This window comes from Desulfurella sp., from assembly GCF_049977265.1.
Classification (GTDB): Bacteria; Campylobacterota_A; Desulfurellia; order Desulfurellales; family Desulfurellaceae; genus Desulfurella.
This window is the reverse complement of the sequence record NZ_JBMFGQ010000008.1, coordinates 1-44,383: the sequence shown is the minus strand read 5'-3', so window position 1 is coordinate 44,383 and position 44,383 is coordinate 1. Positions and strand designations below refer to the sequence as shown.

Genomic DNA, 44,383 nt, shown 5'->3' with positions numbered 1-44,383 from the left:
GAGGCGTAAGGCTGTAAGCATACTTTATGGGTACAGACCCAAGGAAACCAATTAAAGCAAACAAAACTAACAAACGCTTCATACTAAAACCTCCAATTGTAATTTGTTACATATATTATACAATCTTGTTATTTTAATGCAATGATTTTTCTAATTAAATCGACTTTATAGTTTTAATTAAATTATAAGAATTGCTTATACAATCATTGAACCCAACACCATAAAAAGCATTGCCAAGAAAATATAAACCAGCATTTCTGGATTCAAACTCTTGTATTTGCTTTATGATTTCTTTGTGATTTAATAAGTATTGAGGTATTGCAGATGTGTATTTTATTATTTTGTAATATTCAAAAGGAGCGAAAATTTTTGCACTGCGTTGCAGTTCGGCTAAGGCAATTTGTAAAATCTCAAAATTACTTTTTTGTACAACAGAAGGCCTCAGCGCACCGCCTAAAAACATTCTTACTAAAAACTTATCTTCTGAGCTTCTGTTTTCAAAAATGCTTGAATCAAAGAGTACACCAATGGTTTTGTTAATCTTGTTTAAATCAAATAAATATCCATAAGAATCAACTACTTTGTTTGCAAATTTTTTACTAAAAGCTAAAGCAACAAGTACAATTGGCGAATAAGGGATGTTTACAAGAGATTTTGATAGCTTATTATCAAGATTTTGTATAATTTTTGCTACCTCAAATGATGGTGCAGTAAATACGACAATATCTGCTTCAAACCTGTCAATATTTGTATACACGACATACTTTGAGGCTTTTTCTATAGAAACAACATTTTGTTTATTTAAAACATTAACAGATTTAGCTATATGATCAGTAAAAGATTGCATACCTTCTTTAAAAGAATAAAGCTCTTTTGCAAATTGACCACTTGCTGAAGAGGTATTTGCTTTTTTTTGCTTCATCAAACTTACCAAACCTTTGATAAGTGAGCCGTATTTCAATTCAATTTCTTTTATACGCTTAAAATTCGAAGTTATGCTCATACTATAAGGGTCTGCTGCGTATATCCCAAGAGACATTGGACCAATCAATTTATCTAAAAATTCTTTGCCAAGGCGCCTTGTTACAAATTCTGCCACAGTTTCATCTTCTGGGTTTGGCTTTACAAATGGTTCTTTAAGCAAAGCAAGTTTTGATTTTGTGCTTAAAAAGTTATCTATCAATAATTTTTGTTGTTTTGTTGGTATTTCGTATAGCCTGCCATCATATATAAATTTTTTGTTTGATGATTGTTTGGCTTTTATGAGATTTTTTAAAAAGCCTGTTTGTTCAATAAATTTAATTGTAGTTTCATTGTATAAAAAGCCGTTTGGACCTGCTTCTATTAAAAGACCATTTTCTTGAATTGTCTGAATTTTACCGCCGTTTTGTGTTTCTTTTTCAAGGACGGTTACGTCAAAACCCTCTTTTTTAAGTAAATAAGCGCACGAAAGCCCAGAAATGCCAGCACCAATTACAATTGCTTTCATATATACCTCGATACTATACTTGATAAAACTTCTATAAAGTCGTCATCGTCATTAAAAGATTTAAACCTGAATAAATTAATATTCATTTTTTTTGCAAATTGAGCATACGTATAATCTATCTCATAAATTGTTTCCGTGTTGTCTGTAACAAAACTTACTGGTACAATAAGAACAGTTTTGTTTTTAAGGTTTTTAAGTGTGTCAGTCGTTGTAGGCTCAAGCCATTTAATGGGTCCTAGCTTTGATTGAAAAGATACATAATATTCTTTGAAATTGAGGTTTTTTGCCAAAAGATTACAAAAGATGTATGTGTCTTTTTCGTAAGAGTCTTTTTTAGCAAGTTTTAAAGGTAAACTGTGGTTAGAAAAAATTACCGCATCAGGTTGGATTTCATTTAATGTATCTTTAAGCTTTTGGATATAGAAATCTGTAAATTGAGCAAAACTACACAAAGGAGGAAGGATTTTTTTTGGTTTGATTTCAAATAGAATGCCGTAGAGCGTTTTCGAATAGATTGTATAGAGTGGAAGTAAAATTGTGCTTTTATCTTTGCAGTATGGTGTTGAGTAAGAAAAACAATAGTTTACTTTTACATTTAGGATTTTTTGAAGTTTATTTGCCTGGGATTTTGTTATCTCAAAAAGAGGCGAGGGTGCAAATTTTAATATTTTGCAACTAGAAAACGCTCTATTTAACATAAAAATTGCAAACATTTTTCGTATTGAAGTGTTTTGAATATTTGATATGTACGGATCATTAAACATGTTGTAAAGAAAACTAAAACATTCAGTTTTTTTTGAAATATAGCCTAAATTAGCAATTGTTATACTCATGTATGGTATCCACCAAAAATTTTAAGTTATCTTGTGGTGTTTGGGGAAGTACTCCGTGGCCTAAATTAAAAATATACAGTTTGTCTTTCATGTTATTGAGCAAGTCTATGGTATGTTTTTTTATTGTATTTTTATCTGTAAGCAATATTGTATTATCAAGGTTCCCCTGAAGGCACTTGTCTGTTTTTTGTGAAATTTGGTTAATGTCTACTTTCCAGTCAAAACTGTATGCATTTGCAGGCAACTCCAAAATATAATCAACCAAGTGATTTGCAGAATGAGCAAAGTATATAGAAGGTTTTTGAAGCGTTTTTAGTATTTTTAAATTATACTCAAAGACATATTCTTTATAAATTTTTGGTGCCAAAATACCCGCCCAACTATCAAATAACTGAAAGCAATCACAACCGCTTTGAAGCTGAGCTTTTAAATAATCAATTGTGAGGTTTGTTAGAGTTTCCATGATACTTTTAAATTTTTCTGTTTCTTGATATGCAAAAGCTTTAGGCGAATAAAATTTTGCATCGTTAAAAAGATAGCAATATAATGTAAAAGGAGCGGCCGCAAAACCTATTAGTGGTTTTTTTGTTAACGTTTTTATTAGTTTTATGCCTTCAAATACAAAGTTTAATTTATTTGACAAGCCTTTATAGGATAATTTATTTATATCAATATCAACAACAGGCGATGTACCTTCATGATAAAAAATTTTAGCATTCAAAGCCAAAAGTGGAATCAGGATATCAGAAAACAATATTGCAGCATCAACATTTAGTGTCTCAACAGGAAGCAGTGTGGTTTTTGCTATAAGCTCAGGTGTTGTACACATTTGTAAAAAAGAGTAATACCTTCTTAAATCTCGATATTCTTTTAGCGCTCTACCTGCTTGTCTCATTAGCCAAACAGGTGTGTATTGACCTTTTATGCCATTTAATCTATCTAAAAAAACCATGTTTTATGCCTTTGCTTCGTGCCAGTTTTTGCCAATACCTATATTTACTTTTAGTGGCACTTCAAATTTAACAGCTTTTTCCATAGATTCTTTTACGATTTGTTTTACTCTTTCAATTTGACTATCTTTGCATTCAATTATTAGCTCATCGTGAATTTGTAAAACAATCTTAGCGTCTAAATTTTCAAGCGCTTTATCTAATTTAACCATGGCAATTTTTATAATATCAGCGGCTGTGCCTTGAATTTTTGCATTTACTGCAGCCCGTTTTTCAAATTCAGCTAATTTTTTGTTTGGGCTATTTATATTTTTAAAATAGCGTCTCCTGTTAAAATATGTTTGAGTATAACCAATATCTTGCGCCTCTTTTAACGTCTCTTCTAGAAACTCTTTTGCTTTTGAGAATCTTTCAAAATAGCGCTGGATATACTCACTTGCTTTTTGGGGTGATATTGAAAGGGTTTTAGCTAAACTTTGAGCGCCCATTCCGTAGATAATACCAAAGTTTATGGTTTTTGCAACCCTTCTTGTGTGTGAATCTATCATTTCTGGCAAAATATTGAATATTTCAGCTGCAGTTTGAGTATGAACATCTAGATCTTCTTTAAATATACTCATAAGAATTTTATCTTTTGATAATTCAGCTAAGACTCTAAGCTCAATTTGTGAGTAATCTGCACATATCAAATTATGTGCATCTTTTGCAATTATTGTTTCTCTGATGTTAAAGAATGGATTATCAATGGGTAAATTTTGCATATTTGGGTTTGAAGAAGAAAGTCGGCCCGTCAAAGTTAAAGTCTGATTAAATGAAGTATGTATGCGATTATTTTTATCTGCATTATTTATTAATGGTTCTATATAAGTAGATAGAAGTTTTGTTAGTATTCTATAGTCAATAATGAGTTTTGCAACAGGATGGTTTAAGCGTTCTAATGTGTCAGAGTCTGTTGAGAAGCCAGTTTTAGTTTTTTTTGTTGGCTTTAGAGACAATTTTTCATAAAGTGCCACTTGTAAATCCTTTGGTGAATTTATATTGCATGGACCTATAAGATTTTCTATTTCAGTGCGTTTTTCTTGTATTAAATCATGTATTTGTACTTTATAGTGCTTTAATTTTTCAATACTTATGCCTATGCCTTCTTTTTCCATTTTCTTTAAAATTTTTGAAAGTGGCAATTCTACTTCAAACAGCAAAAATTCTAAATTGAGTTTTTTTATTAGATCTAAAAAAATAGGTTTAATAAAAGAAATTTTCTCATTTTCTTCTAGATCGACAACTTTACTATATAAATTTTTATCAATAAACAAAGCACATTTTTCGATATTTCCAGCACTTTCTGGTTGTATTAAATATGCGGCAAGCTTAATAAGAGCACTATCTTGTGTTTCAATATTTGATTTTGAATTTTCGAACAAAAGAGTTTGTTTATCGCTTTTTGAGTTATTTTGTTTTAATTCCAATTTCCCCATTAGACTTTTAAAGTTGTATTTTTCAAATAGTTTTTTGAGTTTTTCAATATTTGAATCGTTTTTTTTGATTGATTCAATCGAAAAATCAAGATTTATATTTTTGTCCAATGTTGTCAAAGACTTGTATAATCTCAACTTCTTTTCATCTAAATTATTTTTAATTTTTTGTGGTAATTTGTTTTTGTTTTGTATAATATTTTCAATATTGTTATATTCTTTTAATAATTTAATTGCAGTTTTTTGACCTATGGCAGGCATACCTGGTATACCATCCGAAGCGTCTCCAGCCAAAGCCAAAAAGTCACTTATCTGATCTGGTGCAATCTCAAATTTCTCTATTGTTTTCTGGTGATTGTAAGTTTCATTTTTTAATGGATCATAAAGAGTTACATTATTATTTATTAGTTGGAACAAGTCTTTGTCTTGTGTTACAATTACAATTTGGTAGTCTTTTTTAAATTTTTCAGTCAATGTAGCAATTATATCATCGGCTTCATAACCTGCGACTTGTAAGTGCTTTACACCGAATGCACTGATTATTTCTTTTGTAGGTTCAATTTGTAAGACTAAATCATCTGGCATTGGCGGACGTTGTTTTTTGTAATCGTCAAAAAGTTCTTTTCTAAATGTTTTTTCTTTTGAATCAAAGCAAATTAAAATATATATAGTTTCTTTGAGCGATAAAAGTAATCTTGAAAATCCAAATATTACACTTGTAGGAAAACCGTTATTTGACAAATTTTTTATCGCATAAAAGAATCTGTATAAAAATGAACTACCATCTACTAAGAATATCTTATCTTTCATAAATATTTGACAAATAAAACAAATTCTAACATAATAAAATCTAATGGGCGATTAGCTCAGTGGAAGAGCGCTTGCTTCACACGCAAGAGGTCACAGGTTCGATACCTGTATCGCCCACCATTCTTTTAATTTTTCTTCAAAGCAATCCTCAAAAATAACTCGTCAAGTTGTTTCTGATCTACTTCGTTTGGTGCTATTGTTAGAGGACAAACACCTTTTTGTGTTTTAGGAAAAGCAATAACTTCTCTGATAGATTCTTCTTTTAAGATTAACGTTACGAGCCTATCAAACCCAATAGCAAGTCCGCCGTGTGGTGGTGCTCCATATTTTAGCGCATCAATTAAAAAGCCAAATTTAAGTTTCGCTAAATCTGGTGGTATGTTTAGTACTTTAAACATCTTTTCTTGGAGATCACTTCTGTGAATCCTTATGCTTCCTCCGCCAATTTCTGTCCCATTTAATGTAATATCATAAGCTCTTGCTTTAACGCGTTCTGGGTGTTCTTCTAAAAATTCTATATCTTCAATTTTAGGTGAAGTAAAAGGGTGATGCATGGCATCCCATCTTTTTTCTTCTTCGTTGTATTCAAACAATGGAAAATCAACAACCCATGTGAAATTGAACTCATCTTTGTCTGCTAAGTTAAGCCTTTTTGCAAGCTCAACCCTTAAAGCGCCAAGTGCGCTATAGACAATTTCTTTTTTATCAGCAACAAAAAATAAAATATCTCCAGGTTTTGCTTCTAATCTTTTTATTATCTCATCCATGTGTTCTTTTTTGAAAAATTTTACAATAGGTGATTGAAGTTCATTTTCTCTTATTTTTATCCATGCAAGGCCTTTTGCTTTAAACACGCTTGCAAGCTTTGTCAATTCATCAATTTCTTTTCTTGAAAACCACTCGCAACCTTTGGCATTAATAGCACATACTATGCCTTTTTGGGCAGCTGCGCTAAATACTTGAAAATCACAAACGCGTGCAATATCTGTAATGTCTTTAAGCTCAAGAGAATACCTTAAGTCTGGTTTATCAGAACCGTAGCGACTCATAGCTTCATCGTATGAGATACGCTTAAATGGTATTTTAAGCTCAAGGCCTAAAGTTTCTTTAAATATTGAATAAATAATTCCTTCAGTTATTTGCATAACATCTTCTTCATCAACAAAACTCATCTCAAGATCAATTTGTGTAAACTCAGGCTGTCTGTCTGCTCTTAGGTCTTCGTCTCTGAAGCATTTTGTAATCTGGTAATATCTATCAAAACCTGAAACCATAAGCAGCTGTTTAAAAAGTTGTGGAGATTGTGGAAGTGCATAAAATTTACCAGGATCCAGTCTACTTGGGACAAGAAAATCTCTTGCGCCTTCAGGAGTGCTTTTTGTTAGCATAGGTGTTTCTATATCAATAAAACCTTGAGAGTCCAAATACTTTCTAGCAGCAAATGCCGCTTTATACCGTGTAATTAGATTGTTCTGCATCGTAGGTTTTCTTAAGTCAAGATAACGGTATTTAAGACGTGTTTCCTCGCTTGTGTTTACATACTCTTCGACGGGTAGGGGCGGCACTTCACTTATTGACAAAATGTTTAAATTTTTAGCTAAGACTTCTACCTTGCCTGTTTTAAGGTTTTGATTTTGTGTACCTTCTGGCCTAAGTCTTACTATGCCATTTATTTTGATACAATACTGACTTCTTAATGCATGCGCTTTTTCGTGTAATTCTATATTTTCTTTAGGATCAAAAACAATTTGTACTATACCTTCTCTATCTTTCAAGTCGATAAAAACTACACCGCCGTGGTCACGCCAATTTTGAACCCACCCGTAGAGATTAATTTCTTTGCTTAATAATTTTTCATCTACATTCCCACAATAAACAGTTCTATTAAGTGACATAAAAAACTCCTTTTAAAATATTTTCTAGTTGTTCTACTCCAATTGTTTGCTGATTTGAACTTTTCATATTTCTTACTATACATGTGTTGCTTTTTTGCTCGTTTTCTCCTATGATTATTGAAACACTGGTATTTAACTTATCAGCTTTTTTTAACATACTTTTTAAACTTTTACTGCTATACTCACAATATACACTGTATGGGAAGTTTTTTAAAATTTGCAGTATCTGTAATGCGTAAAATGTTACGCTCAAATTTGCAATGTATATATCAATATTATTTTGGACTTTTGTATCCATCATGTCTATAAGGCGTTCCTCCCCAAGTGCAAATCCAACACCACAAATATTACCGCCTCCTAAGTCAGATATTAAATTATCATATCTACCGCCTGCAGAAAGGGTAATTGTGTTTGTAAATTCGAATACAAAACTCGTATAATAGTCAAGACCTCTAACAAGCATATCATTTTCTATGTATTCTATATTTAAAGCTTTTAGATATTCTTTTGTACTATTGTAGTGTTCTTGACAATTTTTGCATACATAATCTTTCAATTTAGGTGCCCCTTTGACTACAATTTTACACTTTTCATTTTTGCAATCAAGAATTCTTAATGGGTTTTTATATAACCTTTTTTGACAATCAGTACACAGAGAATCTTTATAATTTTCAAAATAATCAATTAAAACTTTGGTATAGGCTGGTCTACAGACAGGGCATCCTATATTGTTTATCTCTAAGTTTGCTTTGATGTTTAACCTTTCAAACAATAATTTATTAATAAAAATAATTTCTGCGTCTATGGCGGGATTTTTTATACCAAAACATTCTGCACCGATTTGATGAAATTGTCTAAAGCGCCCTTTTTGGGGTCTTTCATAGCGAAACATTGGTCCTATATAATAAAGTTTATTAAAAACAGATGTTTCAAGTTTATTTTCAATAAAGGCCCTTGCAATGCCCGCCGTACCTTCTGGTCTAAGTGTAACTGATTCACCCGATTTATCTAAAAATGTATACATTTCTTTTTCAACAATGTCTGTAGCATCACCAACACCTCTTTCGAAAGTTAAAGTTTTTTCTAATATTGGCGTTCTAATTTCTTTGTATCCAAAAGATTTAAATATACTTTTGGCAGTTTCTTCTAGCAATTGCCATTTTTCTATATTTTCAGGCAGTATATCCCTAAATCCTTTCAAGTGTTTACCTCCTTGCTTTTATTGCAAAAACAATTATTGCAATTGGAAACAATATTAAGTTTGGAAGCCAGATAGCATAATATATGTTATTGCTTGAATATAAGCTTTTGCCAAAAGTTTCAAGAACATAAAAAACTACAAAAGAGAACATGCTAAAAATTATACCAAAAGTTTTGCCAGACCTATAAAAACTAAGAGCAGAAACAAAACCAATCAGAGATAAAATAAAAACGCTAGTTGAGAGTACAAACATTTGATGTAGCTCAAATAATGCATCTGTGCTTTGTGGATGAGTTTTAATATAATATATGAGTTTATTGATTGGCATAAAGCCAGGATTATTGGCAAAGTTATAAGTAAGGTCAGAAAATTTTATAACCACTGTATAAATTTTAAAATAAGCATTATTTATACTATTTTTGTTTTTATAAAATATATTTCCATCAAAGCACTTTAGTGCAAATCCATCTTGCGTATCTATAAACTCAACTCTTCTTGCTTTAATAATTTTGTTTTCTATATCTACAAGTACATCGTAAGCTTTATTATGGTTGCTTGAGAGTGTATTTGCGTATATTGTAAAGTTCTTTGTTTTGAAAAAAGTATTTTCTGTTAAACCTGCCTGTACATTATTTTTTGCTAATCTGTAGAGTTTGTTTCTATAAGAAGCATTTGCTATAGGCGATAAGTAGCCTACAATAAAAAACAAAATCAAAAAAACTATTAATGTAAAAAAAAGAGCGCTTTTATAAATTCTAAACGTGGAAAGCCCCATAGTTTTTGCGATATCAATTTCTAAGTTTTTAGACATCTGCGTATACGTAAGGTTAATTGAAAGCATTAAACTCATAGGTATTGTAAAAATTGCCAAAAATAATGCCATGTAAGCAAGAATAGTAAGCATATCAAATAAGCTTGTGCCTGCAGAAAAAAGCACATCTGAAAACTTAACCATATCACCTATTAACATTACAACTGTTATAATTATTAGACTAACGAAAAAAACTTTTGTAAGATTAATAAGTATATATTTATCGAAAAGCTTTAGACCAAACAGCTAAAAGCCCTCCCTGGTAGTGTTTTAAGTTTAAATTTTCTAATCGTCAGATTTTTTTTATCGATTTTTGAAAAATACTCATTCATTGTTAAAAAAACTGTATGTTCTTTGATGATGTTTAATAGTTTAATAAAAGTATCCATAAAAGGGCCGCCTTCAATTTCAGCGTGAATGGGCAACACGCCCATACTTTTTTTATCTAACATTTTAACCACTGAATCTATAAAGTCTTTCGGATTTTCTTCAAGACAAGGAAGATCTGAAGGTATTTCGATCAATCGTGTGATTTGTTCTATAAAGGCTTTGTCTGCCCTTGAAATACTCAAAAACTTTATGAAATTTAGGTTTTTAATGTAATTTAAAGCTGTATCAGAACACACCCAACCTGGAGCCCCAAATGATTTAGGATAAGCTTTATAAATACTAAAGTAAGTACTAATACCTTTTTCAAACCACTCTTTTATTTGCTTTTGACTCATCTTGTAGATATGATCTTGCCAGAATCTGTGATCAAATGCATGAAATTCAACCTCGTGCCCACTTTTAGAAATTTTAAGAAGATTTTCTTTCAATATTGCTATTATTGGTGCTTTTAGAATTGTACCGTAAAGTGCAGTTTTTAGGCCATATGAGCTTGCTGCTTTGGTTTTAAGCATTTTTTTGACAAAACTTGGATTTAGAAGATTTATAATGGCTTTACCTGAATTGTCTGGCCCTAGTGTTACGTAAAATGTAGCTTTTATGTTATATTTGTCAAAAATCTTAATAAGTTTTGGAACACCTTCTTTTAAGCCATTAAATGTATCTACGTCTACTTTAATGCATATATTATTCATACTCATTTATAAATGCATCAATTGCTAACCCAAGAGCCTCATCTAAAGCTACTTTTGGTTGCCAATTAAGCAATTTTTTGGCTTTTTCAATTGAGGGTTTACGATTGTAGATGTCTTGGTAGGATTCACCATAAAATTCTTTTGAACCAATTTCTATAATCTGAGAAAACTCTTTATCGTTTTTGTGTTTTTCATGTTGCGAGAAAATTTCTTTCATTTTATAAGCCAGGTCTTTTATTGATATGTTGTTGCTTGGGTTTCCAATGTTAATAATTTGTTTGTCGCAGATGTTGTTTTCATTTTTTAAAATTTTAACTAATGCAGATATGCCATCACTAATATATGTAAAACTACGCATTTGTTTTCCACCATCTACTAAATAAATAGGTTTTTTAAATAGCAGGGAGGCTATGAATTGTGTTACTACCCTTGAAGAGCCCTCTTTGGCTATTTCAATTGAATCAAGTTTTGGTCCAATCCAGTTAAATGGTCTAAAAAGAGTAAAAGGTAGATTTTCATGATTTCCATAAGCCCAAATAACTCTGTCCAATAATTGTTTTGATCCAGAATAAATCCAGCGTTCTTTGTTTATTGGTCCTGTGCATAGAGGACTTTTGTCTTCATCAAACTCAGGATCTGGGCTTATGCCGTATACTTCTGATGTTGATGGGAAAATAATACGTTTTTTATACTTTGCGCACTTTTTTATAATATCTAAGTTGGCTTCAAAATCCAGATGGAATACCCTTAAAGGATCTTCAACATATATTTTTGGTGTTGCTATAGCAACGAGTGGCATTACACAATCGCATTTTTTTATATGATACTCAATCCACTCTTTGTTTATTTCAATATCGCCTTCGACAAAATGAAGTTTTGAGTTTTCAAGTTCTTTTATACGGTTGTCATCTATATCCATGCCATAAATTTCCCAATCGGTTGTTTCTAGTATCTCTTTAGTTAAGTGGTAACCAATAAAACCATTTACGCCCAAAATAAGTATTTTCACAAGTAGCCCCCTTTTAATATATTAGAAATTTCTTGTTCTTTATATGTTTTACCATCGTATTCAACTTCTTTTAATTCCAACGAGCCTTCTTTCGCTCCAATGTAAACTTTATTGTCTATTTTGATAATTTGTTTTGGCTGTAATTGGATGCTAGAAGGTATTGCCCACCATATAATTAGTTCTTTACCTTTATAGTAGCTAAATGCACCAGGGTAGGGTTTTGTAACAGCTCTTACTAAGTTGTATATTTCTATAGAAGTTTTATTAAAATCAATTAGACCATCTTGCTTAGTTCTTCTACCAAAATAACTTGCTTTTGACTCATCTTGTTTTACTGGCTTTACTGTATTGTTTTTAATATGTGGCAAAGTTTCATCCAAAAGTATAAAGGCTAATTTTTCCAGTTTTTCATAAAGTGTTTTTGCTGTATCATAAAAGTCTATATCTACGCACTTTTGAGCAATAATATCGCCAGCATCAGGTTTTTTTACCATATAATGAAGCGTAACGCCTGTTTGTTTTTCACCATTTACCAAAACCCAATTAACAGGAGCTCTGCCACGATAAGCTGGAAGGCATGATCCATGCAGGTTTATAGCTTTGAATGGTGATATTTTTAGAATCTCTTCACAAATCAGGTTTCGATAGTAAAAAGAAAAAATAATATCAGGTTTATAGCTTGCAATTTTATCAATCCATTCTTTTGTATTTACATTTTCTGGCGTAAAATATTCTATATTATTTTTTTTGCACCAATCTTGAACACTTTCAAACCATATATTTTCATTTTTATCATTTTTGTGTGTAAAAACACATTTTATATCAAATCCATGTTTTTTGAGGGCTGAACAACCAATTACGCCCATATTATGATATGCAAAAACAACCGTTTTCATTGGTTTTCTTCTGTTGTTTTAATTTTTTTTAGTGAATTATCTTTTGATTCATATATATTTTCAATTACAAATACAGGTCTGTTTTTAACCTGTTTGTAAATTCTTCCTATGTATTCTCCAAGTATGCCAAATGCAAAAAATTGAGCTCCAATAAGAATAAAAAGGACACTGAAAAGTGAAAATACACCGCCTAAAGCCCACTCAACACCGTAAAATATCCTTCCAAGCGCCAATACAATGCCAAGCAAAATACCAAAAGCTGCAGTTAAGATACCACCATATAACAATATCTCAAGCGGTAGGTTTGAAAACGAAGTCATTAAATCAAACATTAAATTTACAAGCTTGATAAGTGAGTATTTCGATTTTCCAGCCTGTCTTTGACTGTGCTGTATTGGTATCTCAACAATATTTTTTGTATAGTACGTTGCAATAGCTGGTATAAATACAGTTTTTTCGTCATTATTTAGCATGCGTTCAACTATCTTTTTTCTGTAGCCTCTAAGCATACAACCCCAGTCATTTAAATCAACTTTTGTGATTTTTTTTGTTATGTAATTGTTTAGGTGAGAAGAAAATTTTCTAAAGATAGAATCTTTTCTTTGCTGTCTTATTGTTGCTATGACATCATAGCCTTCGTTAAATTTTTCAACAAGTTTTGGTATTTCTTCAGGTGGGTTTTGAAGATCGGCATCCATTGTGATTACTTTATCGCCTGAAACCACACTAAACCCTGCAAAAATTGCAGCATGTTGTCCATAGTTTCTTGCAAGTTCAACTACTTTTACATTTCCTTTTAGGTTTTTTAAAATATTTAGAGAATTATCTTTGCTGCCATCATCGACATATATGATTTCGTAATCCTCATTTAAAGAATTCAAAATATTTAACAATCTTTCATGTAAAGGTAAAATATTTTCTTCTTCATTGTAAACAGGTATAACAACAGATATCATTTTTTTACTCCAAAGAAAGCTTTTCTATTCACAAACAAAGCGGTATTTCCGACAATTACCGATAACCATAATGTGCAAATCCTGGCTAAAATAGTAGCAGGCAAGCTAATATATACAGGAATGCCTATATATACAAGCAAACCAAATAACGTTAAATCAGATACAATTAATCCCCCAGGCAGCATTGACAGACTGCCAACAAGCGTTGCAAAACCAAATATTACAGTTGTTTTTATAACATTTACATTATATCCAAAACCTTTTAAAATCAAACTAAGCGATACACCCTCGCTTGTCCAGGCAAGTATAGTAATTAAAATCACTTCACTAAAAAGTCCTATGGTAAAAAATGACACCATATCTTTTAAAACAACGTAATATTTCCTTATAGTGTATGGCAAAATTGTTCTAAGTTTTATAAATATTTGTTTAAATATCTTTGGATAAAAGATTATACTTACTGCAATTATGAGAGTTGCTCCCAAAATAGAAAATTTTTGCAAATAAAACATACCGACTAAAGATATCACAGAAAGTATCAAAAAATCAACATAAATTTCTGCAAATGTAGCAGATAAAGTTCTTTTAAAAGGTGTTTTTGTAAGGTTTTCTATAATGTAGTTTTTTATGGTATAGCCAAATTTAACTGGCGTAACACTCATTGCCAAACCGCATAGAAAGATTTTTAAATCTGTAAAAAAATTTACTTTAATGCTCAATTTTTTTATGTATAAGTGCCATCTAAAAAATTTTATGAAATCGTTTCCAAAACCAAAAATTGCCGCGCCAATCAAATATATTTTATCAAAATGCTCCAAAGATTGAACAGCTTTTTTAAAGTCTGAGAAAAAACCTATTGCTGAAATTATAAGAAACAGTATTACAAGCAATATAAAAAATTTTTTCAATTAATCTATTTGCCCCTTATTAGATATGATACTAAAGTATGGTTCTTTTAATAGTACATAGTAATGTCTATATGCAAATTTTGGTATTTCCTTTGTCTTGATAAGCAATATCACTCTTTTGTCTGAATCCCAAACTTTTTTGAATTGTTCAATGTTTGGAAACCATTTTTCTTGTTCTTTTGGTGATAGGTGACTACGACCAAATCCAAGCTCATTTACGCTGTCAATTTGTATTGTTCTTTTTTGTGTATAATAGTTGAAAGATTGTCTATAGAGTTTATACTGGCCCAAAAGATCTCCTCTTTTGTAGATTTTATCCACGAAAAGAGCAACAGGTTTTGTGGTTTTGTAGTAATTGGTATATTTTTTTGTGGGGATTATGGTAAGATTATAAAAAATTAGCGTTCCAATAAATAACCCCAAAAAAGTTCTATTTGCGTCTTTTGCTATAAATGGCCATATTGCAAGCACAATTAAAATAATGGCTGTAGGTGCAATCAGTAAAAACCATGTAATTTTGCTCATGTATACGTTTTGTACAAAGCAGAAAGCTATTAACGCTATAAAAAATATAATATAGAGACCTAAATTTATATATTTATCTTTTTTGTTTATGGTGTCAACTTTTGAAATAAGATTGCCAAAAATAATAGCAGCAGGGAAAAACAAAGGTGCCACATATGTTACAAGCTTGCTTTGAGACAAGCTGTAAAATACGAATATAAAGCCACTAAATGTCAACAAAAATATTAAATCATCCTTTTGAATCCCTTTAAATTTTGATATTTTGTACGCTTTTATCATACTAAAAATAAATAAGGTCCACGGCAAAAACCCAAAAATTACAACAGGTATAAATGTCCAGATAGGTTGTGTGTGTTCTAAAGGCTCTAGGTATCTCAAAAATTCTTGTTTTAAGAAGAAGTAATAGTAAAAATCACTTACCTGTTGCCCTGCCATATAAATCCATGGTAGACATAAAGCAAGAAGCAATATAATGCCTATTGGTGATATCAATCTGAAAAAGCTTTTAAATTGTTTTGCAAATATTGACCACAAGAAAAGTATTGCAAATGGGAAAATTATGCCAATGAGTGCTTTTGATAAAAACCCAAGTGCCATTCCTATATACATAAGATATACAAAATATTTTTTGTTAGTTTTTAAATATAAATAACCACTGTAGGTTGACATAGTTATAAAAAATGCATTTGTCGTATCTATGAGATTTAGCCTGCCTATTATAAAATAGTACATTGAGCTTGCTAAGATTAAAGAAGACCAAAATGCAGTTTTTTGATTTATGATTTTTTTTGCAAATTTGTAGTTTAAAAAAATTCCAATTAACGAAATTGTTACCGTCCAGAACCTTCCAGCAAAATCGTTAAATCCAAAAATTTTAAGTGCTAAAATATTCATCCAGTAATACAAAGGAGGTTTTTCTAAATATACCGTATAGTTTAGATAAGGTATAACATAATGTCTAAGCTGTATCATTTCACGCGGAATTTCTACATATCGCGCTTCATCTGGATCCATGTATGGCATATACCAAATTAGAGCAAAGTAGCATATAATTATAAATAAAGCATAAAAAATAAGTTTTTCTCTTTTTTCTTCCATACTTTAGCTCCTCAAAATATATTTATAACATTTTATTTGGATTTTGTATATCTCGTTTTTCATTGAATATTAAAAATTCATCAGAATTGGTTTCAAGTTCAATTCTTGGTAGCCTTTGAGTGAGCTTATGATCAAGTGTATTTACTCCATCTCTGGCATAATGCATGAAGTATATATGATTTCTTTGTACTTGAGTTAAGCAAAAAAATATAGCAAACAGCAAAACAAATAATTTCGAATTACTCATAACATATTAAACTAGCGACTTACATTGTTTTAAAAATTATAAAAACCTTAAATTTCGTTCATTTATTGAAAAAAAATAAAAAGTAACTATAATCCAAAAGATGGGGGTGTAAAATGAAAAAAATTGTATTTATTGCTTTGTTTTTATTTGCATTTAGTAGTGTAGCTAGCGCTCGTATTATATACAATTTGGGTTATGGTTTTGGCTTACTAAATTCTGGTAATGGTTTTAGCAAACTGGATAAAAAAAATTATGATTATTATAAAGCGAGTGTTGATTTCGAGCATTTTTACACTAAAAATTTTAGCGTTATAGCAGAGCCATTTGTTGCGTATGTAAATAGACCAACAGAAGGCGTGTCCTTTGGTGTGAGTGGTTTGTTGAGGTATTATTTTTTAAACGAAACGACATTCAGGACATTTGCTGATGGCGGTTTGGGTGTTTCATACAATACTTTGCAGTATCCAGGACAAGCCTCAAAATACTTATTTATGCCACAGGTAGGTTTAGGTATAGAATTTAATGTGGGCAAATCTACAAAAATGTTTATAGAGGATAGATTTATACATATGTCTTGTGCTTCTATAAAAGAACCAAACGGAGCTGTAAATTCGAATACAATAATGATTGGGATATCTTTTTAATTAATGGATGAATTTAAAGACTGGCATTGGCAAGTAAAACATTCTTTAAAAAATGTATCAAGTCTGGGTCTTGTAAGTACGAAAGATACACTTGTTACACCATATTTGCTTAGTTTGTTTCAAAGCAAAGCTATACTAAATCAATTTATTGAAACAAATGAAAAAGATGAAAAAGGTTTAAAAGACCCTTTGTATGAAAAAAAATTCACAAAAGCAAAGGGTTTGATTCACAGGTATCCTGATAGAGTATTAATTGTTTTAACAAATAAATGTTTTTCAAATTGCAGATTTTGTTTTAGAAAAAATAATTGGGATAATTATGAAGGTTTTAGTTTAAAGAAAGCTATTGAATATTTAAATAGCCAGACTCAAGTAAGAGAAGTGCTAATTAGCGGGGGAGACCCACTAACTTTTGAGGACAAAAGCTTAGCTAACCTTATTGAAAAAATTAGGTCAATTAAACATATAGAGTTAATAAGAATAGCCACACGCGCCTTGAGTGTTTTACCATATAGGATAAGTGATTCTTTGATTGAAGCTTTGAAGCCTTATAAGCCTATTTGGTTTTCAATCCATATAAATCACCCAGATGAGATAACGGATGATTTTATTGAAGCTTCAGGTAAAATTATTGATAGTGGTTTTCCGGTTGTTTCGCAAACCGTGCTATTGCGCGGGATAAACGATGATGCTTTTATACTTAAAGAATTGTTTTGTAAACTTGTTAGTCTGCGTATAAAACCGTATTATTTGTTTGGTTGCGATAGGGCGGTGGGCAATGAGCGCTTCAGAGTTAAAATAGAAGATGCGCTAAAAATTATAGGTCTTTTGAGAAATAATATTAGTGGTCTTTGTATGCCATTTTTTGCACTTGATGTTGATGATGGAGGTAAAATTATTTTAGAACCAAACCGTATAATTTCAAAAAAAGATAATATTTATACATTTAAAAACTTTGAAGGTAGGCAATTATATTATGAAGATACCAAGTATTGATGAAATTATTAAAAAAATAAAAAAACAAACAAACCCTGAAAGATTAGGTATGATATTAATCCATAATGGTATTGTAAGAAAAACTTCAAAGGATGGCTCAAAAATTGTAAAAGAGATGGTTATTAGTTACGATAAAGAACTTTTGGATAAAAAAGTTAATGAATTAAAAACTTTACCTGGCATAGAGCATGTTTATGCATTTATAAATGAAGGAAAACTTAATGTTGGCGATGATATTATGCTGGTTGTAGTTGCTGGTGATAGAAGAAGCAATATTTTAAAGCCCTTTGAAGATTTTATTAAATATATAAAGCAAAATATAGTTAAAGAGCAAGAAATATGAATGAAATAGTTAAAAGAGTTATTGAACACTACAAAGAACCAAAGTTAGAGCTTGAATACTCAAATCCGTTTGAATTACTTATAGCTTTGATTTTATCCGCAAGATGCCTTGATAAAACAACAAATAAGATTACAAAGGAGTTTTTTAAGCGATTTAAAACCCCTTGTGATATAGCCAATTCAAGCCCAGATGAGGTTAACATGCTAATATCCTCATGCAGCATGCACAATTCTAAGGCAAAAAGTATTTTTGAATTGTCAAAAATTTTATGTGATAAGTTTGATAATAAAGTTACAGATGATTTTGATGAGTTAATTAAATTGCCTGGTGTTGGCGAAAAAACAGCTAATATTTTACTTGCATTTGGTTTTTCAAAGCCCACAATAGGTGTAGATACGCATGTGGCGCGTGTTTGCAAACGGCTTGGAATTTCAAAAACCACTGACCCAAAAGAAGTTGAGGAATCGATTAAATCTATTTGCGAAAAGCAATACTGGGTAGCGTTTTTTTCTGGTTTGATATTGCATGGTAGGTATATTTGCACAGCAAAAAAAGCCCATTGTGATAATTGTTTTTTAAGTGATTTGTGTGCCAGAAACATTTAGGTTTTAACTACTGTTTTGATGACAGTTATTGCAAAATTTGCAAAGGTTACTGTTGCAAGGGCGAGGGCTATGTGTTTTTAGAGCAAAGCGATATAGAATCTATTGCTATTTATTTAAATTTAGAAATTGAGCAATTTATTCAGACCTATACAAGGAAATTCTATGATAAAATTGTACTTGCAAATGTAAAAATTAATGGAGAGTATGCGTGTTGTTTTTTGAATGATGGTTTGTGTGAAATCTATTTCGCAAGGCCTTTACAGTGTAGAACATTTCCTTTTTGGGAGAGTATGAAAAATTTAAGTTTAACAGAATTAAATGAAATTTGTCCCGCGATTAAGAAAAAAAGCGATTGACTTTTTTAAAAAATTCTTATAGTTTATACGTCGGATTATGAAAAAATTGAGCAAAGTTGAAGTAAAAGGCTTAGAAGCTATTTTTTACGATGAGATAATTACAATTGCAAGTGCTTTTAGCTATAAAAAGTTTCTAAGAAAAGCTATAAAAGATATGAATATAAAAGAAAATCATTCTATATTGGACTTCGGATGTGGAACAGCCATGGCTTTATGTAATTTCTTAAAATATACAAAAAATCAAATTATTGGTTTGGATTTAGGCAAAAATATGCTTTTTGAGGCTATGAAAAAGTGCCACTTATATAAGAATGTAAAAATTTTTAACCATGATATTAGAAAAAAAAATCCATTTATAGTTGACAAAGTTTTTATATCATTTGTATTGCATGGATTTGAAACGCTAGATAGAATAAAAATTATTAATAACGCTTATGCAAATTTGAAAAAAAATGGAGAATTTTGTATATTGGACTACAATGAGTTTGACTATATAGGCAGGCCTTTGTGGTTTAGAAAACTATTTGAGCATTTTGAGTGTCCATTGGCAGTAGAGTTTATTAATACACCGATTAAAGAAATTTTAAGAAGTGTTGGTTTTAATAATTTTTATGAATATTATTACTATAATGGTCTTGTGAGGCTGCTTGTTGCAAAAAAATGAAATGATGCTTGCTATTGCAAACGCCAATATAGCAGTAAAAGAGCCAAAAAACTACTTATGTTTGGAAGGTCTGTTTGATAAATTTAAATCAAAAATTGATGAAAAAAAGATTAATTCTGATATTTTGTATATAGAAAAGAATCATATTGAGCTTATAAATTACTATGATGATAATTACCCACAAAATCTTAAAAATATTGATTATCCGCCAATTGTGTTATTTGTAAAAGGACAACTAGATACTTCCAAGCTTTTTTTCGCTATTGTGGGTACACGATATCCTTCGGGTTATGGAGAAAAATGTACGCAATTTTTTTCTAAAGAGCTTACATTGTCGGGGTTTTCAATTGTAAGTGGTTTGGCAAGGGGAATTGATGGTATTGCTCACAAAACCTGCACTAATAATGATGGCTACAGTATTGGAGTCTTGGGTTGTGGTATTGATGTAGTATATCCAAGAGAAAACCAAACACTATTTGAAGCTTTGTCTCAAAAAGGGGCAATAATTAGCGAATTTGCAATTAATACACCACCGCATGCCTACAATTTTCCTCGAAGAAATAGAATAATCACTGGGTTAAGCGAAGGTTTGCTTGTTGTTGAAGCTGATATAAAAAGCGGATCCTTGATTAGCGCAAAATATGCGCAGGAACAATCAAAACCAGTTTTTGCTGTGCCAGGAGAGATTTTCTCTCATAGAAGCTTGGGTACAAACCAATTGATTAAAGATGGAGCTTACTTAGCACAAGAACCTTCAGATATTATTTTCTATTTTTATAAAGATATTAAGAAATCGCTGAGGCAAGAAAACCAAAACAATATAGAAGCAACCCTTACCAAGAACGAAACTAATTTAATGAATTTTTTAGAAGGTGAATTAAGTTTGGATGAAATTGTTGAAAAAACAAATTTTTCGATAGAAGAAGTAGTTTCTTTGTTGTTTGATTTAGAGCTAAAAGGTGTTATTAAGCGTTTAGATTTTGATAAGGTGTGTAAAATATGAATTTAGTTATAGTAGAGTCTCCCGCAAAAGCAAAGACAATATCACGTTTTTTAGGAAAAGACTATGAGGTAATGGCCTCTTATGGTCACATTAGGGATTTGCCAAAAAATCAATTTGGAGTTGATATTCAAAACGATTTTAAACCTAAGTACACTATTTTAAAAGATAAAAAACCTATTGTTGAAAAAATTAAAACACTCAGCGAGCAATCTGGTAAAGTGTACATAGCAACAGACGAAGATAGAGAAGGTGAAGCAATTGGCTACCATATTGTAGAGGCTGGCAAAATACCAAAAAATAAGGTAGCGCGCATAGTTTTTCACGAAATAACAAAAGAAGCGATTTTAAATGCTTTAGCAAACCCAAGGAATATTGATTTGCTGATGGTGGATTCACAAGAGTCCAGACGCATTTTAGATCGAATAGTTGGTTATAAACTTTCGCCGCTTTTAGCAAAAAAAATTAGACGTGGATTATCTGCTGGTAGAGTACAGTCAGTTGCACTAAAACTGGTAGTTGAGAGAGAAGATGAAATAAAAAATTTTACGCCTAAAGAATACTGGACAATGCATTTAATTTTTTATCAAAACAATGAACAAGTTGAATCTGTTTTAATAAGTATTGATAATAAAGAATTAGAAAAGTTTTCAATAAATAACGCAGATCTAGCAGCTCAGATAAAGTCTCAAATTGAAAAAGATCAATTTATTGTTGAAAATATAACAAAAAAAACAATTACAAGAAAACCAAAACCCCCGTATATTACAAGTACACTTCAGGCAGAAGCCTCGACAATAATAGGGTTTGCACCAAAAAAAACAATGAAAATTGCTCAAAAACTTTACGAGGGTGTTGATGTTCAAAAAGAACGTACAGGTTTAATTACTTATATGAGGACTGACTCTTTTAATGTAGCCCATCAGGCCCAAGAAGAAGCTCTAAGCATAATAAAAAAAATTTATGGCAAAGATTATGTACCAAAGACACCAAATACCTATAAAACTAAATCAAAAACTGCGCAAGAGGCTCACGAAGCTATAAGACCAACCAAACCATCCTTGTTGCCAGATATGGTAAAAGAATATCTAAGCAACGATGAATATAAGCTTTACGGCCTCATTTGGAAAAAATTTATGGCGAGTCAAGCATCAAGTGCAAAAGTCAGCAATGTAAGTGTTACTTTTGAATCAAATCGCTTTAAATCAAAAGCAAATTTTAATGAGCTTGTTTTTGATGGGTATTTAAAAATTTGGGATTTATCTGAAAATGATTTTCAAAAGGCTCCTGATCTTAAGCAAAACGAAATTATAGAGCTAAAAGAAGTGCTAACGAAGCAACACTTTAGTGAGCCGCCACCTAGATATACGGAAGCAAGTCTCATTAAGACGCTTGAGTCTTATGGTATCGGCAGACCATCAACTTATGCTACTATAATTGACACTATTTTAGAAAGAGAATACGTTATGCTTAATGACAAAAAATTCTATCCGACAGAAACTGGCATTGTGGTTTCAAAGGCACTTTTTGATTTTTTTAGTGATATAATAAATGTCGATTTTACAGCAAAACTTGAAGAAAATCTTGATGATGTGGCAAAAGATAAAGTAGATAAAACAAAGCTTTTAAAAGATTTTTATGAGAAATTTCGCATTATGCTTGACAAAGCATATGAAGATATGGAGAGCATAAAACCAAAAGACGAACCTACAGATATTATTTGTGAACTTTGCGGTGCGCCAATGGTAATAAGGCAGGGGCGTTTTGGAAAGTTTCTAGCTTGTTCAAATTACCCAAAGTGTAGAAATACTAAGTCTTTAAAACAAGAGACAGTTGACATATTCTGCGAAAAATGCGGTGCCAAAATGGTTGTAAAGCATTCCAAAAAAGGAAGCAAATTTCTTGCTTGTTCAAATTATCCGCAGTGTAAAAATACAATGCCATACCCCACGGGTCTAAAATGTCCACTGTGTGGTGGCGATTTAGTTGAAAAATTTTCAAAACGTGGAAAATTTTATGGTTGTAGCAATTATCCATCTTGTAAGTTTACCATCAGGGGTAACATTATCAGTAAAAAATGCCCAAAATGTGGTCATGAATTATTTAAAGTTTTAAAAGACTCTCTAAAATGTGCTAACCCTGATTGTGACTATAAAGAATCAATTGAAAAAGAAGCACTTGAAAAATTATAGAATATTGTTTATAGTGTATGTGTTTTTAGGAGGTTGTAAGATGTCGAGAAAATGTGATATATGCGGTAAAAGTGTCCATGTAGGTAATAGTGTTAGTCATTCTAATCGAAAAACAAAAAAAATATGGTTACCAAATCTTCAAAAAGTGAAGGTTTTGCAAAACGGAAAACCAAAAAGAATAGTTGTTTGCACAACTTGTTTAAAATCCGGTAAAATTGAAAAAATAATGTAAGTTACTAAAAGATTAGCCTGGTTTTTTAGCAGGCTAATCTTTATTTTAAAATGTTTGGTATATCAGATAGCGAGTTACTTGTAATTTTATTTATATTGATCGTTATTGTTGGTCCAAGGCGTTTACCAGAGATCGCAAGAGAATTTGCTAAATTTTATAAAGCTTTTATTAAGGCTTATGAGCAGGCAAAAAACGATATAAAACAAAATATAGATATTGATAACGAGTATATTGAAGATTTTAAAAAAATAAAAGATATAAAAAAGTTAAAAAGCTTTAAAGACTTTAAAGATATAAATCCTGCAGATAAAATTAGAAATGAATGGAAATCTTTACTAGAAGAAGCAAAACAAGACCAGAATTCAAAAGAAACTTCTCAAGAAATAAATTCTAATGAAGAAAAACCCAAATAATATGACCTTGCTTGAGCATTTAGAAGAGCTCAGGCTAAGGATTATCTATGTAACAATTGTGCTTGGTATATTGGCACTTATAACATTTCATTATTCGCTTCAAATTTTGCAGTTTATAATGGAACCTCTTTTAAAAGTTTTACCTAAAACAAGCCATGTTATATTTACAGGCATAACAGAAGCTTTTTGGGTGAGAATGGAAGCATCTCTTTATGCGGCTTTGCTGTTTGGTTTGCCTTATGTGTTTTATCATATATGGATGTTTGTAAATCCAGGTTTAACCAAAAAAGAAAAGAAAGTTGTTTTACCTTTTGTTCTTTTTGCTACCATATTTTTTTTATTGGGATGTTTATTTGCATATAAAGTGATATTGCCTATTGGTTTGAAATTCTTAGTTAGCTATGGTGGAGCAGAAATATCTGCGATGCCAAGTATTAAGCAGTATGTATCATTTTTTTTAAGAATTTGTTTTGCGTTTGGACTTATATTTGAGATGCCGGTTTTAAGTTTTATTTTGGCAAAAGCAGACATTATAGATGCAAAATGGCTTATAAAAAAATGGGACTATGCAATACTTGCTGCATTTATAGTAGCAGCAATACTTGCTCCTCCTGATGTATTGTCTCAGTTTTTAATGGCAATACCTATGATTTTGCTATATGTTGTAAGTATTGGTGTAGTTTACCTTGCACAAAAGCCAAAAAATGAGGAAGAAGATTGATTTATGTGTTTGTATTTTTAATGGGATTAATATTTGGCAGTTTCTTAAATGTTTGCATTTACAGAATACCACGAGGTATTTCCATCATAACGCCACCTTCCAGCTGTCCTACATGCAACGCTCCTATAAAATGGTACGATAATATACCCGTATTAAGCTATGTAATATTAAAAGGCAAGTGTAGAAACTGTAAATCAAAAATATCTCTTAAATATCCAATAATTGAGATTTTTGGTGGATTAATTGCATTGGGTGTATTTTTAAAGTTTGGTTTAAGTTTAAACACTATTTTTTGGATTATTTTTGGTTACTGTTTGCTTGTTTTGAGCTTTATTGATTTAGAATTGTTTATTATACCAGATATAATAAACATTTTATTACTGGTTTTTGGGATTTTATTTGTAATTTTTAATGGCAAAATTACAGAGGGTTTAATTGGTGGTGTTTTTGGTTTTATACTATTTTATAGTGTAGCTAAAATATTTTCAAAAATATTAAAACAAGAAGCTCTTGGTTTTGGCGATGTTAAATTACTTGGTGTTATAGGCGTGTGGTTAGGATGGGTTGGAGTGGTGTACACTATTTTTTTTGCATCATTTATAGGTTCTATTGTTGGGATTTTATTAGTTGCATTATTTGGTAAAACACTTAAAGCAAAGATACCTTTTGGTCCATTTTTAGCTTTGAGTGCATTTTCTTATATTTTTTTTGGTAAAGAATTGATGCATTTTTTGTATGGAATTTAGTTATTTTTTTCTTGAAAAGTCGATAACAATTTGTTAAGTTTTAAAAAAGGCAAAAGGTGATTTAATGGTTGAATCATACCCAATAGTTGATGTTTTTAATGCTTATTTTAACTATCAGGTGAAGTTTTCCAATTTGTATAGCTTTTTTAATGAAGACTCTAGGGTTAATATTCAGGCAATAAAGAATGAGTTTAAAAAAATAGCTAAAAAACACAGTATGTTGCTTCAGGATAAAAATATTCCTGTAATGACAACTCTAAAATCACTCACATCAAAAAGTTACAAATTCTGGCAAGCTGATTTTTATGACCCTAAAAATTCTATATTTATTGAGTTGGAGTTAAATACACAAAAACATCAATCTGCGTGGGTAAATGCAATTGGCCAAACCTTTATGTATATTGCGGATGAAAACTACAGGCATTCTGTATATATAATTTTTATTATAGATAAAGTTATTAAACGAGAACTTAATAACAACGATAAGTACTTACTTGATTTTTTAACACAGGTTGGCATATACTGCTATAGCATATACTTAAATGATAAAAATGAAATCAAGTCTTATACAACAATACCTTCAAATTTGCTCTATGAAAGATAACTATTTGTTATAGTTTAAATGCCTTAAATATTCTTTTTTAAACAAAGGTGTATAATCTATTAAGTTTTCTTTTTCCTTTTTATTTAAAACCCTAACATTGCTTTGAGCACATGTTGTAGGTTTCATAAGGTTAGTTGCAAAATTGTCTTTAATTGGATAAAAGCCTTCTCCTGCTACGGTTTTGTTACCATGACAGAAAAGACAGCTTCTTGCTTTTCCAATTGTATGTGGGAAATATGGTTCCCAATCAGCTCCCATAAATTTATTGTTTACAATGACTTTACCCTGGGCATTTTTATAACTAAAATAATACTGGTACATTGGTCGCAAAATTACATATTTAGAGCCCATTTTGCCCAATATTACATATTCCCATCTTGTGAACAAATACCCAATATGCCACAATCCTGGTTCCATTTTACCTGTTAAGAAATCTTCTTGCATAGGAGCAGGTGCGCTTTTGCCTTCTTCAATAAGACCTATTGCATGTGATAAAAATTTATCTGCCTGAGGGTTACCTGTTAGTGTAAAAGCTGACCATTTAGTGTAGTCTTTTGTATCATCTTTTAATGCATAAAAACCAAAGTCATATATTGTCCATTGAGCATGACAGGCGCTACATGAGACATTTTCGTGATACTTGTGTCCTGGTATGTTTGGGTTAAATAATTTTATGTGTTTAAAAAAACGTTTTGGTTTTGTATGGTAGCCTCCATGGCAGGTTTGGCAGGTGACTTGCAGACTTTGTGTTTCGTTGTGATAAAATTTGCCATTTCCCATAACTTCCTGTTTTGTATGACAAGACATGCAAGTCATGCCTGCTTTGTAATGTACATCTTTTGCTAAATAGTTATAGTCAATTCCATAAATTACAGGTGGGAAATTACCTTCTTTGTTTATTGGTGTTCTGTAGGTTTCACCAAATTCTTTTGGAAACATACCAAGATAATCTGTTCCTACGTATTGTTTATTGTGGCACGATAGGCAGTTTTGCATTTGTGGTTTTATAAATTTATGATAGGCAATGTTTGATGGTTTGCCATGCATAGCTTTATCGTTTCCAAGATATATGCCATCTTTTGATAATGGCATATGACATGCAGCACACCCAGAAGGCCTATATAATCCAGTACCTTTTTCGCCTTCGCTTGATATGTGACATTTCAAACAGTTTTGTCTTAAAAATTGGAATGAAAGTGTTTCCAGCAAATTATTGCCTTTTTTAGGTAGATCTTGAACTGTGTAATTTGTTTTTTTATGAAGCAGTGTAAAGAGTGTTTTATTTATTTCACCATAAGCAGTGTAGTGTAGTGAGTGTTCAACATCGTTTATTTGTTTTGAATGGCATTTGTAACAAAATATATTCCAGTATTTTGGAGAAGAAGGGTTTTTTACGATTAATTTATGCGATGTTATGGGTTTATTTCTATCTTGAGGCAGTACGTGGCATTTATCACAACTAAAGTCATGTGGTTTTGGCATTTGTTCAATACCTTTATGGCAAGATAGACAATTGTTGAAATCAGTTGCATTACTAAAAATTGGCAATAATAATAAAAACATTAAAATAAACAAAATCCTCATAATTGATCGTAAGTATAGCACAAAAAAATTTTTTATTAAAGTAAAAATTGAACTTACTTGACAAAAGTTGAAGACTATTATAAAAATAAAATTTAGAGCCGAGGTGGTGGAACTGGTAGACACGCTACTTTGAGGGGGTAGTGAGGGTTTCCTCGTGCGGGTTCAAGTCCCGCCCTCGGCACCATTTTTTTAAACAGCTTCTTTTGTATATCCTACTTGATAAATTTGATAATTAATGTAATAATACCTTTAATTTAAGGGGGTGTTATGACTCAAATTGAATATGCCAAACAAGGCATTATTACAAAGCCAATTGAAGAAGTTGCTTTCAAAGAAAAAAGAAGCCCAGAATTTATAATGGAAGGTTTGATAAAGGGAACAATAGTTATACCAAGAAACATAAACCACCAAATTGAAGCAATGGGTGTAGGTAAAGGTTTGAAAACAAAAGTTAATGCAAATATTGGTACGTCTTCTGACATAGTTGATATCAATGCTGAATTACTTAAAGTCAAAGCTGCAATTGAAGCTAAAGCCGATTCTCTGATGGATCTTTCAACTGGCGGTGATTTAGATTTTTTCAGGAGAAAGATCTTAAATGAGTCCACAATAGTTGTAGGCAATGTTCCAATATACCAGGCAGCAGTTGAAATAGCAACAAAAGAAGGCTCAATTATACATTTAACTAAAGATTATTTGTTAAAAACAATAGAAAAACAAGCCCAAGATGGCATGGACTACATGACTCTTCACTGTGGTGTTACACAAAGTTCGCTTGAGAGATTGGTAAAGCAAGGGCGAATTGAAGATATTGTATCACGTGGTGGTTCATTTTTGGCTGTATGGATGCTATATCATGAAAAGGAAAACCCATTGTATGAATATTTTGATGATGTGCTTGAGCTTGTAAAAAAATACGATGTTACAATATCTTTAGGCGATGGCTTCAGACCAGGCGCAATAGCTGATGCTACAGATAGAGCTCAGATTGAAGAGTTGATTATTTTAGGAGAGCTCCATAAAAGAGCACTAAAAGCAGGCGTCCAATCTATGATTGAGGGTCCAGGGCATGTACCAATAGATCAGATTATAACAAACGCCAAGATTGAAGAAGCAGTATGCGAGGGCGCACCATTTTATGTGTTAGGTCCAGTTGTTACAGATATAGCGCCAGGTTATGACCATATAACAAGTGCAATAGGTGGTGCTTTAATGGCCTCATATGGAGCAGATATGCTATGTTACGTAACAAAAGCAGAACATGTAAGGCTGCCAAACCCAGAAGACGTAAGAGAAGGAGTTATTGTAACACGCATAGCAGCCCACGCAGCAGATATTGCAAAAAAAATACCTGGTGCAATTGAGTGGGATATGGAAATGTCTAAAGCAAGAAAAAATCTTGATTGGAATAAAATGATAGAGTTATCTATTGACCCAAATTATGTAAAATCGCAAAGAGAGTCTTCAATGCCAAAAGAAAGTGATGTATGCACTATGTGTGGTAAATTTTGCGCCATAAAATTATTAAATAAAGCCCTGCGCAATATATGAGTACAACCCAAACAGTTTTAGAAATTTTGTATGATAATAAAGATAAGTTTGTAAGTAGCGATTTTTTGTGCTCAAAAACTAAAATATCAAGAATTGCCATTTGGCAGCATGTAAAAAAATTAAAAAATGCTGGTTATTTAATAGAAGCAAAAAGAGGTGTAGGTTACAAGTTAATTCAAAAACCACCTGATTTGCTTAACAATTTCGAGGTTAATAAATTAGTACAAAAAAACAAAGCTATAAATCAAGTTTATTTTTTTGAAAGCACTACCTCAACAATGGATGAAGCAAAAAAAATCTTAGAAAATAACAAAAATTTAGCTCATAAAGCTCTGATTGTTTCGCTTAATCAAACGCAAGGTCGCGGTAGAAAAAGTAGGCATTGGCTATCCTTTGGCAACAATATTTATGCATCTTATATTTACCTGCCACAAAAATTAAACCCACAGGATGGTTTGCTTGTGATGTTTGCAAGTTGTATAGCTGTTGTGTTAGCGCTTAATGATATTAATATTAAAGTTAAAATTAAATGGCCAAACGATTGTCTTGTAAATGACAAAAAAATTTGCGGTGTTTTAGTGGATATCAAAAGTGATATGTCTTTAATAGAAGAGATTGTCATAGGTTTCGGCGTAAATGTAAATTGGGAGCAAATACCCGATGAAATTAATGCAACAAGCGTTTACGAGCTTAAAAAAAAGACTACAGATAGGTTATGGCTTTTAGATAAGATAATGTACTATTTAAGTGCACTTATTAAACTTATTGAAAAAGGTTATAAAAAGAATATACTTAACTTGTGGAGGCTTTATCAAATAACGCTTGATAGGCAGGTAGAAATTGTTAGCATCGACAAGAAAATTTATGGAACAGCAAAACAGATAGATGAGCTGGGTTTTTTACTTGTTGAAACTAAAAACGGTATAGAGAAAATTTTAACTTGTGATAGTTTGAGGTTTTTGTGATAGAAGAATTAATTAGCGATACTCTAAATAAAGCCATAGAAAGTAATATAAATTTAACGCCTTACAATTACTATAAATTATTTATAGAAGTTGCTATGCAAAAAGGTATAGATAATGATAAATTGAAAAATTATTTATATGAAGAGTACAATAATCAGGATGAGTTGCTGATCCCAATAAAAGAAAAGATTGCAAAAATTGTTGAAAATGTGAAAAAAGAAATGTCTGATGTGAGTAAAAATATTAGTGAAACGCTCAATTTTCAAGAAAATTTACATTTGGAAGATTCAAATAATGCCTATGATGAGTTAGAAAAACTCAAAAAGATAAATTTATCACTTAAAATTAGTTTGGAAAAAGCTATGCGTAATATTGACTTAGAGCGACAATCTTTAGAAAACTTAAAAGTAAAAGTTTACAGAGATAGCCTAACAGGTTTGTATTTAAGGGAGTATTTGCAAATAAAAGTGAAAGAAAATCTATATTTCATGGAGCGCTATGACCGTATTTTTAGCTTATTTATGATAGATGTGGATGATTTTAAAGATATAAATGATAAATATGGCCACAATATAGGCGATAATGTCCTTTGGCAAATAGGCAATCTTATAAATAAAAATATTCGCTCCTCAGACATACCCATTCGCTACGGTGGTGATGAGTTTGTTGTTCTAATGCCAGAGACTGATATAAATAGTGCAAAAAAAGTAGCAGATAAGTTTGTTCAGAAAATGTCTAAAGTAATATTTAAAAAAAAAGATGAAGAGTTTAAAGTTACCTTTTCAATTGGATTAACTAGCGCAAGAAAAAATGATACAATTGAGTCTATAATTGAAAGAGTGGATGCTGCACTATACTCTTCTAAAAGAGCTGGTAAAAACTCAATAACAGTGTTTGAGTGAAAACTTTTTAGGTCTTTTGACATGTTATTTCAAATAGATAGAAGAAAATTTAAATATTTTGATTACCCATTATTTATTGCGGTTTGTTTGCTTGCAATTTTGAGTATCTTTTTAATTTATAGCACAGACGCAGGTAAGGTTTTCTATAACAAACAAATATTATGGGAATCGCTGGGTATTTTTTTGTGTTTATTAGTTGCCAATTTGGATTTAAAACTAATAAAATCCTATGCTTTTGTGTTTTATGTTTTTATTTTATTAATATTAATAATAGTGTTTTTTATAGGTTTTGTAGGACACGGTGCAAAACGCTGGATATCTTTAGGTTTTTTTAATATTCAACCATCTGAGTTTATGAAGTTAGCGATTATTCTCATTTTAGCGGCCTATTTTGATGAATATATTAAAAGTTCTAAGTATAACTTTAAAGACTTATATTTACCACTTGGTTTAATACTTCTCCCCGCGGCATTAATTATTAAACAGCCAGATTTAGGTACAGCTTTGATTATTTTAATTGTGGGATTTGGTATTATATTAAGCGTTGGGGTAAAAAAGACTTTTTTAATTAAATCTGCCATATTTTTGCTCATTGCTGCACCTTTTTTTTGGAGTTTGCTCAAAGGTTATCAAAAAGAGCGTTTAATTTCATTTATAAATCCTTACCTTTCACCGCATACGTTTGGCTATCATATTATTCAATCAGAAATAGCCGTAGGATCAGGTGGTCTTTTTGGTAAAACTGCTGCAGGTGCAACACAAACAATACTTAATTTCTTACCAGAAAATCATACGGATTTTATATTTGCCGCTTTTTGTGAACAATGGGGTTTTGTTAGTGCAGTACTTTTAATTGGTTTGTATTTATTTATTATTTTTAGATGTTTATCGTTTATTGATATAGCTAGTTCAATTTTTGAGAAAATCGTTATAATAGGTATTACAATTATGCTATCAGTTTCTTTGATATTTAATATTGGTATGACAATAGGATTGTTACCTGTCGTAGGTGTGCCACTGCCATTTGTAAGCTATGGTGGTTCTGCTGTCATAACAAATTTTATTGCAATAGGTATTTTGATTAACATAAAGATAAAAAATCAAATTTACAGGTGAGGTGTGTATGATCGAGCGATATACAAGAAAAATTATGGATGATGTTTGGACGCTGGAAAATAAATACCAAAAGTGGCTTGAAGTAGAACTAGCAATTATGCAAGCTCATGAAGAAATGGGTACAATCCCAGCTGGTATAACCCAAAGCGTTAGAAAAAAGGCAAAATTTGATGTAAAACGCATTGAAGAAATAGAAGAAATTACACGTCATGATATTGTAGCTTTCAATGAAAATGTCAGAGAGTATTTGACACCACAAGAAGGCAGTTTTTTACACTATGGTGTTACATCTTCAGATATAGTTGATACCGCAAATGCTTTACTTTTAAAACGTTCATGCGAGATTATAATTGATGATATTAAACAATTACTTGAAACACTTAAAAAAAGGGCGTTTGAATTTAAAGATACGCCAATGATTGGACGTTCTCACGGTATTCATGCAGAGCCTATTACATTTGGATTTGTAATTGCGCTTTGGTATGAAGAAATGAAGAGGAACTTGCAAAGAATGGAGCAGGCAAGACAAACAGTTTCATACGGCAAAATTTCTGGCTCTATGGGCACATTTGCAAATGTAGATTTAGGATTAGAAGAGCGCGCCTGTGAAATTTTAGGTCTAAAACCTGATCCTATTTCCAACCAGATTATACAAAGGGATAGGTATGCCCAGTATATGACTACGCTTGCTATAATTGCAGCAACTATTGAAAAAATTGCACTTCAAATAAGACACTATCAGCGAACAGAAGTGCAAGAAGCAGAAGAATACTTTCATGGTGGTCAGAAAGGTTCTTCAAGCATGCCGCACAAAAGAAACCCGGTATTGAGTGAAAACTTAGACGGTCTTGCAAGACTTGTTAGATCAAACGCTTTATGCGCCCTTGAAAATGTGGCTTTGTGGCATGAGCGCGACATAAGCCACTCATCAAATGAGCGAATAATTTTGCCAGATTCAAGTATAGCAATTGATTTTATGCTAAATAGACTGAACAATATTTTGTCTAATCTGGTTGTGTATAAAGAAAAAATGTTTGAAAACCTTAACCTAACAAGAGGTGTGATATATTCTCAAAGGGTAATGCTAAAGCTAATTGAAAAAGGTCTTGATAAAGAAACTGCTTATAAAATTACGCAAAATTTGGCATTTGAATCGTGGAACAATAAAGTGGATTATAAATTACTTTTAGCTAAAAATGAAACTATTGGTAAATATTTATCCGAACAAGAACTTAATGAATGTTTTGATTATACTTATTTTATAAGGAATATTAATAAAATATTTAATAGAGTATTTGATAAATAGTTAAAGTTATGTTATATTTTGTTTTGATATTTTAAAAGGCTGGGTTATTATGTGAATGTAGAGATTTTTGATTATTTGGAAAGTTGCATAATAGTGTTTAATATAAACAAAAATATAGTATATACTAACAAAAATGCCAGTTTTCATTTTGATATACAACCCGGAAAAGATATAACAGAGATTTTGCAAGTTGATGATAGGGGCATTTTTTTTGACAACTTACTAGAAATATTAAGCAAAGATGGTGTATATAAAAATTTTATACGCCTTATTGATAAAAATAAAAAAATTCAATTTTGTTACATTAATGTATTTAAAAGTGGCGGTTTTTTTGTATTCGAAGTGATAGTTTTATCAGGTTTTAGTAAGCTTAGCTTAAGCCAAAGAGATCTCAACTATAATAACATAAAATACATATCCCAGGGCATAGCTCATGTTTTAAGAAACCCTGTAATGTCTATAAGTGGTTTTTTAAATTTAATAAGTAAGAAATTGCCAAACGATTTAAAAGCTGATATTGAACCTTATATTAAATCGATTCAAACTGAGTTTACTAAAATTATGAAGATAATTCTTGATATAGAGATTATAAACAACGCATCCAATTTAAAATTAGAAAAAGTTAAGATTGATGATTTTTTGCAAAAAGCCTTTGAAAACTTTCAAAAAGAGAATACATTTAAATTTATAAACTTTATAAGCCAAACCAACTGTGGTGGAGATTTATTTATTGACAGGAATCTTTTCGGTTTAGTTTTAGAAGAAATTTTAAAAAATGCGTATGAGTCAATTGAAGAAAAAGGAAAAATTATTGTTTCTTGCCAAAAAGAAGGCAATAAAATAATGATTAGCGTAGAAGATGATGGTGGAGGGATTGATAAAGAAGGATTAAATATGCTATTTACACCGTTTTATTCTACAAAACCAAAAAGTGTGGGTTTGGGCTTATTTATATCTAGGCTTATAGTTCAAGCTCACAAGGGTAGGCTACGTATATTATCCAAGAACAACACTACGACTGTAAAACTAATTTTGCCAATTGAAAAGCGCTCAAAAATTCGTACGCAGAGGTTAAGTGTTGTATAAAAAAAGTATAAGGACAAAAATTGTTGCGTATACTTTTTCTATAATGCTTATAGTTTCAGTGTTATTTAGCATTATTTCTTTGTATAATTTACTGACTTTAAGAAGTTTTTTTATAAATTCAAGCGAAAATGTTTTTGAATCCCAAGCAAACCATTACCTGGAAGACGAAGTTGAAAGCTATGCAAAAATCATAGAAGCAAATTTAAACATAAAAGAAAAAATGTGTACATCTACTGTTAATTTTTTGTCAAACACAAAAGAGCCAACAAAATACATACCTAATATTTATACTGTAACAAGCAAAGATTTGGACATTAAAGGTATTGCTTTTTTGGACAAAAATTTTTCTATAGTTTATTCATATCCTAAAAACGAAACGTTTAAAGATGCAATAAGACAGATCAAAGCACACGAATATAAGAAATTTTCAAAAGGTGTTTATTTTATTGATTTTTATTTAAATAAATCTCAAAACGCATACTTTTCGTTTTTATTTCCATTTAAAGATGAAAGATATATTCTTTTTGAAATAGATCCTGTAGGAATATTTTCTATTTTGCAAAGTGCCCAGATTAAGCCCATGAGCGACAAATACTTATGGATGACAGATCATAAAGGTGTTCTTGTGTTTGATCCAAAAGTCAAAGAACACCCGCTTATTACATTAAAAGACCATGTTGATTTAACAGATCCGCAGAATGGTGAAAAATTGGCACAATTGATGACAAACTACATTTTAAAAGGAAAAACTGGAACATCTTACTATACGTTTCATGGTGTTAAAAAATATGTTGGGTATACTTCAATTCCTAAAACCGGTTGGGGCTTGGGCTTAACATTGCCAATTAGCAATTTAATAGAAGGCGTTAATAAATTAAATGAGCAAATTAACTCTAAAACGATTTTAATGCTTGGTATTTTTTCTTTCTTTAGTGTAATAACAATTTTAATAGCACTATTTTTTAGTATGTGGGCATCTAATAAGATAGTAAAACCTATTTTAGATGCGACAAATACAATTAATTCAATTATAATGGGTGATGTATCAAAGCGTATAGCCTACGAGAGCGATGATGAAATTGGTGAATTGATAAAATCTGTGAATAATTTAATGGATGCTTTGGCCCAAACGTTGGCTAACTTAGGCGATATTAACCCTAAGAAGGAGGAGGAAAATGAGTAGCTTTAATGAAATGGACGAAATATTAGGTGATTTTATTGTTGAAACAACAGAACTTATAGAAAGCTTGGATGAAGATTTGGTGGCAATGGAAAAATCATCAAAAGATGCAGATTTGCTGAATAAAATATTTAGAGCATTTCACACGATAAAAGGTTCTTCAAGCTTTTTGGGCTTTGAAAAAATTACAGAATTAACGCACAAACTTGAAGATATTTTAAATTCATTAAGACGTTTTGATTTAGAGTTGACCCCTTCTATTATGGATGCAATACTATTGAGCGTTGATAAACTAAAGACTATGGTAGACATGGTAAAGTCAAATAGATCAATAGATAGTGTAGATGTAGAACAAGAAATACAAAAGCTTATCAGTGCCAAAGGGGTTAAAGTCCAGGATCAAGAATTAGAAAATGGAGCAGGTAGGGAAGAACCTCTTGATGCAAATGATATTGTTAAGCTTCAAATAGAAGAAATCCAAGAAGAAGAGCCGGTTGCCAAAAAAACGGATTTAAGCGATGAAGAACTAAATGCAGAAATTCAAAGACTTTTAGAGCAGAGAATAAAGGAAGATCGAGAGCGCAGAAAAGCTAAAAAACTATTAAAAGAAGAAAGTAAAGCAAGTGCTGAACCTTCTAACTTAGCAGCTATCGAAAAGTCAGAAACAGAAAGTATGCAAAAACCTGTTAATATAACACCATCTCAAGATAATGCTCAAAAATTATATGCTACTGCAAAACCTCAAGACGATAGAGACAAATCAAAGCAGGATCTTGATAAGCAAACCATAAGAGTAGATGTTAAAAAATTAGATGATTTGATGGATTTAGCAGGTGAGTTGGTTTTAGCAAAAAATAGGCTTGTACGGCTTGCAAATATAGTTTCAGAGCAAAATGAAAACGACGATATTGCAGATAGTCTCTCAAACATTTCATCTCAAATAACTCTTGTTACAACTGATTTGCAAATGGCTATAATGAAAACCAGAATGGTTGAGATTGGCAAAGTCTTTAATAAATTTCCAAGGGTTGTAAGGGATATTTGCAGGGACTTAAATAAAGAAGTAAATCTGGTTATAGAAGGTGCTGAAACAGAACTTGACAAAAGTATTGTGGAAGAAATAAACGAGCCCTTTGTCCATTTGATAAGAAATGCAATTGACCATGGTATAGAATTGCCTCAAGATCGTATTCAAAAAGGCAAGAATAGAATAGGTACATTGAAACTAACTGCAGCCCAGGAAGGAAATCATATAGTAATTAGTGTAGGTGATGATGGCAAAGGTATGGATAAGGAAAAAATTAAGCAAAAGGCCATAGAAAATGGCATTATTACAGCCCAAGAGGCATCACAAATGAGTGAAAGCGATATATTTAACCTTGTTTTCTTGCCAGGTTTTTCTACAGTTAGTCAGGTATCGAATCTGTCTGGACGTGGCGTTGGCATGGACGTAGTAAAGACAAACATTGAAAAACTAAATGGGATTATCAGTATAAAATCGCAAATAGATGTTGGCACAAAGATAATTATAAAAATTCCTCTAACACTGGCAATTATACAGTCACTGCTTGTTAAAGTAACAGGAAGCCTTTTTGCTATACCTTTAGCAAATGTTATAGAAACAGTTAGAATTGCTTTATCAGACATAGAGTATGTACAAAATAAAGATGTTTTGCGCCTTCGAGGCTCCATTGTGCCACTTGTTTATTTGGGTGATATTTTAAAAATATCTCAGGATAAAAAAACACTCAGCAAAGACGAGTTATATGTTGTTATTGTTTCGTCTGCAGAAAAACAACTAGGTTTAGTGGTTGATGCGCTTGTAAATCAAGAGGAAGTTGTCATAAAACCGCTTGGCAACTATTTAGGCAAAGTTAGATCGATCGCTGGTGCAACTATTATGGGAGATGGAAGCGTTGCATTGATATTAGATGTAGTCTCAATTGTAAAAGAATTGTCAAAGCTTTCAACCAATATAGTTTCTCATATAGCCAGGAATGAAGACCTTTCTAAAAATATACTTGTATTATCAAGATCTGAAAACTTAGAAAAACTACATTTTATCAAAGAAAATTTTAATGATCACAATGTTTTTTTTAGCGACGATGTTAAAATTCTCTATTTACATCCGTCGAGTTTAATCTTTCTGGATTTATCAATGCCAAATGTCATAGATTTAGTAAACGACATAAGGGAGCTACCGACAATCAAAAAATCATATATTGTAGGTTTGAGTGAGGACGTAAAATCTGATAAAGTTCGTTATGAAGATACGAGTTTAAACGCACTAATGGGCTTAACTTCAGCTGAAAATCTGGAAAGCATAAAAAAGATATTTGAGCGAAAAACAAAAACACTTAAGAAAGGAGAATAAACATGCAATCCCAAAAATTAGATATAGTCTATACTCAGGCTGTTGGGTTTAATCTGGAGAATGAGACATACGGCATAGATATACTAAATGTCTCAGAAATAATTAAACCTATAAACATAACTTTCATTCCAAATACACTGGATTTTGTGCTTGGTGTTATAAACCTAAGAGGCAAGATTATACCTATCGTTGACTTAAACAAGAAATTCTTCGATAAGTTTAAAGATATAACTCCAGATAGCAGAATTATAATAGTATCGGTTGAAGACAACAATGTAGGTTTTTTGGTAGATCGGATTAAAAAGATATTCCATATAGATAAGCAAAACATAGAAAATTCGCCAGAAACTGTTAGCGAGAGTATTCAAAAATACATAAAAGGTGTTGGTAAACTAGATGAAGTTTTAGTTATCTTGCTTGATGCAAACACCATATTAAAAGAAGGTGGGTATAAGTCATGAGTGACGATCTAAAAGAAGTATTGAAAGTAGGTGAAAACAGAGTTGAATTTGTAGATTTTAGAATGTATGAAGATAGAAACGACTATATGAAAGAGAATATATATGGTATTAATGTGTCAAAAATCAAAGAAATAATAAAATATCCAGATCCAAAAGAAATAATAAGTGTTCATGGCAAATCAGATGTATTAGAGGGCATGATCAACTTAAGAGGCGAGGTTGTTCCTATAGTAAATTTAGCAAAATGGTTAAATATGAAAGAACCAAAAAGTCAATCAATTGCTAAAACCAAGAAAGTTATTGTTGCTAACTTCAATAATGTAACCGTAGGTTTTGTAGTTCATGAGGCAAAAAGGATAAGAAGGTTTACCTGGAGCGATATAAAACCACCCAATGATGTGCTATCCAGCCAGTATGACAATAAAATTATAGGCACGATAAACAATATAGACGATGAAGACAAAGATAAAGTTTTGCTTATAGTTGATTTTGAAAAGATTTGCGAAGAACTTGGCATATTTGGAGCAGAAAACATAGAAAAAATAGAAAAAGACATGACAAGTGCTAAAATTTCAAGAAAAGCTAATGTTTTGATAGCAGATGATTCTTCTATTGCAAGAAAGATTATCAAAGAAGCCATAAAGCCTATTACAGAAAAACTCTATGAAACAAAAGACGGTCAGGAAGCATGGGATCTTTTAAACACACTGTATGAAACCTCAAACGGAAATATTAAGTCGATTTTAGATTTAGTAATAACAGATGTAGAAATGCCCAATATGGATGGTTTTAAACTTACAAAAATGATAAAAGAAGACGCACGATTTGAGTTATTGCCTGTAGTTGTTAACACATCTTTATCTGGGGGTGCTAATTTAGCAAAAGCAAAATCTGTAGGAGCTGATGATTTTTGTACAAAATTTATTGCAGAAGAGTTTGTAAGAGCTGTTACAAACAATGTTAAATAGGTTTTAAAAATGTCAACAATCAGTGCAGATTGGATAAATCCTTTTATATTAGCTACTACAGAAATTTTTAAAGATATAGTAGGTGTTGAACCCAAATTATCAAAACCATACGTGAAACAAACAGATGAACCACTTTTTGATATAAGTGGCATCATTGGCTTAACTGGTGAAGCGGTAGGTTCGATTGCTTTTTCATTGCCTAAGCAAACTGCATTAAAGATAGTTTCTAAGTTTATTGGAGGAGAAGTACTTGGTCTTTCGGCGGATACAAGAGATGCAATAGGAGAGCTAACAAACATAATAGCGGGCAGAGTAAAAAAAATTTTCTATGAAAAAAAGATTCATATTAAAATCTCTATACCAAATGTTATTGTAGGCAAAGAACATACTATCAGCTCAGCTAAAGGTACATCAACTATCGTAATACCATTTGAGTGTGAACTTGGAGATTTTGCCGTACAGATATCGTTAAAAAAAGGATAGATTTGGAGGTTTAATGAGCACGCAAGATGAAATTGACAAATTGCTTTCAAGTTTTAACTCAGCAAAAAAAGAAGATATAGAACAAATATTGGATGAATTTGAACAAAAAAATACACAGGGAATTTTAGAAACACCCAAGCAGGAAACTGTATTAACAGATGCTCAAGAGCCAGAAAATATAGAGCATTTAACTGGAAAAGTGTATCCCCAGGAAGATCACAGGGTAGTAGATAAGTTAGATGAGATTACAAGAGAAAGCGAGGAAAAAGTTAACCAGCTTTTTGAGTTATTGGAAAATGCGGTAAGCAAAATTGATGCCATGGATGTAGAATTGAAAAGGATTAAGCCTTACCTGGATGAGCATAAAAAATTTATGGATGTTTTTATAAACGCATTTCCAAAAGCATCAGTAAAAAATAATTACGAGTATTTTTCCAATGTGTTAAATATTTTTGATGAGATTCAAATAACACATGAAGAGCTTAAAAACTACATATTCGAATCTATGGATTTGTTGCAATTTCAGGATATTACAAGGCAAAAGATAGAAAAAGTAATAAGCGTAATACAGGCTTTGCATGAGTATTTAAATAATTGGTTTGCATCAGGAAATAAAGTTAGAGCGCGCGTGGCAAAAACAATTGTTGATGAATCCCAAAAAGAGCAGATAGACAAGGAAGTTGATGATATTGTAAACAGTTTTCAAAAGGGGGGGATTTAATGAAAATTATTACAATTGACGACTCATCTACAATGAGAAGGATTATTAAAAATACGCTTTCACGCATAGGATACGGCAGCGACGTATTAGAAGCAGAAGATGGCAAGCAAGCATTGGATATACTGTCTCAAACAAAAGTTGATCTTATCATTACGGATTGGAATATGCCAAACATGGATGGTTTGACATTTGTGAAAAAGATCAGAAGCTTAAGCGAATGGAACGATGTGCCCATAATTATGGTTACAACAGAGGCAGCCAAAGAAGATATATTAGAAGCTTTAAAATCAGGTGTAAACAATTATATAGTCAAACCTTTTACTCCAGAAGTGTTAAAAGAAAAAATAGAAGTTGTAATGGGCTTAAAGTAAAAAGATTAAGTCAATGGAAAATTTTTTGGATTTTACGCTAACTGAACTTGAAGAGCGTATGCTAAATCTAAATTTAGAAAAATACAGAGCCAAGCAATTATTTAGTTTTGTATACAATAAAGGCTTCGATGATTTTTCTAATATAAGTGTGTTAAAAAAATCAGACAGAAATATTTTAAACGAGAAATTTCTAATACCAAAACTTGAATACACCACAATTAAGGATAAAGATGGTACTATAAAGTTTTTATTTAAATTACAAGATAATTGCGCTGTAGAATCAGTTCTAATACCTATGAGAGAAGGCAAAAACACAGTTTGCGTATCCACTCAAGTTGGATGTAAGATGAATTGCAAATTTTGCGCTACTGGTAAATTAGGTTTTACAAGAAATCTTAAAATATGGGAAATTATCTATCAAGTAAGACATATTTACAATGTTATCAAAAAAAATACAACCAAAGCACCCAATATTGTATTTATGGGAATGGGTGAGCCACTCGATAATTATGATAATACAATAAAAGCTATTTTGATAATAAATAATGAATATGGGCTTAGTATATCAAGACGGAGAATTACGCTTTCTACATGTGGGCTTGTGCCTCAAATAGAGCAATTAAAAAAAGACCTTCCTTTTATTAACTTAGCAATTTCTCTTAATGCAGCTGATAATTTTAAGAGGAACTTTTTAATGCCTATCAACACAACATATCCCATTGAAGAGCTTCTGGAATGTGTGAAAGATTTTCCTTTGCCAGAAAGGAAGCGTTTAACATTTGAATACATAATGATAAAAGGGTTTAATGATAAACAGGAGGATATAAATAATTTAATTAAGCTACTAAAGTCACTTAAATGTAAAATAAATTTGATTCCTTTTAATCAATACAATAAAAACGATAATCTTTTTACAAGCGATAATCAGACAATCGAACGTTTTGCTGAAACACTTAGAAACAAAAATATGTTTGTTACTGTAAGGAAATCTAAAGGTGAATCAATTAATGCGGCTTGCGGTATGCTTGTAGCTGCAATGCGCTAGAGCAATAGAAATTGCATCCGAAACATCTAAAGGTAGTTTATCTAGTTTCGTATTAAAAGTCTTTTCTATTATAAATTTAAGCTGATTTTTTGAAGCTGCTCCATAGCCAGATATTGCCTGTTTTACTTCCCTGGTAGAATAGTGTACTACGTTTATATTTGCAATTTTTATAGCTGCAAGTATTGCTCCTTTGATCTCACTCAATTTAAGGGATGATTTTATATTTACAGAATAAAATACATCTTCGACCGCGGCTTCGGTGATTTCGTAATTTTTTAGAATTTCTTGAGTTTTTTTAAATACCAAACATAATTTATTGTCAAAATCACTTATTTTATTAAGTTCTATAAAATCGTATATAAAAGTTTTTTTTAAGCAATCTACAATACCAAATGCAGTAGTTCTACTACCCGGATCTATTCCCATTATAATCAAATTTTTCATGAGACGGCAAAACCCTTCTTGCTCCTACAAAACGATTTAGAAAATAACCATCCAGCGGCGATATTACAACACCTGTGTTTTGGTTTAGCGCAGAAATAAATTTATTGTCGCCTATGTATATGCCAACATGCGAAGGATAAGTGCCAGCGTATGTTTGAAAGAATAGTAAGTCACCTGGCTTGATATCTGCAAGAGGCACGGGGCGTCCGACATTGAATTGTTCAGAGCTTGTGCGTGGCAAATCTATGTGAAATTTTGCAAATATATCTTGTACAAAACCAGAGCAATCTACACCAGTTTCTAAATTTGTACCACCCCATTGATAAGGCGCACCAACAAAAAGTTTAGCATACTTTACCAATCTTTCACTTAAAGGGTTTTCTTTGTTAATAAGGGAATATTCACTTGTTGAATAATTTTTTTGTTCATTGGCAATATTTGTATTATTTTTTGGTATCAAGAGAGTTTCTCCAACATTTATTTCATTACCTTGTAAATTGTTTAAAGAAATAATATCATCAACACTTGTGCTAAATTTTTTTGCAATTGTGTATAAAGTATCACCTTTTTTAACTATATAGTGATCCAAATATAAAGAGTAGTTAGCATTTTCGTTGTAGTCACTTGTTATAATTTGTTTTTCGCTTGCTGATTGGGTATTTATCTCTTGATTTTTATTTGTTTGAGCTTTGTCAATTATATCAGGATTTTGTTTAGTATTTGTTGCTAAGATTTTTGGTGGCACCAATATTGTTTGACCAACAGAAAGATTAGAGCTCGATAAAGAATTTATTTGCTTTAAATTTGCAATGGTAGTAGAAAAAGCTTTTGCTATAGAGTAAAGCGTGTCACCAGAACCTACTGTATATTTTATATAGTTTGTATTTTGATCGGTTGATGGAACAATATTATTTTTAGTTATAATTTGTTCTTTTTCAGGTATTGCTTTTAAAACTATTTTTTCTCCAATTTGTAGATTTGACCAATCAATACTTGGATTTAAGTTTTTGATGGCATTCATATTGACACCAGTTTTTTGCGATATAGCCGTAAGTGTATCTCCAGGTTCAACAGTATATGAGTAATCATTCTTAAAAGTTTTCTTTTGGGCCATGGTTTGAACGTTTTGAGTATCATTTGAAACATTATTGGGTAAAATAAGTTTATCTCCAATATTAATATTCGATAAATTGAATTGAGGATTTAATTTTTTAAGCTCAGCTAAAGAGATATTATATTTGCTTGCTATCGTTGAAGCTGTATCGCCATATTTAACAGTATAAACATTTGTTGCTTGAGTGTTATTGATGGATTTTACATTATTCGGTATAATTATTCTATCACCAATATTTAAGTTTGAAATATTAATATTAGGGTTGAGTTTTTTAAGATCATCAATGCTGCAGCCTAGTTTGTTTGCTATATTATAAGCATTATCACCACTTTCTACAATGTAAACCCTCGCCTCATGTAGATTACCTTTTATGGAACTAGAGTAAGTTTTTGCAATTTTAGTTGAAGGTAGAAGTATCTTTTGGCCTATACTTAAGTCCGAGCTTTTTATATCTGGATTAGTTTTTTTTAGCTTTTCCATTGATATGCCTAATTTTTGAGCAATTGTTGTTAGCGTATCGCCTTTTTTTACTATGTAAACTTCTGCACGAGAGGTTGCTGTCAACGTCAAAAACAAGAAGGCGGATAGTATAGTTTTTTTCATAGTAGCCTCCTTTTAATAGATTAACCTACACTTTATATACCAAAAATTTTGATTTTTGTAAAGCAAAAAATAAAATTATGAAATAATGTATATTATAGATTATAATATATAAAATAATTACTTACAATATTATTAAGAAAACGGTTAAATTTTAAATTTTTTGTTATGTTTAAGGTTAGTAAATTATTAAATAAAATTTTAGAAATAAATTATAAAGCTTTATGAGTCAAAAAAAGTTTATTAATTATTTCAAGTATTTATTGTCTATTTTATTAAATTCAACGCTATTTATATTGTTATAGGACTTGCAAATTGACATTTACAGAATAATTTGTTAGTGTGGTAAAAATTTATCAGGAGGATCAACCATGAGTTCCAGGATAGTAAAAATATTTGACACAACGCTAAGGG

Annotated in this window: 44 protein-coding genes and 2 tRNA genes; 29 read left to right on the top strand and 17 right to left on the bottom strand. The window is 31.2% G+C overall.

Annotated features, from left to right (window positions below; translation table 11 throughout):
* Positions 1 to 154: 154 nt before the first annotated feature.
* From hemG to ACP5FO_RS02950, 4 genes are read right to left on the bottom strand one after another with little or no spacing between them, the layout of a single operon-like run.
* The gene (hemG, locus tag ACP5FO_RS02965; protein ID WP_428156998.1) at positions 155 to 1,489 is read right to left on the bottom strand and encodes a protoporphyrinogen oxidase; all 1,335 of its coding nucleotides are present in this window, start codon (positions 1,487 to 1,489) and stop codon (positions 155 to 157) included.
* Entirely contained in the window at positions 1,486 to 2,322 is an 837-nt protein-coding gene (locus ACP5FO_RS02960; protein ID WP_428106297.1) for a ferrochelatase, read from the bottom strand. The genes hemG and ACP5FO_RS02960 overlap by 4 nt, the downstream gene beginning before the upstream one ends.
* Positions 2,303 to 3,274 (bottom strand): uroporphyrinogen decarboxylase, encoded by a 972-nt coding sequence (gene hemE, locus ACP5FO_RS02955; RefSeq protein WP_428106294.1) that lies wholly within the window; start codon positions 3,272 to 3,274, stop codon positions 2,303 to 2,305. Before hemE ends, ACP5FO_RS02960 begins: the two co-directional genes overlap by 20 nt.
* A 3-nt stretch (positions 3,275 to 3,277) precedes the next feature.
* Complete coding sequence (locus ACP5FO_RS02950; protein WP_428156997.1) at positions 3,278 to 5,554, bottom strand: DNA polymerase; 2,277 nt, start codon at positions 5,552 to 5,554, stop codon at positions 3,278 to 3,280.
* 45 nt (positions 5,555 to 5,599) lie between these two features.
* Here ACP5FO_RS02950 and ACP5FO_RS02945 point away from each other — a divergent pair.
* Positions 5,600 to 5,674, top strand: a tRNA-Val gene (locus tag ACP5FO_RS02945).
* Between the two features lie 5 nt (positions 5,675 to 5,679).
* Here the strand turns inward: ACP5FO_RS02945 and aspS are convergent.
* The 10 genes from aspS to ACP5FO_RS02895 are packed head-to-tail and all read right to left on the bottom strand — an operon-like array spanning position 5,680 to position 16,182.
* A complete protein-coding gene (aspS, locus tag ACP5FO_RS02940) occupies positions 5,680 to 7,449 on the bottom strand; it encodes an aspartate--tRNA ligase (protein WP_428156996.1) in 1,770 nt (589 codons plus the stop codon).
* Entirely contained in the window at positions 7,439 to 8,650 is a 1,212-nt protein-coding gene (hisS, locus tag ACP5FO_RS02935; RefSeq protein ID WP_428156995.1) for a histidine--tRNA ligase, read from the bottom strand. The genes aspS and hisS overlap by 11 nt, the downstream gene beginning before the upstream one ends.
* 4 nt (positions 8,651 to 8,654) lie before the next feature.
* Positions 8,655 to 9,671: an LptF/LptG family permease gene (locus ACP5FO_RS02930; RefSeq protein ID WP_428106556.1), complete on the bottom strand. Its 1,017-nt coding sequence runs from the start codon at positions 9,669 to 9,671 to the stop codon at positions 8,655 to 8,657.
* A gap of 23 nt (positions 9,672 to 9,694) precedes the next feature.
* A complete protein-coding gene (locus tag ACP5FO_RS02925) occupies positions 9,695 to 10,543 on the bottom strand; it encodes a polysaccharide deacetylase family protein (RefSeq protein WP_428106283.1) in 849 nt (282 codons plus the stop codon).
* Positions 10,536 to 11,552 (bottom strand): bifunctional UDP-4-keto-pentose/UDP-xylose synthase, encoded by a 1,017-nt coding sequence (locus ACP5FO_RS02920; RefSeq protein ID WP_428106280.1) that lies wholly within the window; start codon positions 11,550 to 11,552, stop codon positions 10,536 to 10,538. Before ACP5FO_RS02920 ends, ACP5FO_RS02925 begins: the two co-directional genes overlap by 8 nt.
* Complete coding sequence (locus ACP5FO_RS02915; RefSeq protein ID WP_428106277.1) at positions 11,549 to 12,448, bottom strand: formyltransferase; 900 nt, start codon at positions 12,446 to 12,448, stop codon at positions 11,549 to 11,551. Before ACP5FO_RS02915 ends, ACP5FO_RS02920 begins: the two co-directional genes overlap by 4 nt.
* Positions 12,445 to 13,404 carry a glycosyltransferase gene (locus ACP5FO_RS02910; RefSeq protein ID WP_428106274.1) on the bottom strand — a complete coding sequence of 320 codons (960 nt, stop codon included), beginning with the start codon at positions 13,402 to 13,404 and terminating at the stop codon, positions 12,445 to 12,447. The genes ACP5FO_RS02915 and ACP5FO_RS02910 overlap by 4 nt, the downstream gene beginning before the upstream one ends.
* Positions 13,401 to 14,312: a lysylphosphatidylglycerol synthase transmembrane domain-containing protein gene (locus ACP5FO_RS02905; RefSeq protein WP_428156994.1), complete on the bottom strand. Its 912-nt coding sequence runs from the start codon at positions 14,310 to 14,312 to the stop codon at positions 13,401 to 13,403. Before ACP5FO_RS02905 ends, ACP5FO_RS02910 begins: the two co-directional genes overlap by 4 nt.
* Positions 14,313 to 15,935, bottom strand: coding sequence for a glycosyltransferase family 39 protein (locus tag ACP5FO_RS02900; RefSeq protein WP_428106268.1), 1,623 nt, complete (start codon positions 15,933 to 15,935; stop codon positions 14,313 to 14,315).
* 22 nt (positions 15,936 to 15,957) lie between these two features.
* The gene (locus ACP5FO_RS02895; RefSeq protein ID WP_143338636.1) at positions 15,958 to 16,182 is read right to left on the bottom strand and encodes a hypothetical protein; all 225 of its coding nucleotides are present in this window, start codon (positions 16,180 to 16,182) and stop codon (positions 15,958 to 15,960) included.
* Positions 16,183 to 16,295: 113 nt separating this feature from the next.
* Between ACP5FO_RS02895 and ACP5FO_RS02890 the strand changes: the two genes are divergently transcribed.
* The 13 genes from ACP5FO_RS02890 (at position 16,296) to ACP5FO_RS02830 (ending at position 25,698) form a co-directional block, all read left to right on the top strand.
* Positions 16,296 to 16,826, top strand: coding sequence for an acyloxyacyl hydrolase (locus ACP5FO_RS02890; RefSeq protein ID WP_428156993.1), 531 nt, complete (start codon positions 16,296 to 16,298; stop codon positions 16,824 to 16,826).
* A gap of 3 nt (positions 16,827 to 16,829) precedes the next feature.
* Positions 16,830 to 17,822, top strand: a complete 993-nt coding sequence (locus ACP5FO_RS02885; RefSeq protein WP_428156992.1) for a KamA family radical SAM protein — start codon at positions 16,830 to 16,832, stop codon at positions 17,820 to 17,822.
* Positions 17,803 to 18,165, top strand: a complete 363-nt coding sequence (locus ACP5FO_RS02880) for a molybdenum cofactor biosynthesis protein MoaE (protein ID WP_428156991.1) — start codon at positions 17,803 to 17,805, stop codon at positions 18,163 to 18,165. Before ACP5FO_RS02885 ends, ACP5FO_RS02880 begins: the two co-directional genes overlap by 20 nt.
* Positions 18,162 to 18,770, top strand: a complete 609-nt coding sequence (gene nth / locus ACP5FO_RS02875; protein ID WP_092127292.1) for an endonuclease III — start codon at positions 18,162 to 18,164, stop codon at positions 18,768 to 18,770. The genes ACP5FO_RS02880 and nth overlap by 4 nt, the downstream gene beginning before the upstream one ends.
* On the top strand, positions 18,752 to 19,126 hold the full coding sequence (locus ACP5FO_RS02870; RefSeq protein WP_428106251.1) for a YkgJ family cysteine cluster protein: 375 nt from the start codon (positions 18,752 to 18,754) through the stop codon (positions 19,124 to 19,126). Before nth ends, ACP5FO_RS02870 begins: the two co-directional genes overlap by 19 nt.
* A gap of 37 nt (positions 19,127 to 19,163) precedes the next feature.
* A complete protein-coding gene (locus tag ACP5FO_RS02865; protein WP_428106247.1) occupies positions 19,164 to 19,790 on the top strand; it encodes a class I SAM-dependent methyltransferase in 627 nt (208 codons plus the stop codon).
* Positions 19,777 to 20,793: a DNA-processing protein DprA gene (gene dprA / locus ACP5FO_RS02860; protein WP_428106244.1), complete on the top strand. Its 1,017-nt coding sequence runs from the start codon at positions 19,777 to 19,779 to the stop codon at positions 20,791 to 20,793. Before ACP5FO_RS02865 ends, dprA begins: the two co-directional genes overlap by 14 nt.
* A complete protein-coding gene (gene topA, locus ACP5FO_RS02855; protein ID WP_428106241.1) occupies positions 20,790 to 22,982 on the top strand; it encodes a type I DNA topoisomerase in 2,193 nt (730 codons plus the stop codon). Before dprA ends, topA begins: the two co-directional genes overlap by 4 nt.
* A 40-nt stretch (positions 22,983 to 23,022) precedes the next feature.
* Positions 23,023 to 23,214, top strand: a complete 192-nt coding sequence (gene rpmB / locus ACP5FO_RS02850; protein ID WP_428106238.1) for a 50S ribosomal protein L28 — start codon at positions 23,023 to 23,025, stop codon at positions 23,212 to 23,214.
* Between the two features lie 50 nt (positions 23,215 to 23,264).
* Positions 23,265 to 23,627, top strand: a complete 363-nt coding sequence (locus ACP5FO_RS02845) for a Sec-independent protein translocase subunit TatA/TatB (RefSeq protein ID WP_428106235.1) — start codon at positions 23,265 to 23,267, stop codon at positions 23,625 to 23,627.
* Positions 23,608 to 24,348 (top strand): twin-arginine translocase subunit TatC, encoded by a 741-nt coding sequence (gene tatC, locus ACP5FO_RS02840; RefSeq protein WP_428106232.1) that lies wholly within the window; start codon positions 23,608 to 23,610, stop codon positions 24,346 to 24,348. The genes ACP5FO_RS02845 and tatC overlap by 20 nt, the downstream gene beginning before the upstream one ends.
* Before the next feature lie 5 nt (positions 24,349 to 24,353).
* The gene (locus ACP5FO_RS02835; protein WP_428106551.1) at positions 24,354 to 25,094 is read left to right on the top strand and encodes a prepilin peptidase; all 741 of its coding nucleotides are present in this window, start codon (positions 24,354 to 24,356) and stop codon (positions 25,092 to 25,094) included.
* 64 nt (positions 25,095 to 25,158) lie between these two features.
* Positions 25,159 to 25,698 (top strand): hypothetical protein, encoded by a 540-nt coding sequence (locus ACP5FO_RS02830; RefSeq protein ID WP_428106230.1) that lies wholly within the window; start codon positions 25,159 to 25,161, stop codon positions 25,696 to 25,698.
* Here the strand turns inward: ACP5FO_RS02830 and ACP5FO_RS02825 are convergent, their stop codons facing one another.
* Complete coding sequence (locus ACP5FO_RS02825; RefSeq protein ID WP_428156990.1) at positions 25,699 to 27,261, bottom strand: cytochrome c3 family protein; 1,563 nt, start codon at positions 27,259 to 27,261, stop codon at positions 25,699 to 25,701.
* A gap of 118 nt (positions 27,262 to 27,379) precedes the next feature.
* Between ACP5FO_RS02825 and ACP5FO_RS02820 the strand changes: the two genes are divergently transcribed.
* From ACP5FO_RS02820 to rlmN, 15 genes are all read left to right on the top strand, one after another.
* Positions 27,380 to 27,466, top strand: a tRNA-Leu gene (locus ACP5FO_RS02820).
* A gap of 83 nt (positions 27,467 to 27,549) precedes the next feature.
* Positions 27,550 to 28,833, top strand: coding sequence for a phosphomethylpyrimidine synthase ThiC (thiC, locus tag ACP5FO_RS02815; RefSeq protein WP_428106224.1), 1,284 nt, complete (start codon positions 27,550 to 27,552; stop codon positions 28,831 to 28,833).
* The gene (locus ACP5FO_RS02810; RefSeq protein WP_428106220.1) at positions 28,830 to 29,798 is read left to right on the top strand and encodes a biotin--[acetyl-CoA-carboxylase] ligase; all 969 of its coding nucleotides are present in this window, start codon (positions 28,830 to 28,832) and stop codon (positions 29,796 to 29,798) included. The genes thiC and ACP5FO_RS02810 overlap by 4 nt, the downstream gene beginning before the upstream one ends.
* Complete coding sequence (locus tag ACP5FO_RS02805) at positions 29,795 to 30,700, top strand: GGDEF domain-containing protein (protein ID WP_428106218.1); 906 nt, start codon at positions 29,795 to 29,797, stop codon at positions 30,698 to 30,700. Before ACP5FO_RS02810 ends, ACP5FO_RS02805 begins: the two co-directional genes overlap by 4 nt.
* 21 nt (positions 30,701 to 30,721) lie before the next feature.
* Positions 30,722 to 31,816 carry a rod shape-determining protein RodA gene (gene rodA, locus ACP5FO_RS02800; RefSeq protein ID WP_428106213.1) on the top strand — a complete coding sequence of 365 codons (1,095 nt, stop codon included), beginning with the start codon at positions 30,722 to 30,724 and terminating at the stop codon, positions 31,814 to 31,816.
* A 7-nt stretch (positions 31,817 to 31,823) separates the two neighbouring features.
* Positions 31,824 to 33,122, top strand: coding sequence for an adenylosuccinate lyase (gene purB / locus ACP5FO_RS02795; protein WP_428156989.1), 1,299 nt, complete (start codon positions 31,824 to 31,826; stop codon positions 33,120 to 33,122).
* Between the two features lie 51 nt (positions 33,123 to 33,173).
* A complete protein-coding gene (locus ACP5FO_RS02790; protein ID WP_428106208.1) occupies positions 33,174 to 34,208 on the top strand; it encodes a sensor histidine kinase in 1,035 nt (344 codons plus the stop codon).
* The gene (locus tag ACP5FO_RS02785) at positions 34,198 to 35,391 is read left to right on the top strand and encodes a HAMP domain-containing protein (protein WP_428106203.1); all 1,194 of its coding nucleotides are present in this window, start codon (positions 34,198 to 34,200) and stop codon (positions 35,389 to 35,391) included. Before ACP5FO_RS02790 ends, ACP5FO_RS02785 begins: the two co-directional genes overlap by 11 nt.
* Complete coding sequence (locus tag ACP5FO_RS02780) at positions 35,384 to 37,762, top strand: chemotaxis protein CheA (RefSeq protein ID WP_428156988.1); 2,379 nt, start codon at positions 35,384 to 35,386, stop codon at positions 37,760 to 37,762. Before ACP5FO_RS02785 ends, ACP5FO_RS02780 begins: the two co-directional genes overlap by 8 nt.
* Positions 37,763 to 37,764: 2 nt before the next feature.
* A complete protein-coding gene (locus ACP5FO_RS02775; protein ID WP_428106191.1) occupies positions 37,765 to 38,223 on the top strand; it encodes a chemotaxis protein CheW in 459 nt (152 codons plus the stop codon).
* Entirely contained in the window at positions 38,220 to 39,191 is a 972-nt protein-coding gene (locus ACP5FO_RS02770; RefSeq protein WP_428106188.1) for a chemotaxis protein, read from the top strand. Before ACP5FO_RS02775 ends, ACP5FO_RS02770 begins: the two co-directional genes overlap by 4 nt.
* A gap of 9 nt (positions 39,192 to 39,200) precedes the next feature.
* Positions 39,201 to 39,674, top strand: a complete 474-nt coding sequence (locus ACP5FO_RS02765) for a chemotaxis protein CheX (RefSeq protein WP_428156987.1) — start codon at positions 39,201 to 39,203, stop codon at positions 39,672 to 39,674.
* 13 nt (positions 39,675 to 39,687) lie between these two features.
* Positions 39,688 to 40,395: a hypothetical protein gene (locus ACP5FO_RS02760; protein ID WP_428156986.1), complete on the top strand. Its 708-nt coding sequence runs from the start codon at positions 39,688 to 39,690 to the stop codon at positions 40,393 to 40,395.
* On the top strand, positions 40,395 to 40,766 hold the full coding sequence (locus ACP5FO_RS02755; protein ID WP_428106174.1) for a response regulator: 372 nt from the start codon (positions 40,395 to 40,397) through the stop codon (positions 40,764 to 40,766). The genes ACP5FO_RS02760 and ACP5FO_RS02755 overlap by 1 nt, the downstream gene beginning before the upstream one ends.
* Before the next feature lie 13 nt (positions 40,767 to 40,779).
* Positions 40,780 to 41,811 (top strand): 23S rRNA (adenine(2503)-C(2))-methyltransferase RlmN, encoded by a 1,032-nt coding sequence (rlmN, locus tag ACP5FO_RS02750; RefSeq protein WP_428156985.1) that lies wholly within the window; start codon positions 40,780 to 40,782, stop codon positions 41,809 to 41,811.
* Here rlmN and ruvC read toward each other — a convergent pair.
* Together ruvC and ACP5FO_RS02740 are read right to left on the bottom strand one after the other, a co-directional pair.
* Positions 41,767 to 42,255, bottom strand: coding sequence for a crossover junction endodeoxyribonuclease RuvC (gene ruvC / locus ACP5FO_RS02745; protein ID WP_428106166.1), 489 nt, complete (start codon positions 42,253 to 42,255; stop codon positions 41,767 to 41,769). The two genes, rlmN and ruvC, sit on opposite strands and share 45 nt — an antisense overlap.
* Positions 42,218 to 43,972: a LysM peptidoglycan-binding domain-containing protein gene (locus ACP5FO_RS02740; protein ID WP_428106164.1), complete on the bottom strand. Its 1,755-nt coding sequence runs from the start codon at positions 43,970 to 43,972 to the stop codon at positions 42,218 to 42,220. Before ACP5FO_RS02740 ends, ruvC begins: the two co-directional genes overlap by 38 nt.
* Between the last annotated feature and the right edge of the window lie 411 nt (positions 43,973 to 44,383).

Excerpts from the sequence above, each read along its gene's own strand:
- rpmB (WP_428106238.1), top strand. The coding sequence starts at position 23,023 with ATGTCGAGAAAATGTGATATATGCGGTAAAAGTGTCCATGTAGGTAAT.
- ACP5FO_RS02895 (WP_143338636.1), bottom strand. The coding sequence starts at position 16,182 with ATGAGTAATTCGAAATTATTTGTTTTGCTGTTTGCTATATTTTTTTGC.
- nth (WP_092127292.1), top strand. The coding sequence starts at position 18,162 with ATGAATGAAATAGTTAAAAGAGTTATTGAACACTACAAAGAACCAAAG.
- ACP5FO_RS02770 (WP_428106188.1), top strand. The coding sequence starts at position 38,220 with ATGAGTGACGATCTAAAAGAAGTATTGAAAGTAGGTGAAAACAGAGTT.
- ACP5FO_RS02765 (WP_428156987.1), top strand. The coding sequence starts at position 39,201 with ATGTCAACAATCAGTGCAGATTGGATAAATCCTTTTATATTAGCTACT.
- ACP5FO_RS02810 (WP_428106220.1), top strand. The coding sequence starts at position 28,830 with ATGAGTACAACCCAAACAGTTTTAGAAATTTTGTATGATAATAAAGAT.
- ruvC (WP_428106166.1), bottom strand. The coding sequence starts at position 42,255 with ATGAAAAATTTGATTATAATGGGAATAGATCCGGGTAGTAGAACTACT.
- ACP5FO_RS02915 (WP_428106277.1), bottom strand. The coding sequence starts at position 12,448 with ATGAAAACGGTTGTTTTTGCATATCATAATATGGGCGTAATTGGTTGT.
- ACP5FO_RS02900 (WP_428106268.1), bottom strand. The coding sequence starts at position 15,935 with ATGGAAGAAAAAAGAGAAAAACTTATTTTTTATGCTTTATTTATAATT.
- aspS (WP_428156996.1), bottom strand. The coding sequence starts at position 7,449 with ATGTCACTTAATAGAACTGTTTATTGTGGGAATGTAGATGAAAAATTA.
- hemG (WP_428156998.1), bottom strand. The coding sequence starts at position 1,489 with ATGAAAGCAATTGTAATTGGTGCTGGCATTTCTGGGCTTTCGTGCGCT.
- ACP5FO_RS02910 (WP_428106274.1), bottom strand. The coding sequence starts at position 13,404 with ATGATATCTGTTGTTATACCTGTTTACAATGAAGAAGAAAATATTTTA.
- ACP5FO_RS02880 (WP_428156991.1), top strand. The coding sequence starts at position 17,803 with ATGAAGATACCAAGTATTGATGAAATTATTAAAAAAATAAAAAAACAA.
- ACP5FO_RS02890 (WP_428156993.1), top strand. The coding sequence starts at position 16,296 with ATGAAAAAAATTGTATTTATTGCTTTGTTTTTATTTGCATTTAGTAGT.
- ACP5FO_RS02755 (WP_428106174.1), top strand. The coding sequence starts at position 40,395 with ATGAAAATTATTACAATTGACGACTCATCTACAATGAGAAGGATTATT.
- ACP5FO_RS02865 (WP_428106247.1), top strand. The coding sequence starts at position 19,164 with ATGAAAAAATTGAGCAAAGTTGAAGTAAAAGGCTTAGAAGCTATTTTT.
- purB (WP_428156989.1), top strand. The coding sequence starts at position 31,824 with ATGATCGAGCGATATACAAGAAAAATTATGGATGATGTTTGGACGCTG.
- ACP5FO_RS02830 (WP_428106230.1), top strand. The coding sequence starts at position 25,159 with ATGGTTGAATCATACCCAATAGTTGATGTTTTTAATGCTTATTTTAAC.
- tatC (WP_428106232.1), top strand. The coding sequence starts at position 23,608 with ATGAAGAAAAACCCAAATAATATGACCTTGCTTGAGCATTTAGAAGAG.
- hemE (WP_428106294.1), bottom strand. The coding sequence starts at position 3,274 with ATGGTTTTTTTAGATAGATTAAATGGCATAAAAGGTCAATACACACCT.
- ACP5FO_RS02780 (WP_428156988.1), top strand. The coding sequence starts at position 35,384 with ATGAGTAGCTTTAATGAAATGGACGAAATATTAGGTGATTTTATTGTT.
- ACP5FO_RS02760 (WP_428156986.1), top strand. The coding sequence starts at position 39,688 with ATGAGCACGCAAGATGAAATTGACAAATTGCTTTCAAGTTTTAACTCA.
- ACP5FO_RS02740 (WP_428106164.1), bottom strand. The coding sequence starts at position 43,972 with ATGAAAAAAACTATACTATCCGCCTTCTTGTTTTTGACGTTGACAGCA.
- ACP5FO_RS02960 (WP_428106297.1), bottom strand. The coding sequence starts at position 2,322 with ATGAGTATAACAATTGCTAATTTAGGCTATATTTCAAAAAAAACTGAA.
- ACP5FO_RS02885 (WP_428156992.1), top strand. The coding sequence starts at position 16,830 with ATGGATGAATTTAAAGACTGGCATTGGCAAGTAAAACATTCTTTAAAA.
- ACP5FO_RS02775 (WP_428106191.1), top strand. The coding sequence starts at position 37,765 with ATGCAATCCCAAAAATTAGATATAGTCTATACTCAGGCTGTTGGGTTT.
- ACP5FO_RS02825 (WP_428156990.1), bottom strand. The coding sequence starts at position 27,261 with ATGTTTTTATTATTATTGCCAATTTTTAGTAATGCAACTGATTTCAAC.
- thiC (WP_428106224.1), top strand. The coding sequence starts at position 27,550 with ATGACTCAAATTGAATATGCCAAACAAGGCATTATTACAAAGCCAATT.
- ACP5FO_RS02950 (WP_428156997.1), bottom strand. The coding sequence starts at position 5,554 with ATGAAAGATAAGATATTCTTAGTAGATGGTAGTTCATTTTTATACAGA.
- rlmN (WP_428156985.1), top strand. The coding sequence starts at position 40,780 with ATGGAAAATTTTTTGGATTTTACGCTAACTGAACTTGAAGAGCGTATG.
- ACP5FO_RS02925 (WP_428106283.1), bottom strand. The coding sequence starts at position 10,543 with ATGAATAATATATGCATTAAAGTAGACGTAGATACATTTAATGGCTTA.
- ACP5FO_RS02845 (WP_428106235.1), top strand. The coding sequence starts at position 23,265 with ATGTTTGGTATATCAGATAGCGAGTTACTTGTAATTTTATTTATATTG.
- topA (WP_428106241.1), top strand. The coding sequence starts at position 20,790 with ATGAATTTAGTTATAGTAGAGTCTCCCGCAAAAGCAAAGACAATATCA.
- rodA (WP_428106213.1), top strand. The coding sequence starts at position 30,722 with ATGTTATTTCAAATAGATAGAAGAAAATTTAAATATTTTGATTACCCA.